60 protein-coding genes (2 of these 60 cut by a window edge) are annotated in these 57,671 nt (G+C 36.7%); 48 read left to right on the top strand and 12 right to left on the bottom strand.

Annotation, left to right across the window (positions count from 1 at the left end):
• Window positions 1-28, top strand: the 3' end of a protein-coding gene (gene mtnN / locus MOK21_RS03825; RefSeq protein WP_249072655.1) for a 5'-methylthioadenosine/S-adenosylhomocysteine nucleosidase. The gene continues 665 nt to the left of window position 1, outside the view; only the last 28 of its 693 coding nucleotides appear in the window; the start codon falls outside the window, past its left edge; it ends in the stop codon at window positions 26-28.
• Between the two features lie 469 nt (window positions 29-497).
• Here the strand turns inward: mtnN and sigK are convergent, their stop codons facing one another.
• Both sigK and pssA read right to left on the bottom strand, forming a co-directional pair.
• The gene (gene sigK / locus MOK21_RS03820) at window positions 498-1,205 is read right to left on the bottom strand and encodes an RNA polymerase sporulation sigma factor SigK (RefSeq protein WP_053484741.1); all 708 of its coding nucleotides are present in this window, start codon (window positions 1,203-1,205) and stop codon (window positions 498-500) included.
• A gap of 87 nt (window positions 1,206-1,292) precedes the next feature.
• Entirely contained in the window at window positions 1,293-1,793 is a 501-nt protein-coding gene (gene pssA / locus MOK21_RS03815) for a CDP-diacylglycerol--serine O-phosphatidyltransferase (RefSeq protein ID WP_249073027.1), read from the bottom strand.
• Between the two features lie 136 nt (window positions 1,794-1,929).
• Here pssA and MOK21_RS03810 point away from each other — a divergent pair, with 136 nt between their 5' ends.
• The 13 genes from MOK21_RS03810 to MOK21_RS03750 all read left to right on the top strand — a co-directional run bounded on the left by MOK21_RS03810 (window position 1,930) and on the right by MOK21_RS03750 (window position 13,098).
• Entirely contained in the window at window positions 1,930-2,712 is a 783-nt protein-coding gene (locus MOK21_RS03810) for a phosphatidylserine decarboxylase (protein ID WP_249072654.1), read from the top strand.
• 36 nt (window positions 2,713-2,748) lie between these two features.
• A complete protein-coding gene (locus MOK21_RS03805) occupies window positions 2,749-3,270 on the top strand; it encodes a YqeG family HAD IIIA-type phosphatase (RefSeq protein WP_053484739.1) in 522 nt (173 codons plus the stop codon).
• Window positions 3,267-4,370: a ribosome biogenesis GTPase YqeH gene (gene yqeH, locus MOK21_RS03800; protein WP_249072653.1), complete on the top strand. Its 1,104-nt coding sequence runs from the start codon at window positions 3,267-3,269 to the stop codon at window positions 4,368-4,370. The genes MOK21_RS03805 and yqeH overlap by 4 nt, the downstream gene beginning before the upstream one ends.
• 30 nt (window positions 4,371-4,400) lie before the next feature.
• Complete coding sequence (gene aroE, locus MOK21_RS03795) at window positions 4,401-5,231, top strand: shikimate dehydrogenase (RefSeq protein WP_249072652.1); 831 nt, start codon at window positions 4,401-4,403, stop codon at window positions 5,229-5,231.
• A gap of 5 nt (window positions 5,232-5,236) precedes the next feature.
• A complete protein-coding gene (gene yhbY, locus MOK21_RS03790; protein WP_249072651.1) occupies window positions 5,237-5,539 on the top strand; it encodes a ribosome assembly RNA-binding protein YhbY in 303 nt (100 codons plus the stop codon).
• 9 nt (window positions 5,540-5,548) lie between these two features.
• Entirely contained in the window at window positions 5,549-6,139 is a 591-nt protein-coding gene (locus tag MOK21_RS03785) for a nicotinate-nucleotide adenylyltransferase (RefSeq protein ID WP_249072650.1), read from the top strand.
• On the top strand, window positions 6,108-6,680 hold the full coding sequence (gene yqeK, locus MOK21_RS03780; protein WP_249072649.1) for a bis(5'-nucleosyl)-tetraphosphatase (symmetrical) YqeK: 573 nt from the start codon (window positions 6,108-6,110) through the stop codon (window positions 6,678-6,680). Before MOK21_RS03785 ends, yqeK begins: the two co-directional genes overlap by 32 nt.
• A complete protein-coding gene (rsfS, locus tag MOK21_RS03775; protein WP_249072648.1) occupies window positions 6,677-7,021 on the top strand; it encodes a ribosome silencing factor in 345 nt (114 codons plus the stop codon). Before yqeK ends, rsfS begins: the two co-directional genes overlap by 4 nt.
• 2 nt (window positions 7,022-7,023) lie before the next feature.
• Window positions 7,024-7,764, top strand: coding sequence for a class I SAM-dependent DNA methyltransferase (locus MOK21_RS03770; RefSeq protein ID WP_249072647.1), 741 nt, complete (start codon window positions 7,024-7,026; stop codon window positions 7,762-7,764).
• A gap of 103 nt (window positions 7,765-7,867) precedes the next feature.
• Window positions 7,868-9,043, top strand: coding sequence for a DUF4085 family protein (locus tag MOK21_RS03765; RefSeq protein ID WP_249072646.1), 1,176 nt, complete (start codon window positions 7,868-7,870; stop codon window positions 9,041-9,043).
• 433 nt (window positions 9,044-9,476) lie between these two features.
• Window positions 9,477-10,124 (top strand): helix-hairpin-helix domain-containing protein, encoded by a 648-nt coding sequence (locus MOK21_RS03760; protein ID WP_249072645.1) that lies wholly within the window; start codon window positions 9,477-9,479, stop codon window positions 10,122-10,124.
• Between the two features lie 116 nt (window positions 10,125-10,240).
• Complete coding sequence (locus tag MOK21_RS03755) at window positions 10,241-10,810, top strand: ComE operon protein 2 (protein ID WP_249072644.1); 570 nt, start codon at window positions 10,241-10,243, stop codon at window positions 10,808-10,810.
• Window positions 10,811-10,917: 107 nt separating this feature from the next.
• Window positions 10,918-13,098 (top strand): DNA internalization-related competence protein ComEC/Rec2, encoded by a 2,181-nt coding sequence (locus MOK21_RS03750; protein ID WP_249072643.1) that lies wholly within the window; start codon window positions 10,918-10,920, stop codon window positions 13,096-13,098.
• A gap of 32 nt (window positions 13,099-13,130) precedes the next feature.
• On the opposite strand, the gene MOK21_RS03745 is transcribed toward MOK21_RS03750, so the two are convergent.
• Window positions 13,131-13,268 (bottom strand): YqzM family protein, encoded by a 138-nt coding sequence (locus MOK21_RS03745; protein WP_249072642.1) that lies wholly within the window; start codon window positions 13,266-13,268, stop codon window positions 13,131-13,133.
• Window positions 13,269-13,432: 164 nt separating this feature from the next.
• Between MOK21_RS03745 and holA the strand changes: the two genes are divergently transcribed.
• Window positions 13,433-14,443: a DNA polymerase III subunit delta gene (gene holA, locus MOK21_RS03740; RefSeq protein ID WP_249072641.1), complete on the top strand. Its 1,011-nt coding sequence runs from the start codon at window positions 13,433-13,435 to the stop codon at window positions 14,441-14,443.
• A gap of 164 nt (window positions 14,444-14,607) precedes the next feature.
• Here the strand turns inward: holA and rpsT are convergent, their stop codons facing one another.
• Complete coding sequence (gene rpsT / locus MOK21_RS03735; protein WP_079562884.1) at window positions 14,608-14,856, bottom strand: 30S ribosomal protein S20; 249 nt, start codon at window positions 14,854-14,856, stop codon at window positions 14,608-14,610.
• A gap of 162 nt (window positions 14,857-15,018) precedes the next feature.
• Between rpsT and gpr the strand changes: the two genes are divergently transcribed.
• From gpr to MOK21_RS03695, 8 genes are all read left to right on the top strand, one after another.
• Window positions 15,019-16,035: a GPR endopeptidase gene (gene gpr, locus MOK21_RS03730; RefSeq protein ID WP_249072640.1), complete on the top strand. Its 1,017-nt coding sequence runs from the start codon at window positions 15,019-15,021 to the stop codon at window positions 16,033-16,035.
• Between the two features lie 52 nt (window positions 16,036-16,087).
• Window positions 16,088-16,969 (top strand): stage II sporulation protein P, encoded by an 882-nt coding sequence (spoIIP, locus tag MOK21_RS03725; protein WP_249072639.1) that lies wholly within the window; start codon window positions 16,088-16,090, stop codon window positions 16,967-16,969.
• Window positions 16,970-17,777: 808 nt separating this feature from the next.
• The gene (locus MOK21_RS03720; protein ID WP_249072638.1) at window positions 17,778-19,670 is read left to right on the top strand and encodes an acyltransferase family protein; all 1,893 of its coding nucleotides are present in this window, start codon (window positions 17,778-17,780) and stop codon (window positions 19,668-19,670) included.
• A gap of 330 nt (window positions 19,671-20,000) precedes the next feature.
• The gene (gene fmdA / locus MOK21_RS03715) at window positions 20,001-21,179 is read left to right on the top strand and encodes a formamidase (RefSeq protein ID WP_249072637.1); all 1,179 of its coding nucleotides are present in this window, start codon (window positions 20,001-20,003) and stop codon (window positions 21,177-21,179) included.
• Window positions 21,180-21,199: 20 nt separating this feature from the next.
• Window positions 21,200-21,469, top strand: coding sequence for an FmdB family zinc ribbon protein (locus MOK21_RS03710; protein ID WP_249072636.1), 270 nt, complete (start codon window positions 21,200-21,202; stop codon window positions 21,467-21,469).
• Window positions 21,470-21,734: 265 nt separating this feature from the next.
• Window positions 21,735-22,073, top strand: coding sequence for a hypothetical protein (locus MOK21_RS03705; protein ID WP_249072635.1), 339 nt, complete (start codon window positions 21,735-21,737; stop codon window positions 22,071-22,073).
• Window positions 22,074-22,380: 307 nt separating this feature from the next.
• Window positions 22,381-24,207: a translation elongation factor 4 gene (lepA, locus tag MOK21_RS03700; RefSeq protein ID WP_249072634.1), complete on the top strand. Its 1,827-nt coding sequence runs from the start codon at window positions 22,381-22,383 to the stop codon at window positions 24,205-24,207.
• Between the two features lie 461 nt (window positions 24,208-24,668).
• Window positions 24,669-25,427, top strand: coding sequence for a hypothetical protein (locus tag MOK21_RS03695; RefSeq protein WP_249072633.1), 759 nt, complete (start codon window positions 24,669-24,671; stop codon window positions 25,425-25,427).
• Between the two features lie 318 nt (window positions 25,428-25,745).
• Here the strand turns inward: MOK21_RS03695 and MOK21_RS03690 are convergent, their stop codons facing one another.
• Window positions 25,746-26,651, bottom strand: a complete 906-nt coding sequence (locus tag MOK21_RS03690; protein ID WP_249072632.1) for a LysR family transcriptional regulator — start codon at window positions 26,649-26,651, stop codon at window positions 25,746-25,748.
• Window positions 26,652-26,783: 132 nt separating this feature from the next.
• Between MOK21_RS03690 and hpaI the strand changes: the two genes are divergently transcribed.
• From hpaI to MOK21_RS03610, 16 genes are all read left to right on the top strand, one after another.
• The gene (gene hpaI / locus MOK21_RS03685) at window positions 26,784-27,710 is read left to right on the top strand and encodes a 2,4-dihydroxyhept-2-ene-1,7-dioic acid aldolase (protein WP_249072631.1); all 927 of its coding nucleotides are present in this window, start codon (window positions 26,784-26,786) and stop codon (window positions 27,708-27,710) included.
• A gap of 70 nt (window positions 27,711-27,780) precedes the next feature.
• Window positions 27,781-29,298, top strand: coding sequence for a 5-carboxymethyl-2-hydroxymuconate semialdehyde dehydrogenase (gene hpaE, locus MOK21_RS03680; protein ID WP_249072630.1), 1,518 nt, complete (start codon window positions 27,781-27,783; stop codon window positions 29,296-29,298).
• A gap of 27 nt (window positions 29,299-29,325) precedes the next feature.
• On the top strand, window positions 29,326-30,798 hold the full coding sequence (hpaB, locus tag MOK21_RS03675; protein ID WP_249072629.1) for a 4-hydroxyphenylacetate 3-monooxygenase, oxygenase component: 1,473 nt from the start codon (window positions 29,326-29,328) through the stop codon (window positions 30,796-30,798).
• A gap of 25 nt (window positions 30,799-30,823) precedes the next feature.
• Entirely contained in the window at window positions 30,824-31,807 is a 984-nt protein-coding gene (gene hpaD / locus MOK21_RS03670; RefSeq protein ID WP_249072628.1) for a 3,4-dihydroxyphenylacetate 2,3-dioxygenase, read from the top strand.
• 22 nt (window positions 31,808-31,829) lie between these two features.
• Window positions 31,830-32,303: a flavin reductase family protein gene (locus MOK21_RS03665; RefSeq protein WP_249072627.1), complete on the top strand. Its 474-nt coding sequence runs from the start codon at window positions 31,830-31,832 to the stop codon at window positions 32,301-32,303.
• A 21-nt stretch (window positions 32,304-32,324) separates the two neighbouring features.
• Window positions 32,325-33,221, top strand: a complete 897-nt coding sequence (locus MOK21_RS03660; RefSeq protein WP_249072626.1) for a cytidyltransferase — start codon at window positions 32,325-32,327, stop codon at window positions 33,219-33,221.
• Window positions 33,222-33,254: 33 nt separating this feature from the next.
• A complete protein-coding gene (locus MOK21_RS03655) occupies window positions 33,255-34,697 on the top strand; it encodes an aldehyde dehydrogenase family protein (RefSeq protein ID WP_249072625.1) in 1,443 nt (480 codons plus the stop codon).
• A 50-nt stretch (window positions 34,698-34,747) separates the two neighbouring features.
• Window positions 34,748-35,101 carry a DUF485 domain-containing protein gene (locus MOK21_RS03650; RefSeq protein WP_249072624.1) on the top strand — a complete coding sequence of 118 codons (354 nt, stop codon included), beginning with the start codon at window positions 34,748-34,750 and terminating at the stop codon, window positions 35,099-35,101.
• Between the two features lie 4 nt (window positions 35,102-35,105).
• Window positions 35,106-36,662 (top strand): solute symporter family protein, encoded by a 1,557-nt coding sequence (locus tag MOK21_RS03645; RefSeq protein WP_249072623.1) that lies wholly within the window; start codon window positions 35,106-35,108, stop codon window positions 36,660-36,662.
• Window positions 36,663-36,727: 65 nt separating this feature from the next.
• Entirely contained in the window at window positions 36,728-37,495 is a 768-nt protein-coding gene (locus MOK21_RS03640) for a fumarylacetoacetate hydrolase family protein (protein WP_308221863.1), read from the top strand.
• Window positions 37,496-37,529: 34 nt separating this feature from the next.
• Complete coding sequence (locus MOK21_RS03635; RefSeq protein ID WP_249072621.1) at window positions 37,530-38,318, top strand: fumarylacetoacetate hydrolase family protein; 789 nt, start codon at window positions 37,530-37,532, stop codon at window positions 38,316-38,318.
• Between the two features lie 13 nt (window positions 38,319-38,331).
• Complete coding sequence (locus MOK21_RS03630) at window positions 38,332-38,718, top strand: 5-carboxymethyl-2-hydroxymuconate Delta-isomerase (RefSeq protein ID WP_249072620.1); 387 nt, start codon at window positions 38,332-38,334, stop codon at window positions 38,716-38,718.
• Between the two features lie 191 nt (window positions 38,719-38,909).
• Window positions 38,910-40,403: an aldehyde dehydrogenase family protein gene (locus MOK21_RS03625; protein WP_249072619.1), complete on the top strand. Its 1,494-nt coding sequence runs from the start codon at window positions 38,910-38,912 to the stop codon at window positions 40,401-40,403.
• Window positions 40,404-41,040: 637 nt separating this feature from the next.
• Window positions 41,041-41,853 carry a helix-turn-helix transcriptional regulator gene (locus tag MOK21_RS03620; protein WP_249072618.1) on the top strand — a complete coding sequence of 271 codons (813 nt, stop codon included), beginning with the start codon at window positions 41,041-41,043 and terminating at the stop codon, window positions 41,851-41,853.
• A 407-nt stretch (window positions 41,854-42,260) separates the two neighbouring features.
• A complete protein-coding gene (locus tag MOK21_RS03615) occupies window positions 42,261-43,565 on the top strand; it encodes an APC family permease (protein WP_249072617.1) in 1,305 nt (434 codons plus the stop codon).
• Window positions 43,566-43,658: 93 nt separating this feature from the next.
• Window positions 43,659-45,038: an aminotransferase family protein gene (locus MOK21_RS03610; RefSeq protein WP_249072616.1), complete on the top strand. Its 1,380-nt coding sequence runs from the start codon at window positions 43,659-43,661 to the stop codon at window positions 45,036-45,038.
• Between the two features lie 274 nt (window positions 45,039-45,312).
• Here the strand turns inward: MOK21_RS03610 and MOK21_RS03605 are convergent, their stop codons facing one another.
• The 4 genes from MOK21_RS03605 to MOK21_RS03590 form a co-directional block, all read right to left on the bottom strand.
• A complete protein-coding gene (locus tag MOK21_RS03605; protein ID WP_249072615.1) occupies window positions 45,313-45,465 on the bottom strand; it encodes a YjcZ family sporulation protein in 153 nt (50 codons plus the stop codon).
• A 256-nt stretch (window positions 45,466-45,721) separates the two neighbouring features.
• On the bottom strand, window positions 45,722-46,336 hold the full coding sequence (locus MOK21_RS03600) for an exosporium glycoprotein BclB-related protein (RefSeq protein ID WP_249072614.1): 615 nt from the start codon (window positions 46,334-46,336) through the stop codon (window positions 45,722-45,724).
• A gap of 208 nt (window positions 46,337-46,544) precedes the next feature.
• Window positions 46,545-47,069 carry a SpoIIIAH-like family protein gene (locus MOK21_RS03595; protein WP_249072613.1) on the bottom strand — a complete coding sequence of 175 codons (525 nt, stop codon included), beginning with the start codon at window positions 47,067-47,069 and terminating at the stop codon, window positions 46,545-46,547.
• A gap of 314 nt (window positions 47,070-47,383) precedes the next feature.
• Window positions 47,384-48,418: a YdcF family protein gene (locus MOK21_RS03590; protein ID WP_249072612.1), complete on the bottom strand. Its 1,035-nt coding sequence runs from the start codon at window positions 48,416-48,418 to the stop codon at window positions 47,384-47,386.
• A gap of 246 nt (window positions 48,419-48,664) precedes the next feature.
• Between MOK21_RS03590 and MOK21_RS03585 the strand changes: the two genes are divergently transcribed.
• Window positions 48,665-49,171, top strand: coding sequence for a GNAT family N-acetyltransferase (locus tag MOK21_RS03585; RefSeq protein ID WP_374110114.1), 507 nt, complete (start codon window positions 48,665-48,667; stop codon window positions 49,169-49,171).
• Window positions 49,172-49,260: 89 nt separating this feature from the next.
• On the opposite strand, the gene MOK21_RS03580 is transcribed toward MOK21_RS03585, so the two are convergent.
• From MOK21_RS03580 to MOK21_RS03570, 3 genes are all read right to left on the bottom strand, one after another.
• On the bottom strand, window positions 49,261-49,683 hold the full coding sequence (locus tag MOK21_RS03580) for a GNAT family N-acetyltransferase (RefSeq protein ID WP_249073026.1): 423 nt from the start codon (window positions 49,681-49,683) through the stop codon (window positions 49,261-49,263).
• Between the two features lie 152 nt (window positions 49,684-49,835).
• Window positions 49,836-50,705 carry a cation diffusion facilitator family transporter gene (locus MOK21_RS03575; RefSeq protein ID WP_249072610.1) on the bottom strand — a complete coding sequence of 290 codons (870 nt, stop codon included), beginning with the start codon at window positions 50,703-50,705 and terminating at the stop codon, window positions 49,836-49,838.
• Between the two features lie 729 nt (window positions 50,706-51,434).
• The gene (locus tag MOK21_RS03570; RefSeq protein ID WP_249072609.1) at window positions 51,435-51,596 is read right to left on the bottom strand and encodes a hypothetical protein; all 162 of its coding nucleotides are present in this window, start codon (window positions 51,594-51,596) and stop codon (window positions 51,435-51,437) included.
• 95 nt (window positions 51,597-51,691) lie between these two features.
• On the opposite strand from MOK21_RS03570, the gene MOK21_RS03565 reads away from it, so the two are divergent.
• From MOK21_RS03565 to MOK21_RS03530, 8 genes are all read left to right on the top strand, one after another.
• Window positions 51,692-52,030, top strand: a complete 339-nt coding sequence (locus tag MOK21_RS03565; protein WP_249072608.1) for a cupin domain-containing protein — start codon at window positions 51,692-51,694, stop codon at window positions 52,028-52,030.
• An 85-nt stretch (window positions 52,031-52,115) separates the two neighbouring features.
• Complete coding sequence (locus MOK21_RS03560) at window positions 52,116-52,799, top strand: VOC family protein (protein WP_249072607.1); 684 nt, start codon at window positions 52,116-52,118, stop codon at window positions 52,797-52,799.
• A gap of 175 nt (window positions 52,800-52,974) precedes the next feature.
• Complete coding sequence (locus MOK21_RS03555; RefSeq protein ID WP_249072606.1) at window positions 52,975-53,967, top strand: zinc-dependent alcohol dehydrogenase family protein; 993 nt, start codon at window positions 52,975-52,977, stop codon at window positions 53,965-53,967.
• A gap of 413 nt (window positions 53,968-54,380) precedes the next feature.
• Entirely contained in the window at window positions 54,381-55,142 is a 762-nt protein-coding gene (locus MOK21_RS03550; protein ID WP_249072605.1) for a formate/nitrite transporter family protein, read from the top strand.
• Window positions 55,143-55,444: 302 nt separating this feature from the next.
• The gene (locus MOK21_RS03545; RefSeq protein WP_249072604.1) at window positions 55,445-55,747 is read left to right on the top strand and encodes a hypothetical protein; all 303 of its coding nucleotides are present in this window, start codon (window positions 55,445-55,447) and stop codon (window positions 55,745-55,747) included.
• Between the two features lie 193 nt (window positions 55,748-55,940).
• Window positions 55,941-56,366 carry a GatB/YqeY domain-containing protein gene (locus MOK21_RS03540; protein WP_249072603.1) on the top strand — a complete coding sequence of 142 codons (426 nt, stop codon included), beginning with the start codon at window positions 55,941-55,943 and terminating at the stop codon, window positions 56,364-56,366.
• Between the two features lie 268 nt (window positions 56,367-56,634).
• Window positions 56,635-57,204: a TetR/AcrR family transcriptional regulator gene (locus MOK21_RS03535; protein WP_249072602.1), complete on the top strand. Its 570-nt coding sequence runs from the start codon at window positions 56,635-56,637 to the stop codon at window positions 57,202-57,204.
• Window positions 57,205-57,288: 84 nt separating this feature from the next.
• Window positions 57,289-57,671, top strand: the start of a protein-coding gene (locus tag MOK21_RS03530) for an SDR family NAD(P)-dependent oxidoreductase (protein ID WP_249072601.1). It continues 553 nt past the right edge of the window; the window shows 383 of its 936 coding nt (coding positions 1-383); the start codon lies at window positions 57,289-57,291; its stop codon lies off the right edge, out of view.

Raw genomic sequence — 57,671 nt, 5'->3', positions numbered from 1 at the left:
AGTACTAAAAGCTATCGAATCGTTATAAGTCTAATCGGCACCTATCTTAATTTTACTGATGATTAGTTTTCATTAATCTTCGGGATAAACTACACAAAATAGTCAAAATGAGTGGCTTTTAGTGTGATAAAAATCACAGTTTAAAAGTCGCACTAATGCTAAACTGTTGCTAATTATATCTCTTCATATATAGATGGGAGGCATTCATGATGCTATTTTTAACAGCAGGTGTGGTTATTATAACGATGGTACTCGGTACACTTATTTCAGTTGAACTATCAGAATCAGCAGAATTTCATTAAGAGAAAAGATCTCTTGCGACATTCCATCGCAAGAGATCTTTTTTACGTTTCGCGTGCTTTCTAAGGAGCTCCATTCGAAACGTCTCTAGCTGGAAATTAATCACACGTTATGATGATGAGCCAAAAAATACAAGGTTCAAGACAGAATAATGAAATGGAATTATTGAAATTTTAAAGTTATCATTTTACAATATATTACTCAATAATTTTTTGATCTCGTTTATATAATTGATAGAGTTTTATAAGTGCTCGCTTTTCAATGCGAGATACATAACTACGAGAAATATTTAAACGTGCAGCGATTTCTTTTTGTGTAAGGGCATCCTGCTGGTTTAGGCCATAGCGAAGTGTAACGATTTCAAGTTCGCGTTCGTCAAGCATATGCAAATAATGATATAGTTGTGCAACATGTTCTTTATGTTCAAGTTTTTCTGTGGCACTTTCTTCATCGCATTGTAAGAGATCTCGGATTTGTAGGGCATTACCATCTTTATCTGTACCAATTGGTTCAAATAAGCTGACATCTTTTTGCACTTTTTTCTGTGTACGCAGATGCATTAAAATTTCATTTTCGATACAACGGGCGGCATAAGTGGCAAGGCGGGTTTTTTTGTCAGGCGTATAACTTTCTACGGCTTTCATAAGACCAATAGTACCGATGGAGATATAATCATCAAGTTGTTCATGTTTTGGGTGGAATTTTTTCACAACGTGTGCAACGAGTCTCATATTGCGTTCAATTAGATCAAGACGCGCTTGTTCATCACCGCCTAAAAATCGTTCAATACAAGCAGCTTCCTCTTCTTTTGAAAAGGGTTTATGGAATGTTTGCCCCTTTAAATAGCCAAGTAACGCTGGGATTTCAAGCCATAACTGCAACATAGATGTAAAAATTCCGCTCATTGAATGATTTCATCCTTTCCCCATTTTTCGACAGTATATGTTATGAAACTGTGTTAAATGAAAAAAAGTGCAACAGCTAATGCGCTGTTACACTTTTTTTAACGTGATTGTACTAATCATTAGTAATGCTAGTATAGGGAATAGGAAAAGATAAAATGCGGGCTGGAACGTATTCGATGCAAAATACGTTAAAGTTAAGATCGTACCTGCCGCTGTAATTGGTAACCCTGTAAAATAGCCGTTTGCATCAGTAATATTGAAGCGAGCCAGTCTCATCGCACCGCAAATAATATATAGTACAGTCATCGACATGCCGACGAAACCAAAGTCGACTAAGACAACTTTATACATTAATAATGCAGGCGCCACACCAAATGATATAATATCACTCATAGAATCTAATTGTTTACCTAGATCAGACACTTGTCCGAGTGCTCTAGCGACCTTTCCATCATATCGATCAAGAAGGGCTGCAATAAAGATAAACAAGACACTGTAGCTATAATATTCGTGTAGTGTAGCCATTATGGCTGCGCCGCCGAAGGACATATTACTGATTGTGATAAAGTTTGCTGCTTGCGATTTCATTTTCTTAACCGTGGTATCCACCAACTTGTGATAAAAAAACAAGGGGGATCACTCCTTTGCACTTAAGATATTGTACCATTATACTTCTAAAGTAAAAAAATTGACAGTCTAAATTAATCGATAGGGGTTTTGTTTTATGAAAGAAAAATTATATCAACGCTTGATTGAATTAACAAATGGTAAGCAATCCTCTCATCTTTTGCAATCTATTGCAAAAGCGAAGTGGAGTAAACGAATTATTCCTAGCTACATGAAAGTATACGACATTAATCTTGAAGAGGTTTCAAAACAACAAAAACAATTTTCAAGTTTACATGATTTTTTTACACGAGAGCTTTTAGAAGATGCGCGTCCAATTGAACAAAATCCTACTACATTTGTAAGTCCAGTGGATGCCAAAGTGGAATCATTTGGACGTATTGAATGGGACATGACATTTCATGTAAAGGGGAAACCGTATGCTTTACAAGATTTACTTGGTCATACAGAACGTGCTTTACAATATACAGATGGACATTTCATCGTGTTTTACTTGAGTCCAGCAGATTATCACCGTATACACAGTCCGATTGATGGGGAAGTGCTAAGACAATATACGCTTGGTCAAAAATCTTATCCTGTTAACCAGCTCGGTCTTACATACGGTAAAAAACCTATTTCACACAATTATCGTTCAGTAACGGAGCTGAAAGTGGCTAATAATCAACAGATAGCGTTTATTAAAGTGGGTGCTACCTTTGTTAACTCTATCGTGCTCACTAATACAACTACGCAGTGGCGTAAGGGTGAAGAAGTCGGATATTTTTCATTTGGCTCAACAGTAGTAATGCTGTTTGAAAAGGATGCAATAAAATTTACGGAAAATGTTGTCCAAGGAAGCCCAATTCGAATGGGTGAAGCCTTCGCAAATATGCTATAATGGTCGAATAATACGTTTAGATTAGGGGTCGCTATTTTGTATAATTTTTTATTACCAGATGAATTTGTCACGAGTATTTATGAAATTACACCGGAAAAGCTTCAGGATTTAGGGATTAAAGGGATTATTACGGATTTAGATAATACGCTTGTGGAATGGGACCGTGCAGATGCAACGGAAGAGCTTATTATTTGGCTTCGCATTATGAAAGAATCAGGCATTCGTGTTATTATTGCGTCGAATAACAAAGAAGCACGTGTAAAGCAGTTTGCTGAGCCATTAGGTATTCCTTATATTCATAAGGCGAGAAAACCACTTCGTAATGCCTTTTATAGTGCCATTATTCAATTAGGGCTACGACCACAGGAAGTCGTAATGGTAGGAGACCAATTACTAACAGATGTAATGGGTGCAAATCGCTTAGGCTTGCATACGGTACTAGTAAAACCAGTTGCGCAATCAGATGGGCTCGTAACAAAATTTAATCGATTTATTGAACGACGTGTGTTCAATAATTTGAAACGAAAAGGAATTACTACTTGGGAGGAAAAAGAATGAACGAAATGCCAAATTGTATTGGCTGTGGTACAACAATTCAAACAGAAGATAAAACAGCAGTTGGGTATGCACCCACATCATCATTAGAAAAAGACGTGGTCATTTGCCAACGTTGCTTCCGTTTGAAAAATTATAATGAAATTCAACCTGTGTCATTAACAGATGACGACTTTTTACGCATATTAAACGGTCTTGGAACACAGCAAGGCTTAATCGTAAAAATTGTTGATATATTCGACTTCAATGGGAGCTGGTTACCAGGACTTCACCGCTTTGTAGGGAATAATCCTGTGTTATTGATCGCGAACAAAGCTGATTTATTACCGAAATCTGTGAAACCGAAAAAAGTGATTAATTGGCTAAAACGTGAAGCAAAGGCTCTTGGTCTACAACCTGTAGATGTACTTTTAGTGAGTGCTCATAAAGGTAAAGGTATGGCTGAAGCAATGGAAGCCATTGATGAGTACCGTAATGGACAAAATGTTTACGTTGTAGGTTGTACAAATGTTGGGAAATCCACGTTCATAAATCGCATTATCAAGCAGGCAACTGGTGAAGGTGAGATTATTACAACTTCTCATTTCCCGGGTACCACTTTAGATATGATTGAAATTCCATTAGATGATGGTAGTGCATTATATGATACACCTGGTATTATTAATCACCATCAGATGGCACATCATATTGATTCTAGCGAATTAAAATATATTATGCCTAAAAAAGAAATAAAGCCAAAAGTGTATCAACAAAATGCAGGACAAACGTTATTTATCGGCGCTCTTGCCCGTTTTGACTTTATTCAAGGAGACCGTTCGGCATTTACGGTTCACGTAGCAAATGACTTACCAATACACCGTACAAAGCTTGAGAAGGCAGATACATTGTATGCAGAGCATAAGGGTGAATTGCTTGCACCACCAACTGCCGAATTTATAGAACAGCTACCGCCATTAGTGCGTCATGAGTTCTCAATCAAAGAAGCGAAAACAGATGTTGTATTCTCTGGTCTTGGATGGATTACTGTGCAGCATGCTAATGTCGTTGTAGCGGCTTATGCGCCAAAGGGTGTACAAGTTTCAATTCGCCCATCACTTATTTAGGATGTACAAGTAGAGAAGAGGGACTAGAAAATGAAGAAATGGTTTGCAGTTATTGGTGATCCGATTGAGCATTCAAAATCCCCAGCAATGCACAATACTTGGTTCGAGGAACAGTCGATAGATGCGGCATATATTCCCGTGCATGTATCTTCTGAAAATTTGGAGTCAGCGGTTGCTGGCTTGAAAACATTAGGTGCAAGTGGCTGGAACATTACAATCCCACATAAAACAGCAATCATTCCTTATTTAGATGAGCTAGATGAGTTAGCCGAAAAAATGGGGGCTGTAAACACGGTTGTCCGAACAAAAGAAGGAAAATTAAAGGGATATAATACAGACGGCGTTGGTTTTGTGCGCTCGCTAGAGGAAGCGGTTGGTATGTCGCATAAAGACAAGCCAGTTCTTTTAATTGGTGCAGGCGGTGCTGCTCGTGGTATTGCTTTTGCTATGCAACAGCAAGGTTATACAAACTTAACCATTGCAAACCGCACGGTAGCAAACGCCCAAGCAATTGTCGATGAAATGGGTATAGGTAATGCTATTTCTTTAGCAGACGCTGAGAAATCGTTAGCTAATTTTGGCATTTTAGTGCAAATGACATCGGCTGGACTTGCTACGGGCAATTTTTCAATGCCATTTTCACTAGAACGACTTGCAGAAGGCGCAATTGTGGCCGATATTGTGTATAATCCATTAATGACGCCTTTTTTAAAAGCGGCTGAGGAAAAAGGAGCAACCGTCGTTACGGGTCTTGGAATGTTCGTTCATCAAGGGGCAATTGCTTTTGAGCATTGGCTTGGTGAATACCCAAATACAAATTCAGCGATTGCGCATTTAAAGGCGCAATTAGGAGGATATTAATTTTTATGTTAACAGGTAAACAAAAACGTTTTTTACGTGCAGAAGCACATCACTTATCACCGATTTTCCAAGTAGGAAAAGGCGGCGTTAATGACGAAATGACAAAGCAAATTCGTGAAGCATTAGAAGTACGAGAGTTGATCAAGGTACGTATTTTAGATAACTGTGAGGAGGACAAGCATGAAGTGGCAGAAGCACTTGCTAAAGGTGCTCATGCAGAGCTTGTGCAATTAATTGGACTGACAGTTGTTTTATATAAAGAGTCACGCAATCATAAAAAGATTGTATTACCAAAAGTAGCGAAATAAGGTGAAACGATGAAAAAGGTCGGTTTACTGGGAGGGACATTTAATCCACCACATAATGGACATTTAATGATGGCTAATGAAGTACTGCACGTATTAGATCTTGATGAGGTTCGCTTTATGCCAAATGCGTTGCCACCACATAAGTTTGCACGCCATGATGCTAGCGATGTGGAGCGCCTTGAAATGGTAAAGCGTGCAATAAGTCCATTTCCGTATTTTTCTGTGGAGTCGTATGAGGTGGATAAGGGTGGCGTATCCTATTCATATAAGACACTTTCTGCATTGTGTATAAGAGAGCCTGATGTGAAATTTTACTTTATCATTGGTGGCGATATGATTGATTCGCTTCATACATGGTACTGTATTGATGAATTAGTGAAGCTTGTGCAATTTGTAGGAGTAAAGCGTCCAGGAACAGAGGCCACAACAGAGTATCCTATATTAATGGTGGAAGCTCCCCAAATCGATTTATCGTCCACACTGATTCGTGAACGCCTTGCCACTGGAGGAACGGTTACTTTTTTACTGCCAGAAGCGGTAGAGACGTTCATACGAGAGGAAGGTTTATATGGAACGCGAACAGTACTTAGCGGCGATTAAGCCACGTATGCCTGAGAAGCGCTATATTCATACCATTGGTGTAATGGAAACGGCCATTGAGCTAGCAAATTTTTATGGTGAAGATGAAAAAAAGGCTGAGACAGCAGCCATTCTTCACGATATTGCGAAATATGCAGAGATCGAATGGATGGAGCAAATTGTCCGTGATGAAAAATTAGATGCTCGCCTTATTGGCTGGGGTAGTGAATTACTGCATGGTCCAGTAGGTGCTTATATTGCAGAGAGCGAATTTGGCATTACAGATGAGGATATGTTAAATGCTATTCGATTTCATACAACAGGACGCGTGGGTATGAGCCAACTAGAAAAAATAATTTTTGTTGCAGATATGATTGAACCAAATCGTAAATTTGATGGTGTTGAGCGTCTGCGAAAAAAAGCAAAGAAAAATTTAGATAAAGCGATGAGTGCTTGTGTGCGCCATACATTGGCATTTTTAATTGACACAAAGCAACCAATTTATCCATTATCAATAGAATGTTATAACGATATGATGAAAAGAGAGGACAGTGAAGGATGACTTCAACTTTATTACAATCAGCTTACAAAGCAATTGACGACAAACATGGTGAGGATATTGTCGTTTTAAATATGCAAGGCATTTCACTTTTAGCAGATTACTTTATTATTGCCCATGGTAATTCTGATCGCCAAGTGCAAGCAATTGCCCGTGAATTACAAGAAATAGCAGTGAAAGAGGGCTATGAAATTCGCCGTGTAGAAGGTTTTGATGCAGCACGCTGGGTTCTTGTTGATCTTGGAGATGTTGTAGCGCATGTATTCCATAAAGATGAACGCGCTTATTATAACTTAGAGCGTCTATGGGGCGATGCACCGCAACTAGACATGCCTGAGGCTTAAGTGTGAGTAGTTACGAACGATTTGCACACGTGTATGATGAGCTGCAAACCGATATCCCTTATAATCTTTATGTGGAATGGGTTTTGCAGCATGCACCAAGCGGGCAATTCCCGAAACTTTTAGACATCGGCTGTGGTACAGGTATGCTTGGTCAGCTGTTTGCGCAGGCAGGTTATAAGGTGAGTGGAATTGACCTATCTGAAGATATGCTTTCAATTGCCGCAGAGCGCTTTGCTGATGCCGGATTACACGTGCCTCTCTATTGTATGTCGATGGATGAATTAGAGGGCTTTGAGGCGCTTGACGTTGTAACAATTGCTATTGATTCGCTGAATTATGTAGTTGAAGAAAAGGCAGTTTATTCAACATTAGAACGTATTTATGGTGCTTTACGAAATGGAGGCCAGCTGTTTTTTGATGTGCATTCGTTATTTAAAATGAATGATATATTTTTAGACGGACCGTTTACGTATGACGATGGTGATATTAGCTATGTATGGCATACGGAGCCTGGCGATTTTGAACATTCCGTTGTCCACCAAATGACGTTTTATGTGCGTGATGCTGAAAGTAATCTGTATGAACGCTTCGACGAGGAGCATCACCAACGTACATTCTCTATTGAGCAATATATGGCGTGGCTTCAGGCAATTGGCTTTCAACATGTAGAAGTAACAGTAGATTTTACAGATGATGGCCCTGAATATGAAAGTGAACGCATTTTTTTCCGTGCGGTAAAATAGAAAAACAGCTTGCTGGTAAACCAACCAGCGAGCTGTTTTTTACTTTGCGTAGTATTATTGAGTATAGGACATTTTTATAATCCAATCAAAAGGAGCTGAAATTATGTGGCACTTAACATTGCAAGAGAAAAGAGCATATGAAAATGCGATGAAACTATTTATTTACGAGTCTGATGAGGAATGGGCGCAATACCGTGCCTATGCAAAGGAAAATGATATTGATCTATATAAGGAAAAAAAACAGGAATTAGATGAATTACACGATCATTTGATGAGCTTTTTACCACCGCGATTTCATACATATGTTTTAGATGGTAGGTTGAATACACCGGATGTTCCTAACCATGTACGGGTCGATTTTTTAGGATGGAGAGATGAACAGGTGCAGTTATTTGAACACATTCTCGAAGCAGCATTTACGGAGAAACAGAAAACGTTAGCTTATATGGAACCGAAGGAGAGAGAGGTCTTTGAGGAGAGTCTTCATGATGCAACGATAGTTAGTATTCACCGTACTGCTACTCAGGTGGAATTAACATTTGATATGACAGGAGGCTTTACTGCAAAATCAATCATTTCTCTAAAGTTTAATAATATTATAAGTGAGATAGGTCAAATAGAACCAGAGCAGTTTTATATTTATGACGAGCTCAGAAAAACAGCTAATGGAATGTCATTACGTGTTATTTTTGATTGTCCAGAGGTGGAGTGGACGATTGAAGCAGAGGAGTTGGACGCGGACTTTTATTATCGTCCAAAAACATACAGTGATTTTGCTGAAAACGGTAATTTTTCTGCGTACGTTCAAACCTTGCAGTTAGAGAATGGCTTAACCTTTATCACACCTCAATTAAAAAAACGAGTAATCGGGATTCAGCAACATGCACCGTTTTTAATGTTAGAAAATAGCTATCTATATGAAAATGATCAAGGCGTTTTTGTAGATACAATACGTGTGGCAGACAAGTTAGATGATTGTATTCATTTTTTACATACAGATACATATGAAGACCCATATGCACATTTTAGTGAGCCAGTACCCATTCAGGACTTGGAGGAAGCGGCACTCGGTACAGATGTAGAGTTAAAGGTTCGCGCATGGAATACGATGTATGCCAATCCTGTACAGCTCGCAGAGAAAATTAATGATATTTTAATGCAGATGAACCCAGCTCAAGAGGATGAGATGATGCAACGTGTGTTTATTCGGCATTTTAACAATGAGGGAATTTTAACGACTAAGCTTCAAACTAAATTTAAGGATCTATTAGAAGACTAACACCTTTTAGAAAGTATTGTTTTAAAGAGCTTCTTTGCACCAAAATGGGATTGAATCACTATAAAGGTGGTCCTTAGCCATTGCTAATTATCTCATATTAAAGCTCATCACCATAACGTGCAGTTGATTTCCGTTCCGGCTGGGCGCTTTCCTGGGGGCGTCCGATGAGCCGCTTCACTCGCGTTGCTCGCTCCAGGGTCTCGGGCCAACACGATGTTGGTCACGAAGGCGTTATCACAGGATGTGATGTTCTTAGCCTTCGTTCCTCTTACGCTAATCCCCAAGGAGTCGCCCAGCCTCCACTCCAATCAACTAATTCACTTCGATTCGTCAACGCTTTCAAAAAATAATTTATCTTTTCAACACCTGAAGGATATTGTAAGATGAAATAGACTCCATATGATTACCTTTTGCAAAGGAAGGGATGTTATAGATGATCCAATCTTTTTGGCAAAAGTACAAAAAAAGTATGTTGATCCCCGGCATACTTGTTATCAGTGGACTTAGTTACTTCTTTTTTTCGAGTTCTGACTCTTCACCTCCCCAAGAAGAGCTCATCGAAACAATCCAACCTATTGAACAACATGAAATAAAAGAATCTGTTGATGAAGCGGTCATACAGTCGGTATTTATTGATATTAAGGGTGCTGTTATACATCCTGGTGTTTACGAGCTTCAGTCTGATAAGAGGATTATAGACGCCGTACAGCTTGCTGGTGGCTATACTCAAGATGCTGATACGCAACTCATAAATCACGCGCAAAAAGTCGAAGATGAGATGGTTATTTACATTCCTATAAAGGGTGAAAAGTTAGACGAAATTACCTCTAATCTCATGACGATGCCTACTAGTGGAACTTCGCAAGGTGACAACGGTAGGAATGATCAAAAGGTCAATTTAAATAAAGCGGATGAAGCAACACTTTCAACATTATCAGGTATCGGTCCGTCTAAGGCTCAAAGCATTATTGCTTATCGTGAGGAGAATGGTGGCTTTAAAACAATTGAGGATTTAAAAAAAGTGAGTGGTATTGGCGAAAAAACGTTTGAGAAGCTGAAGGATTTTATTTCAGTTAAATAATAGCATGTATGTTTTGAGATATTGACGACTCTTTTCAAAAAGGGCTACACTATAGAATAAAAAGACTGTTGCAATAAACGAACAGCTTAATACTATAATACTTTGGAGGTAGTCATATGGAGCGAATTACTTGGGATCAATTTTTCATGGCGCAAAGCCATTTACTCGCATTACGTAGTACATGTACAAGACTTGCAGTAGGAGCAACTGTCGTTAGAGATAAGCGAATTATTGCAGGTGGCTATAATGGCTCAATTACAGGAGATGAACATTGTATTGAAAATGGTTGTTATGTTGTTGATAACCATTGTGTGCGCACAGTGCATGCTGAGATGAATGCACTGTTACAATGTGCTAAATATGGGACGCCTACAAAAGGTGCAGACTTATATGTGACACATTTCCCATGTTTACCATGTACGAAATCTATTATTCAAGCAGGGATTGAACGAGTGTATTACGCTACGGATTATAAAAATAACCCTTATGCACAAGAGTTATTTGAAAAAGCAGGTGTAGAGGTTGTACATGTCCCGTTTGATGAACGAAAAATCGACTTCTTAAGCGATGAAAAATTAGCCTTGTACATAGACATGCTAAATGAGCTTCGTGAGAGTGGTATGCCTGCAGAGAAATTGCTCCCATATGAACAGAAGGTGAGTGCATTATTTGGCAAAAAGCTTTAACACATAAATGGATTTACGTAGCATTAGCTGTACTTGTTGCTGCAATAGCGGCATACAAGTCAGCTTGGCTACTCGTTTTTCTTCTACTTTTCGCGTTATTGCTTAAATTGAAAGGTGAAACGCGTGTCATTTCAGCGTTTGTGATCGTCGTTGGATGTCTTTCCTATTTCTTCATCGTTACATTTCATTTGACGGAATCTCCCCCTCTACCGTCAACATTCCAAATAACTTGGTCGAATGAATATAAAATAAATGGTCAAAAGCTTAGAGGCTTTGTCAAAACGGAAACAGGTGAGAAGTTGTATGTCGTCTATACATTCTCATCAGAAGAAGAGAAAAGCTTTTATGAAAATACTTCATTGACGGGTAGGGTTTATCTAGTTCATGGAGAACTTATAGCACCTCTTCCACCTGCACATGCGTATGCATTTTCCATGGAAGAATATTTAATAAGTAAAGGTGCTAATGGAATATTTGAAGTATCTAGCTTGACCTTTAAAGAAGAGAAAAAATCTATTGGTTCGTTTCTTGCAAAACAGAGACACTATATGAAAAAACATATTGAAACAACTTTCCCAGAGACACTAGTTGCAGAGGCACAAGCACTTTTAATAGGATCACAGGATCAAGTCGATCACGAGCTTCAAAGAGCCTATCAAAAGCTTGGGATTACGCATCTATTTGCTATCTCTGGTCTACATGTGGCATTAGTCTCTTGGTTGTTTTTTGAAGGTCTTCTTCGTATAGGTGTGCGGAAGGAAATGGCGACCTTAGTGTTACTCATCATTTTACCTATATACGGGGTCATAGCTGGTGGTGCTCCTTCCGTTTGGCGCGCAGTATCTGTCGTAGAATTAATCATGTTGATGCGTTACGCTAAGTGGCAAATATCGATTGATGATGCTCTAGCAATTAGCTTTATTTGCTTTGTTCTACTTGAACCAGGTGTTATTTTTCAGATTGGCTTTCAATTATCATATTTAGCAACGGTAAGTCTTGTTTATTCAGGCGTCATTTTAACACTATCCTCAAATTGGCTGATCCGTTCATTTTTGATTACGTTTGTGTGCCAGTTACTCGTCTATCCATTATTACTTCATCATTTTTATGAAATTTCTATTTCTTCATTTTTAGCAAATATTATTTTTGTACCACTGTTTTCCTTTGTTATTTTGCCTTTAAATATAGCCTTGTTTGTTCTAACGATTATATCGATGCCGGTAGCAAAAGCTTTGTTTGATATATACGAGCCGTGCCGTGTCTGGCTTACAAAGTTTATATTATATCTGCAGGAAATACCGTTTCAGCTGTGGTCACCAGGGAAGCCTGCTATCTGGCTTATTTGCGTGGCATTGATTAGTGTGTTAGTAGGTTTTTATTTTATCGAGATAAAACATTATGGTAAATTTTTAGTTGTCGTCTTCCTCCCTGCATTGTGTATTCATTTATCGCCGATGCTGTTTAACGAAACTAAGCTTACATTTTTAAATGTAGGTCAGGGTGATTGTACAGTTATTGAATTACCGTTTAGAAGGGCTGTGTATGTTGTTGATTCGGGTGGCGTATTACGTTTTGGGCAGGAAGTATGGAAGGCTTCAGATAGCCCATATGAGGTTGGGAGACAGGTTGTTGTACCGTTTTTGAAAGGAAAAGGGATACGAGATATTGATGTTTTTATCGCCACACATGCGGATGCCGATCATGTGGAGGGAGCTGAGGAGATTTTACAAGAGATTAACATGCATGAAATTCACCTCACTCCTGGTTCAATGGATAAGCCTGTGATGCGGGATTTACTAATGGAAGCCAAAAAGAAAAAAGTTCCCGTGAAAGAAAAAATGCAAGGAACAGCGTGGCGCTTAGGGAAGACTAGTTTTCAATATTTATGGCCCCGTGACACCCTTTATGAGGGCAATAATGATTCAATTGTTTTATATATACAACAGGAGTCATTTCGTGCATTGTTAACGGGTGACTTAGAAGCACATGGCGAACAGGAGCTTATTGATCTTTACAACAAGCAATTAGCGGATATAACATTGTTGAAGGCTGGACACCATGGCAGTAAAACATCAAGTAGTGAGCCATTTGTAGAGCTCTTACGGCCTGAATTAACCATTTTCAGCGCTGGGCTCAATAATCGCTACCATCATCCGCATGAAGAGATTGTGGAGCGTTTTACAAGTCGAAATTTATGGACTTTAACAACTGGAATAGTTGGGACGATTGAAGTGAAAATTCGTGGAGATAGTTGGTCTGTGCAAAAGGAAAAAGACCTTGTCCAATGAGCACGGTCTTTTTCCTCGAACATTACATTAAATTATTTAGATGCTACTTCTACTATAATTGCGATAAGAAACATAAGCGTAAACATTCCAAATGATACACCGAAGCCAACGCCAGAATCGGTTGCGTCGTTACGGCTACATTGAATGTTTTTTCCTTCAAATGGATTCATTGTTATCCCTCCAATTCTGTTATTTATTATAAGACATCAGTTTCATAAAAGCTATATCGAAAAGGAGAATTTACCATGTGGCAAAGAATCGACACAATTTGGTCAAAGTCACAAAGGAATTCAAATCATGTATACTAGTAGTATTGCTAGATGGAGGGAAAATTATGATTTCAACGGTTTGGAATAATATCAAAAAAGGAGAGCTCGCACCAGTTTATTTACTTGTTGGTGAAGAAAGCTATTTTATAGATGAAACTGTTAAACGGTTAAAAGAAGCGATAGGACCCGAAGAAGAGATAGAAATGTCAACATTTGATTTGGAAGAAATGCCGGTGGATGTTGTGATGGATGAAGCAGACACCATTCCTTTTTTCTCTGAGCGAAAGCTAATCATTGCCAAAAACGCATCTTTTCTAAAGGCAACAGAAAAAGGGAAGGAAAAAATTGACCATGATATAAAACGCTTGGAAGCATGGCTTGCTAACCCTTCTGATTTTTCAGTAACTGTTTTTATCGCACCTTATGAGAAATTAGATGAACGTAAAAAAGTGACAAAGATGATGAAGGAGCATGCGTTTTTAGTCCAAGCTGAAACACCAAAGGAGCAGGACTTAGCCGTGTGGATACAAAGTATAGTCAAAGCAGAGGGTAATAGTATCACACAACATGCAATAGAGCAGCTTGTCGCTATGGTTGGACCGAATATGCTACAGTTGCAAATGGAAATTGAGAAGCTAACTCTTTATGTAGGGAATGGCGGTGAAATAACTACTACGTTGGTCGAGGATTTAGTAGCTAAAACGTTAGAGCAGGATGCCTTTAAAATGTTAAATGCTTATTTTGCAAACGATTCTGTAGGGGCATTGTCTATTTATCACGATTTACTACGTCAAAAGCAAGAGCCTATCATGCTTGTTGGATTGCTTGCATCAAATGTACGAACGATGTCCAATGTATTTTATTTATTGAAAAAGGGCTATCATCCACAGCAAATTGCAAAAAATTTAAAAATACATCCTTATCGTGTCAAGCTAATGGTTGAACAGCGTAATCGTCCCTCAGAGGAAAGCTTATTAAAGGCTTTATATCAATTAGCGGAGGTCGATTTACAACTGAAATCAACAGGGGGCAATCGTGAGCGTTATTTAGAGCTCTTTTTACTGCGTCAGCTTTAAAAGTATAATGATTGTTCAGGTAGAGACAATTTAAGAGCTGTCCGAAGCAAAATGGGCAGCTCTTTATTGTAAATACATAATTGTCTGTGTGAAAGCGAAGAATTTTTTCTATAAATTAAAAAGATCAGCTACTCCTAATAGAGTAAACTGATCTTTTATAACAATTACGCTTTTTTAGCAAGGCGAGACTTTTTACGAGCCGCCGCGTTTTTGTGGATAAGTCCTTTTGAAGCTGCTTTATCTAAAGATTTGTAAGCTGCTTGTAAAAGTTCTTGAGTGTTTTCAGCTTTAGCAGCAACAGCGTTTTCAGCTTTTTTCACTGTAGTACGCATTGCAGATTTAGCTTTAGTGTTAGCAGCGTTAGCTTTTTCGTTAACTTTTACGCGTTTAATCGCAGATTTAATGTTTGGCATATGTTTCACCTCCTAAAATAGGTACGAGATGATATCTTCTCATTGATTTCTTGTGTCAATACAACAAAAATCATTTTAACAAACGCTTGGACAAATTGCAATAGATAAATGCAAAGAATATTTACTTGACAGTTTGAACAAACTACAGTTGAGGTGAACTGTATGCAAAATTTTAATTGGCAACGTACGGATTTGATTGATGAGTCTGAAGAAGTTGTTTTACATCAAACGAAAGAACAAAAAGATACGCTTAAAGAGTCGAGTGGTATCCAAATTGAAGATCAGAGTGCTGGTCGGGTAAAAATTACTGATGTACTCGTTAATGCAGAAGGTGAGAAACAAATTGGAAAGAAGAAAGGGCAGTATATTACTCTTTCTGTGCCTACGTTGACGCTAGAAGATCAGGATGGATTTGAGCAACTTGAGAAAGAATTGCTTGTGAATTTTAAAAAAATGCATGAATCCATGTCATGGAAAGAAGATGACAAAATTTTAATAATTGGTTTAGGGAATCGTACAATTACACCCGATGCTGTAGGACCTTATCTTATTGATCATTTGCATAGTTTAGATGTAATTGATGAAAAATTCGTCATGTATGCGCCTGGTGTAACGGGGCAAACAGGATATGAAACTGGTGAATTTGTAGCGGCGGTGGCAGAGCGTCTTAAGCCAAAATTAATAGTGGTTGTAGACGCACTTGCAACAAGAGCTAGTGATCGTTTATGTAAAACAATTCAATTAACGGATACAGGAATACACCCTGGTTCAGGCGTAGGAAATCAGCGTAAGGAAATTTCATATGAGATGCTAGGCATCCCTGTTACGGCGATTGGTATCCCAACAGTAGTTGATGCACCTGTGTTAATTGCGGATGCAGTAGAGATAATGCTACGCTCTATAGCTGCACGTGTGGCAGAACGGAGTAAACCTTCATCAAAATTATCATTGTCGTCTTGGCAACCAGATATCAATAAAGAACTAGATATGTCTTTAGTACAGCCGATTTTTGGTGAATGGGCTACATGGTCTAAAGAAGAGCGTCAGCAATTATTTGCAGAGACTTTTGCAGGCTCACATACACAGCTAATGGTCACGCCAAAGGAAGCCGATTATTGGGTAGATAAATATGCAAAACTCGTGTCATCTATGCTTATGAAATGGGCAAATAATCTATAATTTTTTTCGTTCTAAAAGACACATCCCCTCCATACGATAAGGGGAGGAGGGTGTGACTTTGCTAAAAAAACTACAGTGGTCATTTGGTTTATTATTGTTCTTTTTCGTATTACCTGTCATTGCTGGGCAACTTCCGTTCAACAAGCAAGCATCGACTCCGATTAAAGATCCAGAGGATAAACAAGTCGTGTATGCCGCTACTAATCAAAGTGCCCTGGAAAAGACAAAAGAGGAAACTAAAGAGGAACCTGAAGAAACTAAAGAGCAACCTGAAGAACCTAAAGAGCAAACAAAAGATCCATTTAAAGTATTGTTGTTATTTACGCATTCACAGGAATCATATCAACCAATGGTGAAAGCTGTTAGCGGGAAAGCGGCATTTTATGATGAAAAAACAAATATTTATAATTTAAAAGATACTATTTCAAAGCATTTTAGCATGAATGGTATACAAACGGATATTTTAGGTGTTGATGTTATGAAGGAACTAAAACTTAAGGGGAAAAATTTCGCGGATTCATACAACTTTGTACGTCCTTATTTAGCAAAACGTTTACAAGAGCAATCCTACGATTTAGTGATTGATTTTCATCGAGATTCTGCCAAAAAAGCTGCGACAACGTTAACTCATAATAATGAATCGTATGCACGGATTGCGATTGTCATTGGCGCAGAGCATAAAAATTATAGATGGAATACTGCTTACGCAGAAAGTCTATCAGCGTCTATGAATGAAATTGTACCGAAAATTTCCAGAGGAGTTATATCAAAAAGTGGTGACAATGTGGATGGACGTTATAATCAAGATTTAACAAAAGAAATGATCTTAATTGAAATAGGTGGAATCGACAATACAGAAGCAGAATTGAATCGTACAATAGCAGTAATAGGAAAAGCTATTGCAAAATCCTTCATAACTGGAAAACAAGAATAGTATAATTGGCGAAAAGCTAGACTTTTATAGTCTTCTTTTTGCCAATTTTTTTGTTGAATGAAGCATATTAGCGGCAATATCACGTCTCGGGGGAGAGCCTTCGTGGAGCAACCTCGTTGCACTGCGCTTTCACACAAAAACCATTTGTTTGCCCAAAGTTCCTGGGAAAGCGACGGAAATCATTATTAGCCAAAAATACCAGGAATTATTTTAGAAAAAATAGTTTGTAAGCCTTTAAATTATTCATTTCTTGTCTTATAATTTTCGAGTCAGCACATAAAGATTTGACTATGAGTTGTGAAAGTTTTTTGCGGCATATGCAATAGGCGGTTTACGCTTTTAGAGCATCTACCATTTTGGAGATGTTTTTTTAATGGGTAAAATATAGAAAATATTAACCTTTATTTGAAAAGGATAAACATACATATGAGTAGTTAAGATGATAACGGGCGTTTTGAATAGGAAAGAATACGGATTTTTCCTCCATTTCGCTAATATAATTCCATTTTAACTGATATCTGGCCTCGGGTAACTCGACTCCCTCGGGAAAGAGTAGCCCTTTAAGCAGAAATCAGACTCGAATGAATTCGAATGTTAAAAATGGTTAATCAACACACCTGCTATGAAAAAATGTTAAAAGATATTATTTTATGTAAACTTTTATATATACTCATTCGTCATTTATATAAGTGAATGCACCGAATCATTAGATAAAGGGGACGATTTTTTAACTTTATACTGAACTTTACACTATAGAAAATGTCGAAAAGGTTTGTGGATTATTATCTGAAGAAGAGGAAGTAATATTATGTCAGGCAAGGCGGTCAATCATCGTTATATCCCTGGGCTAGATGGGATACGAGCTTTAGCAGTATTAGCTGTGATAGCTTATCATTTTAACTTCAAATGGGCCAGTGGTGGGTTCTTAGGAGTGGATATCTTTTTTGTTTTATCGGGTTATTTAATAACCTCAACTGTTTTACCTTTAAAAGGAAATCAGTTGACAGTAGGTTTAAGAGAATTTTGGATTGGGCGATTTCGACGTCTACTACCTGCTGCGTACGTAATGATTATTACTTCATTCGCTTGGGCTACCTTATTTCATAAGGAACTTCTTAATACATTGCGCGGAGATGCAATATCCTCTATTTTTTATTCAAGTAATTGGTGGTTCATTTTTCATAAACTCTCTTATTTTGATAGTTTTGGATCCCCATCACCAATAAAAAATTTATGGTCTTTAGCTATTGAGGAACAATTTTATCTAATCTGGCCAATTCTGTTAATGCTAGGGCTTTACCTTGTTAAAAAACAGAGTAAATTAGCCATTTTTATCTTTATCGGCGCATTATGCTCTGCTGTGTTAATGGGCATAATGTATGAGCCTGGAGCGGATCCAAGTCGTGTATATTATGGGACAGATACGCGTTCATTTGAATTACTGATAGGCTGCTGGTTAGCGCTCGTTTGGCCGATGAAAAGACTATCTTCACAAAAACTATCTACGGACCATGTCAAAAAACTAAATGTTATAAGTTTGTTTGCTTTTAGTATTTTCCTTTTAAGTATTGTTGTTGTAGACGAATATCAAACTTTCTTATATAGAGGAGGCATGTTCCTATTTTGTTTAAATGCAGCTATATTAATAGCGTGTGTTTGTCATCCAATTAGCATTTTAGGAAAAGTACTCTCTTTGAAGCCCCTACGTTGGATTGGTTCAAGATCGTATGGGATTTATCTATGGCATTATCCGATTATGGTGTTGGGTACGCCAGTCCACGAAATAGGTAATCCTGCGTACTGGCGAGTTGCTTTACAACTAGTGCTTATTTTGATTATCGCGGAGATTTCATATCGTTTTATCGAAATGCCAATACGTAAGGAAGGATTCCGCGCCTATTATCGACAATATCTTGTGTTTAATAAAAATAAATGGCGCAGCCTTTCGTTTACTAGAAAAACTACTACAGTGCTTGTTCCGCTATTCCTATTAGTGTTTTTTACTGGCATGACAGGCGTTGTAGGAGAAGAACAAACGGCATCAAAAGAATCTAAGCCAACAGAAATTAAAATAAATGGTGCGGAAGCTGCTAAACATGATTCCGTAGCGGAAAAAGAAGCCACAAAAAGCGATTCATCGAATGTTCAGAATGAAGAAGGTAAAACTAGACCTCAATCGGACACAGAAGAACCAATGCAGGGAGAAAATGAAACAACTTCTAATACTAAAAATGAATCTTATACTGGAATATTAGCCATAGGAGATTCTTTAATGATAGATATTGCCACAAGCTTACACAATATTTATCCTGCGATTACAATTGATGCAAAAATTGGCCGCCAAGTTTCGGAGGCTGTCAAACTAGCACCAAATTACGCTAGTTTTAATCAGCCAAATAAAGCAGTTATTATTCAACTTGGCACAAATGGTTTCTTTACGAATGACCAGATTGATACATTGCTAGAAGCTTTTTCTAATGCCGATATTTACTTAGTGAATACTCGGGTACCGCGTTCTTGGGAAGGTAAAGTGAATTACTCATTACAACAAAAAGCCCAAGAGCATGATAATATTACATTGATTGATTGGCATTCGGCTGCAATTAATCATCCAGAGTTTTTTGCTCCGGATGGTGTCCATTTAGTACAAAAAGGTGTTAATACGTTAACAAGCCTTATCCAACAATCAATAAATAGATAATTGGAATGAAATATCCAGCATGCACATAGGTGTAGCTGGATATTTTTTGTAGGGAAATCTCAAGCATTTTGCAGAGGAAATGATGGCACGTTCTTTCATTTTTTCTAGTGAATAATCAGAATGTTCGGGCGGTCCAGAGGAGTTAAGGAGAATACTAATTGTGTGAGGTTTTTAAATAAGAAATAATACATTTGACTGCCCTCAATTCATTCTAGTTTTGGTTGCTCAATCAAAAGATGGAATGTTCGGAATAGTTTGACATAACTATTTATCTTTGATAATATGAAAGCGCATACATCGCTTACATAGAAATTGGAGGGAGTAAATCAAATGGTGAAAACTCTGTACAAGCTAGATTTAAGCAAATCAATGGAAGAACAGGCGCATCCTGGTCACAATCGGTGGCATCCAGACATACCAGCAGCATTTTCAGTAGATCCAGGCACTTCTTTTAGAATGGAATGTAAAGACTGGACAGATGGACAAATTAAAAATGATGATAGTCCAAATGATGTTCGAGATGTGAATCTTGCACGTGTTCATGTGTTGAGTGGACCGGTCTATGTGAACGGCGTTGAACCAGGAGATTTACTTGTCGTAGATATTTTAGATATTGGTACTTTTCAAGATTCAGCGTGGGGCTTTAACGGCATTTTCGCTAAGGAAAATGGGGGAAGTTTCTTAGTTGACGAATTTCCAGAAGCAGCTAAATCAATCTGGGATTTTGAAGGCATTTATACGACTTCGAGACATGTACCTGGTGTGAAGTTTGCCGGGATTATCCATCCAGGCTTAATAGGCGTTGCTCCCTCTATGGAACTTTTGCAAAAGTGGAATGAACGAGAAAAAGAACTCATCAATACCAACCCAGACCGGGTTCCAACGTTGGCCAATGCACCGACTCCGGAGAGGGCAGTGCTCGGTACATTAAAAGGTGCTGAGTTTGATCGAGTAGCTAAGGAAGGAGCTCGAACTGTACCACCAAGAGAAAATGGCGGGAACTGTGATATTAAAAATCTATCTAAAGGGACGAAAATCTTCTTCCCAGTATTTGTGGAGGGAGCGAAGTTATCGGTAGGAGATCTTCATTTTTCACAAGGGGATGGAGAAATCACATTTTGTGGTGGTATCGAGATGGCAGGATGGATTGATCTAAAAGTGGATGTCATTAAAGGTGGCATGGAAACCTATAAAATTTACGAAAATCCTGTATTCCAACCGGGCCCAGTTGATCCAAATTATAATGATTTCCTCGTTTTCCAAGGGATCTCAGTAGATAATAAGGATGGGAAACAACATTATTTAGATGCTACTCTTGCGTTTCGTCGGGCATGCTTGAATGCTATTGAGTATTTAAAAACGCTGGGTTATACAGGTGAACAAGCCTATATGCTGCTAAGTACAGCACCAGTTGAAAGTCGTATCAATGGCATAGTCGATGTTCCAAATGCTTGTTGTACCATTGCAATCCCTACAAAAATATTCGATAAAAATATTATGCCAAAATGATAGGATAAGGAGGTTTATACTTGCCTAGTTACACATTTCGTTGCAATGATTGTGGAGATTTTACGTTATTTTTTAAATCAATGGCAGGGAATAAAGACAAATCAACTTGTCCTATTTGCCAATTAGAGTCAAATCGGGTCTATTTTGCACCGAATGTGTATTCACTTTCAAGAGCACTTAGTTCGCAAATTGAAAAGGGAATGGAACCGCAAATTATGAGTCGAGAACAATTAGGGGCCAATAGGCCAAGAAAAAAGACGAGCGCAAATCGTCCGTGGCAATTCGGATAAGCATATCTTTTGCTTCGACAGAAGACTCCCACTTCACGTTAGCTAAGTGGCGAGTAGTTCAATTCAACATATTTTTATCATCTCTAAACAACAAAAAGCTGATTGCCCGTTGTAAAATGGCCAATCAGCTTTTTTTGTCGTCTTGAAGTGCATTATCAAAGCGTCAAGCGGTTTAACAGCTGGCCTGGACATTATATATTGTCTGATTTAGAAGGAAATCATTCCCTTTTGTCGAATTATAGTAGATGGGAAAAGGAGAGGTTTTATGCAGAGTGAACAGCTTAAACAAAGAATATTAAGAGAGCCATCTAAATTTAATATATTTTTGAAAGAACTAATAAGCGAGAATAGATTTGACGATGGTGAAGCGTTAGAAATAGCATTGCTTCTCATAAAAAATGGCTCTGAAAGTCTATCGGATAAACAATGGCATGTCTTTTTAGAGAATGGTATTTTACGTGACAAATATGTAGATAAATGCGAAAGATGTTCTGAACATATTCCTTGGACAAATATGTACAGTGCTATATTTATCAATAAAGATTACCTTTGTTCTAACTGTAGTTATTTAGAAAATAAAGTTACCTTCCACAATTATCTATGAAGGGTTATCTAATGTACCTAGTAATGCACTGTGCCAAGCAGTGCTTTTTTTATAATGGATCAATAAAAAGATTGAAGCGGTTAGCCTCAATCTTTCTAACTCACACATTTCTGTGCACACGCTCGCCATGTTCTATTAACCCATTAAGCCCCAAATCCATGCATTTATATACCTTATCTTGCAAAATCTAAAAACCACATAAAACACTTATAAGTATTGATGTAATGGGCTTTCGAGTCTAGTTGTTGTTGTACTTTGCATATCTTTCATAGTATAATTCATTATAGTTTAATTAGGAGTGGAAAAGATGAACCGAGAAGCACGTTTGAAAAGACAAGAGAATATACGAAATTTCTCTATTATTGCACATATTGACCACGGGAAATCAACGCTTGCTGACCGTATTTTAGAGCAAACGAAATCATTAACATCTCGTGAAATGAAAGCACAGCTCCTTGACTCAATGGATTTAGAGCGTGAGCGAGGCATTACGATTAAGTTAAATGCAGTCCAATTAAAATATGAGGCGAAAGATGGCGAAGTGTATACATTCCATTTAATCGACACACCTGGACACGTCGATTTCACATACGAAGTATCACGTAGTTTAGCTGCATGTGAAGGCGCAATTTTAGTTGTGGACGCGGCGCAAGGTATCGAAGCGCAAACATTAGCAAATGTCTATTTAGCGCTTGATAATGACCTAGAAATTTTACCAGTGATCAATAAAATCGATTTACCAGCAGCAGATCCAGAACGCGTACGTCAAGAAGTAGAAGACGTAATTGGGTTAGATGCATCTGAAGCGGTACTAGCTTCTGCTAAGGCTGGCATCGGAATTGAAGAGATTTTAGAGCAAATTGTAGAAAAAGTACCTGCACCAACTGGTGATCCAGATGCACCATTACAAGCCCTTATTTTTGACTCTATTTATGATGCTTATAAAGGCGTTATTATTTCCATTCGAATCATGAATGGTACTGTAAAACCTGGCGATAAAATCCGAATGATGGCTACTGGCGCAGAATTTGAAGTTATCGAAGTAGGGATACACACACCAAAAGTTGTACCTCAGACTGAACTAACAGTAGGTGACGTAGGCTATTTAACAGCATCCATTAAAAATGTAGGTGATACTCGTGTGGGGGATACAGTTACATTTGCTAACCGCCCTGCAGCTGAGCCATTAGCAGGTTATCGCCGTTTAAATCCAATGGTATACTGTGGTCTATACCCAATCGATACAGCAAAATATAATGACTTACGTGAAGCGTTAGAAAAACTAGAGCTCAATGACTCTGCATTACAATATGAACCAGAGACATCACAAGCACTTGGCTTCGGTTTCCGTTGTGGCTTCTTAGGGCTACTACATATGGAAATTATTCAAGAGCGTATCGAGCGCGAATTTAACATCGATTTAATTACAACAGCACCATCTGTAATTTACAATGTTCAAATGACAGATGGATCTACGGTTAAAGTTGACAATCCGTCATTTATGCCGGATCCTCAAAAAATTGATCGAGTGGAAGAACCATATGTAAAAGCTACAATTATGGTACCAAACGATTATGTTGGAGCGGTTATGGAGCTTTGTCAATTAAAACGTGGTAATTTCATGACGATGGATTATATCGATACAACGCGTGTCAGCATTGTTTATGAAATGCCGTTATCAGAAATCGTTTATGATTTCTTTGATTATTTAAAGTCAAATACGAAGGGCTATGCTTCATTTGACTATGAACTCATTGGTTATCAGACTTCAAAACTAGTGAAGATGGATATCTTATTAAATGGTGAGCAAGTCGATGCACTAAGCTTTATCGTGCACCGTGATTTTGCTTACGAACGAGGTAAAGTCATCGTTGAAAAATTAAAAGAATTAATCCCACGTCAACAATTTGAAGTGCCAATTCAAGCGGCAGTTGGTCAAAAAATTGTGGCACGCTCAACTATTAAAGCTATGCGTAAAAACGTATTAGCGAAATGTTACGGTGGGGATATTTCTCGTAAACGAAAACTTCTTGATAAACAAAAAGAAGGTAAAAAACGTATGAAACAAGTAGGTTCAGTCGAAGTTCCACAAGAGGCGTTCATGGCTGTTCTGAAGATGGATGATTCGAAGTAACGTAGTAATGGTAAGAGTTTATAACGTATTTAGATAATTGATAAAAGGGTTAAATGGTGGGGCTCTCCACCAATTACCCACCTTAAATAATACGTTAGCTAAGGTGATTTTGAAGTTTTGAAACTTATCATTGCACAGCGTAAATAAAAACAGAGCCTAGGAACTCAATTAATTTGAGTCCTGGGCTTTTTTGTGTTTCCGTTAAAATGTCTTAAATCGATCGTTTATAAGCATTTACTGTCGAAGTATATTGATAGTCCAATCAAGGTGTTTTGTCAGATGACCAGGCGCTCAATTGAAAGTGAGTACCTGGGCTAAGAGAGTGCGGAATAATGAAAGACTAAGCACCAATGTTAAGGTAAATTGCGCTTACATTATTATACAGTCAATGGTAGAATATAGATTGTCGGAAAATAATACTAAGATATTTTGTTTTCAAAATAAAACTTTAGGGGGAAATAATGAAAAAATTATTGATTGTGTTGCTAGCAGCATTTGTATTTGTGGTAGTAAATCCAACGAAATCAGAAGCAAAAGTGATGTATGATGGAGCAGAAGTTGTAAAAGGGCAAACAGGGAAAATGACCTTTAAAAAAGATATCAAGGTGTACAAGAAAAATCCAAATGGCACATTTGATTCGTTAATGGTTAAGCGAAATAAATTCTTTAGAACGTATGATATCGAAAAATATGATGGCAAAATATTTTACCAGATGGGGGAATACCGCGTGCAAGCAACGGATTTGGTAGTTTTCAAAGAAGTACCAATAAAAATTCGTTCATCTTTCTATAACAATCCAACTTATATTTTTATTAATCGCGATAGTACTACTGAAGATTACGGATGGAACTTCAGAAAAAAAGACAGCTGGTATATTTCTTTCGTGGAAAGAAAAACTGAACAAATGTTAGCTCATTGCGATAGCATTAATGATGGTACTTATGATCCTTGTTATTATTATTCTGGTACAGATCTTAAGATCGCTGAAACAATATTGAGAGAAAGCGATGTACGTTATGAGTTAATAAATGATGCTGCTGGGAAACCATATCCATTAAAAGAATCAAAAACTGAAAAAATTGTGAAAAAGGGAACCATTGTTTTTTCCATGGGTACCGAAACTAATGGTTATCTGCAAGTGCATAATGGCTTAAAAGGACACGACATAGAATATACTTGGCTACCAGTGAATTCACTAAAGCTTGTTAAAAATAAGTAATAGATTAGAAATTATATTATGCCCTCTTATTTATTTGATAAGGGGGCTATTTTATATGGTTGGTTGACATGCGGTTCGGATGTTTATCGATGCCTTAGGCTTAGCTAAATAAAATATAAAAAGACCAGTACCTGTTGGGGTCTAATTTTCCCCCACCATTTGCAGAAAATAAAGCCCGTTACAAGCATAATATCCATGAATAAAATTAAATAAAAAAAGCCGATAAACAATTATATATCAAAGGTTTAACGGCTAAATTTGGCTTTTCGATGTTTCTAGATTCATGTACATGTACTAGGTAAATCATGATTATTCGAGTCATTCCACTTGTGAAAAATTTAAAGTGTGCTCCCTCTTAAAAGTTTCTATAAATTTAATAGCACTTTTTGAAAGGTAACGGTCTTTCAACCAGATAACGGCTGAATCTGATTGAATACTAAGTTCTTCAAGCTCCAATATTTTCAGACCATTCATAGGGAATGAATGTAAAACAGACCTTGGAAGTAAGGAAGCACCGACACCTTCTCTAACTAGGGACATAATCATAGCAGCATCAGAACATTGACAGACAATATTTGGTTCATAGTGATATTTTCGACAAGCTTCTATAACCAGTTCGTATTGACCAACACCCTTAAAACGTTGTAGCAACATTAGTGGCATACTTGAAAGTTCATCTAGTTTTATTGTATTTTCATAATTCCACGTCTCAGGGATAACGGCTACAAAATGGTCCGGAGGTAATGGTAGTGCGGATAAATCATCTGCTTCTGATGCTAAAGGTAACCGGACTACAGCAACCTCAATATGCCTATTTCTTAAATCTTGTAATAATCGATAGGTATCCCCTTCGTATAAACGAAATGTAACGTTTGAATATTTTTCTCTGAAAAAACGAATGCGTTCAGGTAGGTAAGAAAAGCATGTTTTTACAGATCCAATTGATAGGGTACCCTTAAGACCTTCTCCTACTTCTTTTACTTCCATAATTATTTCATCAATCTGACTTAAAAGATTGGTGGCTCTCTTATACAAAACTTTTCCTGCTGCTGTTAGTTCTATATTCTTGCCATTTCGTACGACCAAAAGAGTACTAAGTTCTTGCTCCAGCGCTTTTAGCTGTTGACTAAGAGGGGGTTGGGCCATATGTAACTTTTTTGCTGCTCTAGTGATTTGGCCTTCTTCAACAATAGTGGCAAAGTATCGCAATTGTCTTATATCCATGAAATTCCTCCTTAAAATGCATATTTATTTTATATACGTTTCAAACATTTTAAATATTTTAAATATTTTAAACTTAATGATACATTAATCTTGAAAGCGATTCCATAAAAAGGTATAGAAGGAGAAGATAAAATGTCTAGAATTCGAAAAGCTAAAGAAATTATAAAAGGTTCGATTGCACCAGTTATTACACCATTCAAGCAAGATGAAAGTTTAGATTTACAGACATTTAAAAGTTTAATTAACTGGCAAATCGAAAGCGGGAGTCATGGTATTTCGGTAACCGGGACTTCTGGGGAACCTAGTTCTCTAACGATCGAAGAGAGAGAGCTTGTGATGGACACAGCTAGTAAAACAATTAACGGACGAGTTCCATTTGTACCTGCGACGGGATCAGTTAATCATAATGAAACGCTTCGGCTAACAAAGGCTGCTCAAGAAATGGGAGCAGATGCTGCGATGGTCATTGTTCCATATTATAACAAACCTTCCCAACAAGCATTATATAAACACTTTAAAGCCATTGCCAATGCTGTGGATATTCCAATTATTATATATAACATTCCTGGAAGAACAGGGGTGAATATGGAAGTAACGACAATGGCTCGACTTGTTGAAGATTGCCCGAACATTATTGGGGCTAAAGAGTCAAATAAAGATTTTGAACATGTCAATCGAGTGCTATTAAATTGTGGTAGAGATTTTAGTCTATTCTCGGGAATTGAACTTCTTTGCTACCCAATGTTAACAATCGGTGGAAAAGGTTCTATAAGCGCCACAGCAAATGTTGCACCAGCGAAAGTAGCAGAAATGCACAATGCTTGGGAGGAAGGCGACGCTGAAAAAGCTTTAAATCTTCATTATGAATTAATGACATTAAATGATGTGTTATTCAAAGAAACTAACCCTGGACCAGTAAAAGCTGCGCTGGGCATGATGGGTAAAATTGAGCCAGTTTTACGTAAGCCAATGGATTTACCATCTGAGGCACTGCAAAACGAAATTCGTGATGTTTTAAATCAATATGGTATTTTATCAAATGCGATTGCGACTAAATAATAATATGAAATCTAAAAAATTCTCTTACTCCTTGTTACAGGAGTAAGAGAAGAATGAGGAGTGTACTAACATGCAAGTTCAAGTAACTGATACTCAAAAAAAACATGAACACATGCAAGTAGAAAATGTAAAACTCTATATTAATGGACAGTTTGTCGACAGTGAGTCAGGTGCTTCTTTTGACAATAAAAATCCATTTACTAATAAAATAAACAACTATATTGCTGAGGGACGTGAAGCGGATATAAATCAAGCAGTTCTTTCAGCAAAAGAAGCGTTTGAGAATGGCCCGTGGGGCAAGATGAAATTGAAAGAAAGAATGAAATATATTAATAGAATTGCAGACATCATCGATGAGGAAATTGAAGAAATTGCGTTCTTAGAATCATTAGATACAGGTCTGCCAATTAGTCAAACAAGAAATCAAACCGCACGTGCTGCAGAAAATTTCCGTTTTTACGCACGAATGGTCGAGACAAAATTGCATGGCGAATCTTACCCAATGGATGATGAATTCATTAATTATACAGTTTATAAACCTTTAGGAGTTATAGGGTTAATTACGCCATGGAATGCCCCATTCATGTTAGAGACTTGGAAAGTAGCGCCTGCTTTAGCAACTGGCAATACGGTTGTTCTAAAACCAGCTGAACTTTCACCATTGACTGCAAATAAATTAGCTGAAATTATTCATAAAGCTCAAGTTCCGGAGGGAGTCTTTAATGTCGTTCATGGCTTTGGAGAAACAGCAGGGGCTGCTCTTGTTGCGCACCCAGATGTGAAAGCGATTTCATTTACAGGTGAAACAACTACAGGTTCCACTATTATTAAAAACTCTGCGGATACTTTAAAGAAAACATCGATGGAGCTTGGTGGGAAATCACCTTTAATTGTATTTGATGATGCAGATCTTGATCGAGCTTTGGATGCAGCAATATGGGGGATTTTCTCTTTTAATGGAGAACGTTGCACATCCAATTCTCGAGTATTTTTGCATAAAAAAATTAAAGATCAATTTGTTGAAAAATTAAAAGCACGTGTAGCTAACATTAAAATTGGTGACCCGATGGATTCTTCAACTCAGCTTGGTCCGCTAATTGAAAAAGGTCACTACAACAAGGTAACAAAATATATAGAAATCGCTAAACAAGAAGGTTGTGAAGTAGTCCAGGGAGTGGTTCCGGAGAAGGTAAAGGCAGGTAATTTTGTACCACCGACACTTTTATTAAATGCAAAAAATGACATGAGAGTGTGTCAGGAAGAAATCTTTGGTCCCGTTATGGCCGTAATCGAATTTGAAACAGATGAAGAAGTACTTCATATGGCAAATGAAGTATCTTACGGACTAGCTGGTTTTGTATGGACAAAAGATTTAAAACGAGCACATCGTATGGCGGATGCCATTGAAGCAGGTATGCTTTGGATTAACGCTCAAAACGTACGAGATCTTCGAATTCCATTTGGCGGTATGAAAGATAGTGGCATTGGAAGAGAGGGTGGTCATTACGCCATGTTTGAATTTTATACAGAACCAAAGGTAGTCCATGTTGCTATAGGTGACCATCATATCCCGCAATTTGGGAAGTAAAAACTATTTTACGAGGGGGAAACAATCATGCCAGCAAAAACAGGAAAGCAATATATTGAAAGAGTTGATCATGCACAGGCAAATATATGGATTGATGGCAAACAGGTAGAAGGGAAAATTTCTGAACATCCAGCTTTTAAAGGAGTTATGAAAACGCAGGCAGAACTTTACGATTTGCAACATCATCCAGACAAAAAGGATTACATGACATATGTATCTCCAACAACTGGTGAACGTGTAGGTACATCTTTTATTCAGCCAAAAACAAAAGAAGATTTGGTGACACGTCGCAAAATGATGCAAGAATGGGCGAAATATAATGGTGGCATGATGGGACGTTCCCCTGATTACATTAATGTCGGGATGATGGCGTATGGTTCAGCTTCAGAAATGTTTGGAAAACAGGACTCGATCTATGCCGAAAACATGGCCAACTACTACGAGTATTGTCGTGAAAATGATTTATCCTTAACACATACGTTGATTCAGCCTCAAGTCAATAGGGGAGTAAATTCAGCACAGCTTCCAGATCCATATATTGCAGCACGAATTAAAGAAAAAACATCTGAAGGGGTCGTGATTAAAGGGGCAAGATTACTTGCTACTCAAGGTGGTATTACCGATGAAATCATGGTATTCCCATCTACTTTGTTAAAACAATCAGCTGAAGAAAATCCATATGCATTTGCATTCTCTATCCCGAATAACACACCGGGCTTAAAATTTATTTGTCGAGAATCTTTTGATTATGGTAAGTCCCATTTCGACCATCCGCTAGGTTCTCGCTTTGAAGAAATGGATACCATTGTTGTATTTGATGATGTTGTCGTTCCGTGGAATAGAGTCTTTGCCCTTGGTGATGTGAATGTGTGCAACCAGGCTTACAACGAAAGTAATGCAGTTGTTCATATGACACATCAAGTTGTATCTAAAAACATCTCAAAAACAGAGTTTGTACTTGGTATTCTGCAATTAATGGCAGAGACCATTAATATTGGTCAATATCAACATATACAAGAGAAAATCTCAGAGGTAATTATTGCGCTTGAAACGATGAAAGCATATGTCGTTGCTGCCGAAGCAAATGCAAAAGTGGATAGATGGGGAACTATGACACCAGAATTTGCACCGTTAAATGCTGCACGTCATTACTTCCCGAAAATTTACCCTCGCTTTACAGAGATTATGCAATTAATGGGTGCAAGTGGCTTAATGGCTATTCCAGCAGAATCGGACTTCAATTCTGCTATTCGTCCGGATCTTGATAAGTATTTACAATCAGCCACTGGGGACGCTTATGATCGTGTGAAACTTTATCGTTTAGCATGGGATGTATGTTTAAGTTCATTCGGTTCTCGACAAACACTTTATGAGCGCTTCTTCTTCGGTGATCCAATTAGAATGGCAAGTACGCTTTATAACGGTTATGACAAACAGGAATATGTTGATCGTGTAAAAGAATTTTTGAATCGATCAGAAGCGTTTATTAAAAATAGCTAATTAAATGACTAAGGGGGATGAGGGTATGGATTTCAATATCATTCGTATTGCCAGAACTATTATTAATGTGAAGGATTTAGACCGTTCAAAAGCTTTTTATGTAAAAGCGCTCGGCATGATTGAAACGGAAACAAAGGATGATTGTGTCTATTTGAGAGGGCTTGAAGAACACACACACCACAGTTTGGTTCTTAAAAAATCCGAGACGTTAGGGGTACACGCACTCGGATACAAAGTAGAAAAAGAAGAAGATCTTGATCGTTTGGCTGAATTGTTTCAATCAAAAGGATTAAAAACAAAGTGGCTTAAAGAAGGAACCCAGCATGCTCTTGGGCGTGCATTGCATGTACATGATATTTCAGGGATGCCTCTTGAATTTTTCTGTAAAATTGAAAAAGCAGAGCGCTTACTTCAGCGCTACGACTTATACAGCGGTGCCCGAATTCAGCGGATTGACCATGTAAACTGTGCTGTACCAGACGTAGAAAAAGCTTACGACTTCTTTATCAACGAGTTAGGTTTTGCATGCTCTGAATATACAACGATAGAAGATGGAAGTATTTGGGCTGCGTGGCTACACCGCAAACAGACCGTGCATGATCAAGCCTTTATGAACGGAGATGGCCCGCGTCTTCATCACTTTGCTTACTGGCTACCGGATCCACTTGCTCTAATTCACTGCTGCGATGTTTTAGCTTCTCTTGGCTATTCAGAGAACATTGAAAGAGGTCCAGCACGCCACGGCTTATCCAATGCGTTCTTCTTGTATTTAAGAGATCCAGATGGATACCGCATAGAGCTGTATAACGGAGATTATTTAACAAGTGACAATGACTTCGAGCCAATTCGATGGGATTTAAATGACCCACGTCGTCAAACATTATGGGGGGCAAAAGCACCGGACAGTTGGTTTAATGAAACATCCCCATTTTTAGATATTGAAACGAATGAACAAATTCAATCGAAGTCACCAAACCTTGCACAGCGTAAACCAGAACTTGTTATCTAAATAAAAGAATGGAGGAATTTCAATGGATGATCGTACATTTCGAGATGCCATGGGTAAATTTGCAACCGGCGTAACAGTTATTACAACGGACATCAACGGAGAGCCTCATGGCATGACAGCAAATGCCTTCATGTCAGTGTCGCTAAACCCGAAACTCGTACTAATATCGATTAAAGAAAATGCGAAAATGCTTGATAAAATTAACCAATCTGGTAAATTCGCTGTGAATATTTTATCGGAAGACCAGCAAGAAGTTTCTATGTTATTCGCCGGTCAGATCAAAGAAAAGCGTGAGCCAGAATTTGACCGCCTAAACGAAATCTCGGTAGTAAAGGATGCACTGGCGAACATTGTATGCAATGTATATGGAAAGCAAGTAGCTGGTGACCATACGCTGTTCCTTGGAGAAGTAGAAGATATTGTTCTTCGTGAAGGAAAACCACTGACATTCTTTGCAGGAAAATATGGCCAGCTCGCTGCACCGCAGTTTTCTTAACATAAAAGGAGGGGGCAAACGATGGAGACAATTTATATCAAAAGTTCAATTGATAAATCAAAGTTCACTGAAATGGAAGCTTGTGTTTTGGCTCTTGGTTTTTTTGATGGCGTTCACATCGGTCATCAAAGAATTCTTGAAACAGCCAAACAAATTGCTGTGCAAAAACAATGCGCCTTTGGTGTTATGACGTTTTATCCGCACCCAAAAGATATACTCTTTCCTCATATGGAGCCAATGACTTATTTAACACCACTTCCTTTGAAAGAAGATCGATTTGAAAAGCTGGGTGTTGAGAAGTTATTTGTTGTTGAGTTTAGCCCTGAGTTTGCCCGCCTTTCCCCTAACGATTTTGTTGAACAATACATTATAGGACTTGGATGTATTCATGTTGTAGCAGGCTTTGATTATCATTATGGCTATAAAGGACTCGGTAATATGAAAACGTTATCAGAGTATAATCCCGGCAGTTTGGAAGTAACGACTGTTCCAAAGATCCAACATGATGATGAAAAAATTAGTTCAACAGCAATCCGAAAATTGCTTGATGAAGGTCATGTGCAAAAGATTCCTATGTACCTTGGCGATTTTTATGAAATTGACGGAGAAGTGAATCAAGGTTCTCTTTTTTATAAAAAACATCAGTTTCTTAAATTACTAGTAAAAAACAAATACCGAATACCTAAACCTGGTATTTATCGTATTCAAGTTGAAATAGATGGTCATCATTATGATGGAACCTGCCACCAAATAGCGATAAATGAGCAACACCTTTCATTATTAATACAATTAAAAGATTGTTCTATATATCCATACAAGAAGCAGATTAAGGTAAAGTGGCTAGATTATAAGTATGGCAAACAAAATGAGTCATACGGTATGAATGAATACATGCAAAAAGATGAGCTAGTGATCTAATTAAAAGTAGGCTATAACAGAAAGGAGTAGAATATGAATTTAAAAGTAGAAGCAAGAAAGAAAAACTTATACATTGATGGTCAATGGAAAGAATCCACTGAACATGCATCTCTAACATCTCCATACTCTGGAGATGTTATTGCATATATTCCTAAGGCCAATGAACAAGAAGTGAATGAGGCAATTGAAGCTGCATGTCGTGCAAAAACAGTAATGGCGAAAATGCCAGCCCACGAACGTGCAGCTATTTTGGAACGTTTGGTAGCTTTGTTGGAGAAACGTTTAGATGAAGCGGCAGAAATTATTGCTTTAGAGGCAGCTAAACCAATTGCTACTGCAATCGAAGAAGTGAAACGGACAATCCAAACGTATAAATTTGCAGCTGAAGAAGCAAAGCGAATTCATGGAGAAACACTTCCATTGGATGCTGCACCAGGTGGAGAAAAACGAGTAGCCTATACGGTGCGTGAACCTATTGGGGTTATTGGAGCGATTACGCCATTTAATTTCCCGATGAATTTAGTTGCTCATAAAGTAGGTCCTGCCATTGCCGCAGGAAATACAATTGTATTAAAACCAGCATCTCAAACGCCACTATCTGCTTTCTTTTTAGCAGAGTTGTTACAGGAAGCTGGTTTACCTAATGGAGCTCTTAATATTATTACGGGAAGCGGAAAAGTCGTGGGGGATAAAATCGTGACCGATGATAGAATTGCGGCTATTACATTTACGGGCAGTCCAGCTGTTGGGATTGGTATTCGAAATAAAGCAGGACTGAAGCGTGTGACATTAGAACTTGGTTCAAATGCAGCCGTTATTATTGATAAAGGGATCGATATTGATTCAATTATTAATCGTTGTGTGAAGGGAGCTTTTTCTTTCCAAGGTCAAGTATGTATATCATTACAACGAATTTATATTCATGAAAGTTTGTACGAAACATTTGTGCAAAAATTCGTTGAAGCAACACAACAACTCAAAATTGGTGATCCTTTAGATCCACGAACGGATGTTTCAGCGCTTATTTCAAAAGGAGATGTGGAACGTACTTTAGAGTGGATTCATGAGGCGAAACAACAAGGAGCAGAAGTAGCAACTGGGGGAATCGCAAAAGGGAATATTCTATTGCCAACGGTATTATTAAATGCAGAGTCTTCTTTAAAAGTTTCGTGTCAAGAAGTGTTTGCTCCAATTGTGATCATCAATAAAGTACAAGCAGTAGAGGAAGCAATTGAGCAAGTAAATGATTCGCGATATGGTCTTCAGGCGGGAATCTACACGGACAATGTTCATACAGCGTTAACGGCAGCTGAAAACCTTCATGTTGGAGGCGTAATGATTAATGACATTCCAACGTTTCGTTTAGATCACATGCCTTATGGAGGGGTGAAGGAAAGTGGCGTTGGAAGAGAAGGCATAAAATATGCTGTAGAGGAAATGACAGAACTAAAACTAGTGGTTTTTAATAGAAATTAATAATCGGAGAATTAGAAGCAAGCCTATTAAAGGAAAGAGGTGCTGTCAATTTGGAGCTAGTAAAAGAGCAGAGTAGTGTAAATAAAGACATCGAACAACAAGACAACAAACAAATAGATTATGTCAAAATTGCCACTTCGGAAGATTTTAAACAACTACTTTTAGATAAGAAAAAGTTTATTATTCCATATACAATTTTTTATTTAGCTTATTCATTAGCTTTACCATTCCTAGCCTTGTTTACAAATATATTAAACGTCCAAGTAATAGGAGACATTACCTTGGCGTGGATTTACGGTATTTCCATTATCTTTATGTCATTTGGGGTATGCAGTGTTTATGTAAAGAAGTCTGCTGAATTTGACGAAAAGGTAAAGCAAATCTTAGTAAAAGAGGGGCTGTAGTCATATGGGATGGGATATTATTCTTCTTTTTGTACTCATGTCAATAGGGGTACTTTTTATTACGTACTATGCTTCCAAAAAAACAAAAACGGCAGGTTCTTTTTATACAGCTGGAGGTGGTCTGACTGCTAGGCAAAATGGTCTTGCTTTAGCTGGAGATTTTATGTCTGCCTCTACCTTTCTGGGGTTAATTGGAGCCTTTTCTTTAACGGGATATGACGGATTTTTCCTCATGTATGGTGCCCTTGTTTCCTTCCTTGTCATTTTATTTTTAGTGGCAGAACCATTAAGGAATCTTGGAAAATATACGTTAGGTGATATGATTACTGCTCGATTTAGGTTTAAACAAGTACGAGGTGTAACTGCCTTCAATACAATAATCATCTCAATTTTTTATATGCTTGCACAGCTTGTTGCTGCAGGAGCTTTATTCCGATTATTATTAGGTATTCCGTATAATATTTCGGTCCTTATTGTTGGTATTGCTATGTTAGCTTTTGTTTTGTTTGGAGGAATGACCGCAACGAGCTGGGTTCAAATTATTAAAGCCATTCTTTTAGTAGGTGGAACCTTTATTATGTTTGTAATGGTTATGTGGAAATTTAATTTTAATTTTATTGGTATTTTTACTGATATGAAAACAGCTACGCCTTTTGGGATTGATTTCTTAAATCCTGGTTTAAAATATAAAAATGGTTGGGATGCGGCTTCTTTAACACTTGGGCTCATTCTTGGGACAGCGGGTCTACCCCATGTATTAGTTCGCTTTTTAACTGTACCTAATGCTCAGGTAGCCAGAAAGTCAGTTGTTTGGCTTATGTGGATTATGGGGCTCTTCCATGTTATGGTCATTTTCCTTGGGTTTGGAGCAGCAAAACTAGTTGGAACTTCGAATATTATAGAGGCTAACCCAGCAGGGAATATGGCAGCGCCATTATTAGCAAAGTATATTGGCGGAGATTTGATGTTCGCTTTCATTTCTGCGGTTTCTTTTGCTACTATTCTCGCAGTTGTTGCTGGAATTGTAGTTACGGGAGCAACAGCATTTTCCCATGACTTTTATAACGAAATTTTAAAAGACGGGAAAGCAACCGAAAAACAGCAAATGTTTATGGTACGCCTTGCATCGATTCTCATCACCGCTAGCGCCGTTGCCTTATCACTATTTCTTCAAAATTTTAATGTGGCCTTTTTATCATCACTCGCTCTAACTTTAGCGGCGAGTTCGAATTTACCTGTTATTTTATTAACTATTTTTTGGAGAAAATTCAACAAAACTGGAGCAATCTTTGGGATGCTTATAGGATTAATTAGCACGATTGGTCTGGTTTTGTTAAGTCCAAATGTTTGGAATCCAGAACCAGGTGTTGCCTTATTTACTGGTAATCCTATCTTCCCTCTTGCATCACCAGGAATTCTTTCTATACCATTAGGTTTCTTAGGCTGCTTTATCGGTACATTTATAGGGGCCCGTAAGTCAAAAAATGTAGAGGATGATTTTTCAGAAATTATCGTTAAGTCAAATATAGGTAATGATGTTAAAGGTGTAGTTCATCATTAGTGATAGTTTTGCAAGCTCAATAAAATGAAGTAATTATTTGAAGAATTTACGAGTTTATGAGAGGAGTGAATAGTTTGAGTAAGGCAATTATTAAATTTAGTGAAACCCTTCACACAAAAGAAGTGGAAGTAGATCCCAAAAGCAATACAATTATTCTCGGTGATAGAAAATTACCAGTAGAGCAGTCCTCTTTGGAGGCACCAATTTCGGGTACTGTATATGGGGCTTTATTAAATTATAGTGGCGAGCTTAAGGCATTAGGTTCATCATTAACTAAAGAACCTTATAAACAGCCTCCCAAAGCACCTGTCTTATATATAAAACCGGTGAACACCATTACTGGATTTAAATCTTTAATTCCATTTCCCGAGGAGACATCTCATCTGCAAGTAGGTGCTTCATTGGGCATTGTCATTGGGAAAAACGCTACTCGTGTAACAGCAGAAAAAGCTTTGGATCATGTATTAGGATACACCATTGTAAATGATGTGAGTATTCCACATGAGAATTTTTATCGACCAGCTATTAAACAAAAAGCAAGAGATAACTTTTGCCCTGTTGGTCCGTGGATTATTGAACGCGATGCAATCGCTGACCCTAATAAGTTGACGATTAGTGTATTCGTTAACGATGAATTAAAACAAAAGAATACAACGGCCAATTTAATTCGTCCTGTATCACGATTGATTTCTGAAATTTCGGAATTCATGACACTGTATGAGGGAGATGTTTTACTGGTTGGAGTACCTGAGAATCCCCCGCTTGTTGAAAAGGGAGATCGAGTACGAATTGAAATCGATGGAATCGGTTATTTAGAAAATACAGTTCAATAAGAATCTCATTGTTTTGTAAAGGAGCGCGATTATTATGAAACATGCACGTGTAGTATTTCAGGATGTCCATCATCACGCAATTGAAACTAATGATGGTCACCTGAAACTAGAAGATGGACAAATTGTTTCGGAGGAGGATGTGATCTGGCTACCGCCAGTTCAACCTAGAACCATTTTTGCTTTAGGATTAAATTATGCAGATCATGCAAAGGAACTTGCTTTTCAAGCACCAACAGAACCTTTAGTTTTTCTAAAAGGTCCTAATACTTTGATTGGTCATCGAGGTCAGACTTACCGACCGGCTGAGGCTACCAATATGCATTATGAGTGTGAACTTGCAGTTGTCATTGGGCGTTCTGGGACTAATATTAAACGAGAAAATGCTTATGATTATGTAGCAGGATATACCGTTGCAAATGACTATGCCATCCGTGATTATTTAGAAAACTATTATCGTCCGAACTTAAAAGTAAAGAATAGAGATACTTGTACACCAATCGGTCCATGGCTAGTGGATGCAAAAGATATTGAAGATCCTATGAATCTTACATTGCGTACTTATGTAAATGGAAAAGTTACTCAGGAAGGCACAACGAAAGATATGATTTTTAGTATTCCGCAATTAATTGAGTATTTAAGTAGTTTTATGACATTAAATAAAAACGACATTATCCTTACTGGTACGCCTGAAGGATTAGTTGATACAAAGGAAGGAGATGAAGTCATTACTGAAATTGAAGGAGTAGGGCGACTAGTAAATACCATTATTAGTGAAAAACAGTTTTTAAGAACCGAAAGTGATAACGCCATTTTTAGTAAGTGAGAGGGATGAAAACATGCCGCATTTTATTGTTGAATATACCGATAACATAAAGGAAGAAGCAGACATTCCGAATTTGCTTAAAAAAGTGAATGATGTATTGATTAGCCGTAGTCATCTTTTTCCGATTGGAGGAATTCGATCAAGAGCAGTTGAACTTCAAGATTACCGAGTAGCAGATGGAGCAGAAGATGATGCATTTGTTCATGCTATTTTAAAAATTGGGGCGGGAAGATCGGCTGAAAATAAGAAAGAAACTTGTGACGAACTATTCGAAGTAATCAAGGATCATTTTGCTGATCTATTTGCTAGGCGATATTTGGCTTTATCTATGGAACTGATTGAATTCAGTGAGGAAGGAACTTACAAGTATAACAATATTCATAAGCGGTTTAAAAAGTAAGAGGTACCTTACTTCCTAATATTCTTGTCATGTTTCTTCGTATAGCATTTGGCGGAGTGTTGAATTTTATTGATGGGCTTGATAAGGAAGCGGTTAGTTCCGCTTTTTACAATAAAAAACATTTAATACTGCTTACAATTTAGGTTACATCGCGTTAAGGATAGATTTCCATTTCAGGAAGGGGACTTTAAATGACAAAGAGTCAGGCTTTAGATGTGAACTGCATTGAATGGGTAAGTCAAATAAACAAAAGTTATATTGGAGGTCAATGGGTAGAGGGTGGAAGTAAAAGAACTTATTCAATAAAGGATCCATATGATCAGTCAACTATTACTTCTGTAGAATTAGCGAATGTTGAGCAAATAAAAGACGCTTATCACCAAGCAAAAGCTGCACAAAAGGAATGGGCTAAATCTACTCCAGAACAAAGAAGAGAAGTTTTAACGAAAGCTTTAGACTATTTAGAAAGAAATAAAGAGCATATTTTGGAATTAATTACACGAGAAACAGGTGGAACACTACTTAAAGCTCATATTGAGTTTGGCTTTGGGGTTAGTGACATAAAAGATGCTATTAATATGGTTGATGAAATATATACACCCAAAAATTATGCATCTACTACACCAGGGAAGGTTAGCCATGTATATCGATTACCTTTAGGTGTTATTACGTCCATCACACCTTTTAACTTTCCGTTTAACATGGCAACAAGAACGATTTTCCCTGCCATTGCTCTTGGGAACAGTGTTGTTCATAAACCAGATATCCAAGTTGGCATAGTTGGTGGGCAAGTTTTTGCAAAGGCTTTCGAGGAAGCGGGACTTCCTGCTGGAGTGTTTAATTCAATTTTAACCGATCTTCAAGAATCAGGAGATGAATTCCTGTTAAATAAGAATTCTTCGTTTATCAGTTTTACAGGATCTACGGCAGTAGGCAAACATATAAATAAGGTAACAGGCGGAACATTAAAACAAATGGCATTAGAACTTGGAGGCAATAATCCTTTAGTAGTTTTAGGAGATGCCGACGTTGAACAAGCAGTGAAAATCGCCATCTTCGGGAAATTTTTGCATAGTGGTCAAATTTGTGCGATTACAAACCGAATTATTGTTAATAAAGAAATTTACGATGAATTTGTTGCTAGATACGTAGAAAAAGTTAAGGGATTAACCGTAGGGGACCCCAAGGATCCTAACACAATTATTGGACCTGTTATCAATAAAAAACAAGCTGATAAAATCATGGATTTAGTTAATAAGGCAAAGGAAAGTGGATTAAAAGTTGCCGTAGAAGGTGAACGTACAGGGAATGTTATTTCTCCATTTGTATTTGTGGATGTACCAAATGATTCTAGTCTTGCATCTTGTGAAATTTTCGGTCCTGTTGCACAAATTATTCCGGCTGAAAGTGATGAAGAGGCCATTCGTTTTGCTAATGACACGGAATATGGATTATCCTCTTCCATTATAACTAGTGACTTAGAAAGAGGGGAAAGACTAGCCCTTGAGATCGAATCTGGTACAACACATATAAATGATATGCCTGCAGTCCTAGAAGGAAACGTTCCATTTGGTGGAGTGAAACAAAGTGGAATTGGGCGTTTTGGCTATGAATGGATTGTTGATGAGTTCACTGTTGCGAAATGGGTATCTGTACAGGAAAGTAAATTAGATTATCCGTTTTAGGATTGCAGCGACATTCAATAGATTTGAAGCTATTTCTCCATAAAGTATTAAATTGTTAAAAACCTGTTGTTAGAAAGGCCTGTAACCTTGAGTTGAAAAGGGATACAGGTTTTTCATTTAGTTATCGATAATGTTTATAAATATTGTTCAATTGTTCTGGGATAAATAGTGAGTTATCTTTTTTCAATCTACAATTATGAAATCCACATCTTCATCAAATTAGTACTATTGAGGGGAGGTGAATAATTAACTGAATCTTCTGGAAATCACATTGATTAATTTTTCTTTTTTTATTACACTTATTTTACGAAAGTTCGTCGAGAGGTGGAAAAGTGCTTTGGTTCAATTGATAGAAAAAGAATACGATAGTACTTCTTTAACTGACATAAATAATAGATTTTTCTTTAAGCTATGAATCAGGTAATCCAAAAGAAGAAATTTGATTTGGAAAATCTTCTGGCAAGGTCTTTCTAAATGAAGAATAGCTACTTCTTAAAATGAATGTAGCTATTTTATGTGAAATGTAGAAAAGTAGTAAACCGTTGATGTAGCTGTTTTTCAATTAACCGAGGGAATAATTGCGTATTAAGCATCAGTTTGTAAGCGCTTACTAATTTGCGTTATAGGGGGTATAAAGTTGATTAATCCTTTAAATTCGAAAATAATTAGTTACTTGCCGTCTCAGCCTGACTTCGAATTTCAGACAGATTACTATACGGAACAAAAAGTTAGAATACAACCAAATCAACCATCTATTCTTTTCTACCAATTTAAAATGGGCGAGGTAAGTAGTCAAATTTCTGTTATTCCAGATGGATGTATTGATATTCTCATTAATTGTGATCAGCATTACGGTAATATTTGTGGAAGCGTTACTAAAAGTAGAGAGATTAACCTTCTCCCCAACAGTACATACTTTGGTATTCGTTTTCTGCCATGCCTAAATATTAAGAAAATAGGAATTAAAGACCTTACGGATACAGAAGTTTGCTTAAATGAAATGCTTCCTGTCAATACGAATATCTTAGAAAGGGTAGTAACTGACGGAAGTTTTATGGAGAGAGTCCAAATATTCATTGAAACATTAGGAAGTCATATTTTTGAGATTGATAAATCAACAAAAACAATAAAACAAGCATTATATAATATATACGCGACAAAAGGTAAGATTACCATAGCTCAACTTGCAGAAGAAGTAGGATTTTCAACTAGATATTTAAGAAAACAATTTGAAGACCATATTGGAATTTCCCCAAAATTATTTAGCCAAATAGTAAGATTTCAATCATCATTAAATATGATTCTGAGGACAACCCACTTTACGTTAAACGATGTTATTTATGAGAACGGTTATTATGACCAAGCTCATTTGATTCATGAGTTTCGGAATTTTGGATGTATGACACCTTATCAATTAACTGGGCAAAACGGTTGTCTGAAAACAAACTAAATAATGTTTGTATAGCTAAAGCAATTACTTATTTAAGTAATTGCTTTTTTAAGTGCGCCCGGCATGCGCATATTTGAAGAATTTGCGAATGAATATTTAGAATGTTCCGATTTTTACAATATCAAATTATCTTAATCTGATAATCTGGAATCAATATAAAGAATGCTTATTTTTCCTACTACAGTTCAAGGGGAAATTGGCGACCACCAAAAAACAAAAGAAGGGAGTCAGATGAATGGCGAAATACAAACTGTTTATTAATGGTAATTGGGTTGAGGTCGTGTCAGCTTTGTCTAAATAACAAAATGATAATAACGCCAACGGGGGTAGGGATTATAGAAACGCAAAAATCGATAGAGAACATTCAAATTTTATCAGATGGACAAAGTCTAAAAAGAAGTTTAAAAATGCGAGATTTAGTTATTTTTGGTCTTGGCTTTATGGCACCAGTTGCAGCGATGTCAATGTTTGGAATTATTACATTGGTATCTCAGGGCCATTCTGTCCTCTCATATGTTCTTGGTTTTGTTGCAATGTTATTTACGGCGTACAGTTTCGGTAAAATGGTTGAAGCTTTCCCAGTTGCGGGCTCAACCTATACCTACGCCCATCAAGCGCTACACCCTAAAATAGGATTTATAGCTGGATGGGGAATGCTCCTTGATTATCTGTTGATACCCATGCTAACTTTTTTGATCAGTGCAAGTTTTGCAAACGCCCTTGTACCAAGCATTCCGGTATGGGGTTGGGTTCTCATTTTCGCGATCCCAATCACGATTGTAAATATAATTGGAATTGATATAGCAGCTAAGTTGAATTTAGTCTTAGTGTTCCTCATGATTATCGCGGTGATTGCCTTCGTTTTCAGCGCAAGTCACTATATTATAACGGGTGATTTAACGTTAATAAACTATACCGCAATTTATAGTGGCGATTCATTTTCAATAGGAGCAGTTATTGGCGGGGCAGCTATTGTTATTGTCGCTTACCTAGGTTTTGATGCTATTACGACCTTGGCTGAAGAGACGAACGTAGGGGGCAATAAAATTGGTTTGGCCATTTTGTTTACCTGTATCATTCAAACAGTATTTTATATTTCCGTCACTTATTTAGCAGTGATTCTTATAGGAAACTATTTAGCTATTGATAATCCAGATACAGCTTTCTTCAATGTGTTAGAGACTATAGGGGGCGGGTTTCTCCAGACTTATATTACACTTACGATTATCGCATCTGGAATTGCAAGTGCCTTAGCGAGCCAATCAGCTTCTAGTCGTCTGCTCTTGGGGATGGGGCGTGACAATGTCATCCCTCAAAAATTTTTTAGCTATATCCATCCAAAGTATAAAACACCGATTAATAATATTTTGTTAATGTCAATAATCGGAATTATGGGTGCGATATCTTTGAATCTGCAAATGGTATCCGACTTAGTTGCATTTGGTGGATTATTAGGATTTGCTTTCGTGAATATTTGTGTAATTAATCATTATTATTTAAAAAACAAACAAAAAAATATCGTTAAACATTTAATTATTCCATTAATTGGGATGTTAATTTGTCTTTATATCTTATGGGGGCTTTCAACAACCGGAAAAATAGTTGGATTTGCTTGGATGGGAATTGGTGTTTGTTATTTAGCAATTCGATCCATGTATTCAAAAGAACCCAAAAAACTCTTAACAGATATAGAAGGGCAGAATATTAGTTAAAAAAATTATCTCTATAACAGATGGAGAGCCTGTTAGAGCGTAAAAGGGTAACTTCATAAATCGATACTTAATTATTAAAGGGAGGAATAAAATATGCAACTCGTTACAAATCGGTATAACCTAAGTAAAATGGAATTATCAGAACTGGATAAAAAACATTATTTGCATCCAACCACACCACCAAGAGCACATTATTTATCAGGGCCTTCTACAATTTTTACAGAAGGCAAAGGCATTTATCTGAAAGACATAGAGGGGAAAGAGCGTATTGATGGGGTTTCGATGCTTTGGAATGTTAACCTTGGCTATGGCAATGAAGAACTTGCTGAGGTAGCAAAACAGCAGATGTTAAAACTTTCTTACAGCTCTTCATTCAGCGGACAATCCAATGAGCCCGCTATCCTTTTAGCACAGAAAGTGGCCTCATTAGCACCTGGTGATTTGAATGTTTGTTTCTTCACATCTGGAGGCTCGGAATCTAATGATACGGCTTTTAAACTAGCCCGTTTTTATTGGAAAGTAAAAGGTCAACCAGAGAAAACAAAAATTATTTCTCTCGAACAATCATTCCATGGGGTTACAGTAGGAGCCACAAGTGCTACCGGAATCGAGGGATTCAACCAATTTACGACTTCTAATGCTCCGAACTTCCTTACAGCTGCGGCGCATGCTTTGAATGCAGAACTCGGTGACAAAAGTGATCCAAATTACTCGCGTTCTATTCGCGGGATAATTGAATCAGAAGGATCTGACACCATAGCAGCTGTCATTCTGGAGCCAATCCAAGGCGCGGGCGGGGTAAGGTTCCCTCCTGATGGATACCTTCAAGCTGTTCGCAAACTTTGCGACGAACACAACATTTTGCTTATTGCAGATGAGGTGATTTGTGGGTTTGGAAGAACCGGAAAGACTTTTGGTGTTGATAATTGGAACATTGTTCCGGACCTTCTATGTGTTGCAAAAGGTATCTCAAGTGGTTATGCCCACCTAGGTGCCGTAATTATGAGAGAGCATGTAAGAGAAGCATTTATTCAATCAGATGAAATGATGTTCCATGGATTCACATATAGTGGACATCCAATGGCTTGCGCGGTTGGCTTGAAGACACTTGAAATATTAGAAAGAGATCAAATTGTTGAGAATAGTAGACTTCGCGGTGAAGAATTATTAAAAGGACTTCAATATCTCGAAAGCAATCATAAATATATATCGAATGTAAGAGGTCTTGGTCTACTTGCAGGTATTGAGCTAGTTAGAGATCCTGAAAACGGCATCTCATTTGATCCGACGGTACATGCTGCAGCTCTGTATACAGATATATGTATGGATTTAGGGCTGCAATTGCGTTACTTCGATTGGAAGGGAACAAATACGGTTGCGCTTGCTCCACCGCTTATTATTACAAGCCAACAGGTTGAAGAGATTATTAACAGAATGTCTGAGGCTCTTAAAAGATTCGAAAAACAAATTTAATTTAATGGTTGATGAGAAGTGCATGTTGGCCACCCGTTTGAAATTTATATTCAAATGACATCTAAAAATTTTGAGCACATGCATCAAAGGTGTCTAAAGTATCTCTAGCCATTTACTCTGGGCATAGCAATCTTCTGTTACGGAAGTTTTGCTGTGTCCTAATTTTTTTGCATTTTTTAGGTAAATAAGAAAAGAAACGACAAAGGGTCACTAGCTGAGAGAGACCCTTTATCATAAGAGATGTTCGGATGGCTAGTAGATTTATAATGATATACTAACAGTTTTCTCCATTTACAAAAGTAGCGCCGATTATAATTAGAAGAATGAATAGAACTACAATTAGCGCAAATCCTGAACCAGAGCCACGGCTATAGCCACCGTAACAGCCACAGCCATAGGAATAACAGTTGTTTCCATAGTATCCCATAAAGAAATCCCTCCTTTCTACAATATATAATATGTTAGCTGTAGAGAAGAAGTGGGGTATTTATCCATTCACTAATAGGCATTAAAAATTAATCAAGTCAGCGGGAACGGTAAAAATGCACAAAAGACATCTGGTGTTGTCGTTACGCTTTCGCACAAAAAACATAGAAAATGTCCCGTATAATTCGAAATATTGGACAGCGTTAAGTAAAAAAGACCATTCTGTAAAATTGAATGGTCTAGTAATACAAGCTTGTTTAAACAATATTAATTCCTGCACTTGCAGTACCGATAACTAAGTCAACTGCAGTTTCTGCTTGTAACGATGAAATATAAAATACCATTAATAAACGATCACCTGCAGCTACAGGTACTGGTGAGATAGTAGCCGATGCAAATACTAAAAGGCCAGTGGGTATAGGTGCTGTAACAGATGGGACTAAATCAACGCTGGCACTTGTACCAGTAAAAGTATTACTTCCTACAGGTGCCTGAAAAATTTGAGCACGGATTGTCACAAATCCTGATTCTATCTGTCCCGCCAATGCAGTATACGAGGCTGAAATAGCAGTAATATTCCCGTCACGTGGGACGTTGAAGGCCTCACTTAAAATTCCCGTTAAATTAATTGTATTATTGGCAATAGGTACAAGGTCTACAGCAGTACCAAACCCTATAAGACTAGCAAGATTATTGCCTAGTATATTTTCAACTACAGTTTGTGTATTTCCAGAGAAAAAGGGAATTATCGAACCGCCACTATTTTCAGGTTCCGTACTTATACAATTTATATCTTTGGCTACAAATGGTTTAACATTAATACATTCGTTTCTTTTTGATATACAATTAAAATTATCATTAGTTGTGCACATAAATTTTTCTCCTTTCATGGCTATGATATGTCCAAGAAAGTGAGTGAGAAGGGCTTTTAACTTTATAAAGAACTGCATCTTTTAGGCTGGGCAGTGTACACCGAACCAGGTGTACAAGGTATTTCTATAGGTGATTTTCACCTTACTTAAAAGCATGTTACTTTAAGCTTTAATTTTTATGAATTATATTGTTAATTTTTACTTGCTATTAATAATTATTAGCGCCGAATTTAACCTGCACATTTGCATCCTCGCACTCTTTTTTTATTAGATAGATCATTTCATTTGCTTGATATTTTGATAGTTCGTTTGCCATCACTGTTACAGAAACTTCTTGGCCTTCAATTCGTACTAAAGCATCGGGAAAACCTAATGATTTAATGTCCATCTCAAGTAATGCTTCCGTAGATTCTTCTTTATTGAGCGTATCAAGCTCAATAGAGGCCTTATTTTTTTCTTCAACAAAATATTCTTCTGACGTTATTTTTTGCGTTAACTTTTGGCGAAGTTGGTTTCTCTTGTTACTAACTTGAAGGCGCGTTTCTTCAAATAAAAGGCTTGGAGAAGAAACTTCCCTTGTTACACTCTGTATTGTTGCTTTTTGATCTGTATCTTCTTTTAAGGCGATCTCCGGTTGTGATTGTTTTGGTGGAACCATCAAATAATACATTGAAATAACTGCTACTATAGTTAATAATGCAAGTAACCAAGACGATTTACTTTTTAGTTGCATTCACTGTCCCTCCCTCAATATATTTGGTTAAACACCACTATGCAATTTTTCAATGTCTGTTTTATGAGAAATTTATTTATAATTATGCTGACAGTTAAACGAAAACAACTTATTTTTCTGCCCGATTTGGCGAAGCCGCTTTAAATTATCGAAAATAAGTTTTGCATTCGCTTTTAAAATGGGTGTCATGAACGAGTATATTGTTACATGTCATGTTTGGCTACAGGGGAGAAATATCTACGGTCAACGACTAATAAAAGGGTACTAAATATTTATGATTCAGTACCCTTGTGTTGATTATTTTTTTCATGTAACTATAAGAATAATAAGCCGAATATAGAAAGGAGTAGAGACATTCCGAGAATTATCCCAACAACTTTCATATGTCTTTTCCGTCCCATTACAACAATTGCAACATATTCACGAATCATTGCGTTGGGCCAATAATAAAAGGCTGTTTTTGAGCCGATACCCTGGCTATTCAGGCCAGCTTGTCTAGCGTATAGACCAGCACGGAAAAGATGGAAATTATTCGTTGTAAAGATGCTGTTGTATTTGCCATCTGGTTTTAATGTATCCATAATTTGTTTCGAAAATAACATATTTTGATAGGTGTTTACAGAACGATTTTCTTGCACAGTATGCTCAAGAGGAATGCCTTTTTCCACAGCGTATTTTTGCATCGCTTCCGCTTCGGGCAAATTTTCATCGTGACCCTGCCCTCCTGAGAAAATGATTGTTGGTGGTGTGGTAACCGCTGCTTGTTTCTGATAAAAATCAATAGCTTTATTAATTCTACTTGCAAGAAGTGGTGGTACTTTATCGTTAATTAAACCACTGCCTAGTACGATGATAAAGTCTTGGTTATATTTTGGTTTATTAAACTGATAGAGGAAATAAGCAGATAGAAAGTTTGATAAATGAATCAAGAAATAAAAAATAATAAGCGATATTCCACCAAAAATAGGTTGAAATATACTAGATAACAAACTGGATGGACTAATAATAGGCATGATAAAAAATAATAAAATAATAATAGCTACAATTAAAGTTAAGGAATTTGCTAAGCGTCTTCCTTCTCTTTTCATTAAAATTCTTGCATTAAGAAATAGGCCGAACATTAAAGCTACAATTCCAAAAGGTATTATAAAGAAAAGTGCTATTAAAGGAATAATAACTAAAAGCTGTATAATATTGTTTTCAGATGCTAAAGAAACAAACGTACAAAATAAAAGGAATGAGCAGAAAAAAATATTAAATAAAAAGCCATTTACTATTTTTCTGGGATCTTTCAAGTAAGAATACAGAAAAATAAAAAATAGGATAAGCGGAATAATCCCAAAATACATAAAAACCCTACACATCATCTATATATTTTATTGATCGATTTATTTTTAAACTACTATATATTAGCATAGATTTTTGAAATTACATCCTTTTTACGTAATCCTTACATAAACCTTAAAAAATATTGTTATTTACACATACAGATTAGACGAAATTTACTTTTTTTGGCAAGTCTGGAGCAAATTATTCTAAACTTAAAATAAGGAAAAACAATTCACATATTCAAGGAGGTAACTATATTGATAATTATGGAAACAGCAAGATTAGAATTACGAGAATTAAAAGATGAGGATATTTCTGTTCTTTACACAATTTTTTCAGATGCTGAAACCATGAAATATTATCCGTCACCATTTAATTTAGAACAAACTAAAAATTGGATTGAGAAAAATAAACAAAGATATCGAGAAGATGGTTACGGTTTATGGGCTGTCTGTTTAAAAGAATCGAAAGAGTTAATTGGAGATTGTGGTCTCGTTAAACAAATAGTTGATGGGAAAACTGAAGTTGAGGTGGGCTACCATATTCATAAAAAATATTGGTCTAAAGGATATGCAACTGAAGCAGCTAAAGGTTGTGTGGAATATGGATTTACGCAGTTAGGACAAGAAAAATTTATAAGTATTATTGATCCTAAAAATGGACCGTCCATTCGTGTTGCTGAAAAAAATGGTTTTATGAAGGAAAAGGAGTCGTTTATTTTTAATAAAATTCACCAAATATATTCACTACACTATCAGAAATTTAATAAATAATATTTTGAAAAAGGATAAGTTGCAATTGTAAAACTAATGAAGACTAAGTGATTACCATTGCAACTTTTTAATACAGAGTATAAGGATTATCAAAGATTCTTTTTTAAATAGTAATGCTTATAATCCCTGCCAACATTGTCCAATGTACCGTAGACTTGATAGCCATGATGTTGATAAAAATCTAAAGCTTGAAAACTTAAAGTATCTACCTTAATGAAATCACATTTGTTTTTAAAAGCAATTTGTTCGATTTCTAATAATAATTTAGAGCCATAGCCTAAACCACGAATATCCTCATCAATCATAAGGGTATGTATTTCTAACCAATTCCAACAAATTTCCCCCAATATACCACCACAGATTTGATCATTTTCATCTGTAAGGTAAAGGTTGATCTCTTGATATCGGCCTCTTAAATACTTTGGAAAATGTTTCAAATTGTATTCGTAAAGCTTGTTATTAATGAAAGATTTTTTACGATCATTTTGCTCTTGTGAAATGTTGTATTGTATAAATTTTTCCCCTCCTCTTTTATCGCGGTTGATGTTATTTTCAAACCATATGACTGAACCAATGCAACATCCTTATTTTAGCATAAGTGTAATATTTTCAGCGGATCAAACAAATGACCAGGTACTGTGAAATAGACCTGGTCATTTGTAAATCATTCATTTATTTTTTCATTCTCTGGTTCTAAGTGAATAAGAATATTAGCTTGAGAAAAGATGCTATTAATTTGTTCTTCAATACGATCACATAAATCATGAACGGTTTCAATGCTTTCATTGGATGCTACGACTAAATGGAAATCGATGTATTCTTCCGCCCCAGAACGTCTAGTTCGAAAATCGTGATACTCAATGTATTCATCTTTAAATGATTCAATAATTTGAATAATTTGTTCTTCCTCTTCCGTCGATAATCGTGCATCCATTAATGGAGGAAATGTTTCTTTCATCAGTTTGAAAGCTTCTGTCATAATATAGCATGCTAATATAATACCGATGATTGGGTCTAAAATATACCAGCCCGTTAAATGGACAATCAATAAACTCAAAGCAACGCCCAATGATGTATAGACATCTGTAAGTAAATGCAATGCGTTTGATTTCATGGCAACAGAGTTGGTATTCTTTGCAGTTCTATAAACAATCCGTGATACAAAAAAATTAATCAAGGCGCCAAATAACATAACTAGTATTCCTAGGACTGGGAGTTTGATTGGAGTAGGGGTGATAATTTTATGAATACATTCATAAATAATCCAAATCCCAGCAACAAAAATTAACAATGTTTCAATGGTCCCTGAAATATTTTCAACTTTACCATGTCCATAAGGATGTTCTTTATCAGCTGGTCGACTGGAAATTCGTACGGAGAGAAAGGCAATAAAAGAGGCAAGTAGGTCTAGAAGAGAATGGATTGCCTCCGATAAAATGGCAACTGATCCAGTGAACAATCCAACGATAATTTTTAATAGGACAACAGTAAAATTACTTATAACAGATAAAAAAGCAATTTTTGATGAATGCACCTGAAATCACCTCCTGATATATATAGACCTATGATAACAAGTAAACTTTGAGTGGGTCTATAGCAACGTTTTTTCCTAATTCCGATTAAATAACTGGTGGGCAAAAAAGTTGGTTGAAGGAAACGTTTATAACAAAAATTTAGACAACTAAAAAGCATTTTATAACGTCTTTCAGCAGGTGTCGGAAACACCGCTGAAAGACGTTAAAACCTCCGGACACAATTATGCTGTAATACCGTATGCGAATAAAGGAAGAGAAGATAATGACTATATTATGTGTTGAGGCGATAAAGTTCATTTCTACTTAAATAAAATTCAATTCCAGTTCATTTTTTTTTGTTTGAAAGTTTAGTGATAGTGAATGAAAAAGGGAAAGGGATTGCTATCCATTTTCTACCTCCGATATAATAAAATAAGGCAGATGGTAAAGTGAACTATGTTCAAATTACTAGAACCAATATCGAACAGCAATATATATGGTGTGCACTTTGTGCAACGCAGTACGAGCAGGCGGTAAATGAAAAGTAAGATGGTTAATGAACCGTACGGATGAAGGGCTAGTTTTAAAAGGAGCATTCCTTTTCATGCATATCAACTAAGGACGAAAGATGAAGCACAGAATGCACCTATCAATGGACTACCTTTGGACTGTTGATCAGTTTATGATGTATGAAATTATGCGTGCAAACAAGTTTGGAAATTATTAAATTCCTATTACTAGCAGGGAATTTATCCCGCTTTTAAGAACTTTAAAATTAGAGCAAATAAACAAATACCTAGAAAAGAGCCTAGAGTAAACGACCAAGAAAAATAATCGAAAAAAATGTATGCAATGAATAATCCCAGCATATAGCCGAGAGAAATGCCTAGCAATTGTTTTTTGATATTCAACGATCTCACTCCTTGCTGCGTGAAAGTATTATACTTATTTATAATATTAAGTAAATATCGATGAGAATCAAGAGAAAAGAAGGTGAACATTAGTTTTGAAAATTAGCAAACAGTATGCAGAACATTACATATGGGGAGAACAATGTGATGGCTGGCATTTAGTGAAAAATGATGGTCTCAGTATTATTCATGAACGTATGCCAGCTAAAACGGTAGAGACAAACCATTATCACCATCATGCACAACAATTTTTCTTTGTATTATCTGGAACAGCAACTATCGATATCGACGGAGAACGAATTGTGTTGCAAAAGAATGAAGGAATTGAAGTGCCGCCCCTTAAAGCGCACCAGATGCGTAATGATTCAGAGGAAGAGGTAGAGTTTTTGGTCATTTCACAACCAAATAGCAGGGGAGATCGTATCCAACTTTAAAGTCGTTTTCATTCTTTTGCATGAGGCATGTATTTATTTTAATAAGTATAGTAAATGCTAACAATTGATAAGGGGATGTTTTACGATGAAGATTACAAAGGTGAAACTGTATGTGTATGATGTACATAAAATGAAGGAATTTTACTGCGATCATTTAGGATTTGCAGTAATAAAGAATACGGATGATTTTTTTGATGTAGCTGTTGGCGAAAGTATGATTACTTTTGAAAAAATACCGTATTTGATTAAAAAACAATATCATTTTGCGTTAAATATTCCATGCAATTTATTTAATGAAGCGAAAAGCTGGGTAAAAGAATATGCAGAATTATTATATTCAGAGGGACAGGATGAAGTATATTTTGATACATTAAAGGCTCATTCTTGTTATTTTTATGATCCTGAAGGGAATATTATTGAGCTCATTTCAAGACAGGAAGTAAATCCAAAACAGGATGTAGAGTCTTTTTCACCCGAGTATGTATTAAATATTGCCGAAATGAATTTAACGACGGATGCTATTTATTCAGTAGCCGATAGTTTAAAAGAATACGGTATAATGCCAATGAATCATAACGAAATTCGTTCGAATGCTCTCACGTTTATGGGGAATTATGAAGATGGCGCAAATTTACTTTTAGGACCAAGTGAACGTGTTTGGTATTTTTCTAACAAAAAAGCAATTGTTAGCCCTATTGAGATAGAAATCAATAAAAACTTACAACTATGCATGACCGAAGATGGTGATTTTACCATTTCAAAGCTTTAAAAACACCATCAGAACTTTAAATCTCCTTTTAATTTTCATTAAGCGGGAGAAAAACTGCTCAAAATCCCAATTGGTGAAGATTAATAATCGGTGAGGATGAAGGAAGCTTCCCTGAGTTTCACTTCGGAATAGTTGTGAAAAAAATTCAGCAATCAAACATAAAGGAGTTAATTTATTGAAAGCTAAATGCATTAAATTATATGAATTTGGAAGCCCTCGGGAAGTTTTAAAGTTTGAAAATAAAACAATTCATCCCCCTCAAGAACAAGAAATTCTTGTTCGAATGCTTGCGCGACCTATTAACCCTTCAGATTTAATACCAATATGGGGGAGTTATGCTCATCGGATTTCTTTACCGACTATTCCTGGCTATGAAGGGATCGGTATTGTAGAGGATGTAGGTCCATGTGTTTCTCAAAGTCTTATTGGAAAGCGTGTATTGCCTTTACGAGGAGAAGGAACTTGGCAGGAAATTGTAAAAACAAGCGCAGAATTCGCAGTGGCCATTCCAGATTCTATCGATGATTTTACTGCAGCGCAAATGTATATCAACCCAATGACAGCTTGGGTCACTTGTACGGACATATTACAATTAAGGCCAAATGATGTTTTATTAGTGAATGCTTGTGGGTCCGCAATTGGACATATATTTGCACAGCTAGCTAAATTGTTAGGTTTTCAATTAATCGCGGTCACGAGAAATAATAGACATACGGACGATTTAATTCAGCTTGGCGCTTCCTATGTAATAGATACTTCAACAGCACCACTCTATGAGACAGTAATGGAACTAACAAATGGTAGGGGTGCTGATGCGGCTATTGATTCTATTGGAGGGGTGGCGGGCAATGATCTTGCTTTCTGTCTGAAATCTGGAGGGAACTTTTTAGCTATTGGTCTTTTATCAGGTGTGCAAGTGAATTGGCAGAGAATCGTTAAAGAAGCAAATGTACATGCCAATATGTTCCATTTGCGTCATTGGAATAAGCAAGTATCGGTAGAAAGATGGCAAGATACATTTCATCATTTAATCCATCTAGTTAATAGTGATAAGTTAAAAATGATGACGGTTGATACTCATTATGATTTGTTAGACATTAAAAACGCGATAACGGCTGTTGAATCATCTAAAACTACTAAAGGAAAGATATTTTTAACAAGTTATTAATAGAAACGAAGGGTAATGGTTTTTTACCCCTCGTTTTTTTTATTTTATAAGTAGTATTGCTAGCCTAAATACCATCAATTATTTTTAAATGAACATTCGATGCCACACAAGCCTCATCAGCATTATAGATACCCGTAAAAAAAAATTAGATAATGGAGAAACAATGAAATTCGTGCACTATCTTTTTTTATCCTTTAATCCAAATGAACTAAAAGAGATTCTAAAATGCATAAATATATGTTAATTTGGAGGAATTTACTTTAAATTTGCTAATTAACGATATTTTGGAATAATATTTGTTAAAATGTAGCCTTGTATAAAAGTTGGTTAGAGTGGAAACTAGATGACTACTTAAGATCAGCGCTAAAAACGAGTTATTTAAAATAGCTTGATGTTGTTTGGGAGATGAAAGTATGAAAGAAGCAATTTCTTCAGTTTGTTTAACAGCTGAAACAAAAATTAACATGATGAAGCATAAGTCTGCTAATTATTTGTTGTTAGCCATTTTCGGCGGACTTTTTATCGGATTTGGAATTTTGCTCATCACTACTATTGGTGGCTTATTAAGTCCAACTGAGGTACCAAGTATGAAAATCTTACAAGGGTTAGCATTTGGTGTGGCACTTAGTATGGTCATGATGGCTGGGGCAAATTTATTTACTGGAGATAATCTAGTTTTAACCGTTAGTACACTATCAAAAAAATCATCACCATTAGAGATGTTAGGCATTTGGACGTTTAGTTACATAGGAAATTTCTTTGGTTCTCTTTTAGCAGCCACATTATTCTTTTATTCTGGGCTAGCAGTGGGAGACACAGCGGCTTACATTGAAAAACTGGCTTCAGCTAAGATGAATGCTAGTTTCGTTGAACTTTTATGTCGAGGTATTTTATGTAATTTACTTGTATGCTTGGCTGTATGGTGTACTTATAAATTAAAAACAGAGACTGGGAAATTAGTGATGATTTTCTGCTGTATTTTTCCTTTTGTCACAATCGGTTTTGAGCACTGTATAGCAAATATGACATTGTTTTCTCTTGCTCTATTAATACCTCATGGTGAACTCGTATCCTATGCGGGAGCATTTTCAAATTTATTACCTGTAACAATCGGTAATATTATTGGGGGAGCCGTTATTGGACTTGTTTATTGGGTAAATGGCAGAGAGAAATAATTCACTAGATCGTGTTATTGTTCTTTCCATGGTTTGAATTCGAAGTAAAACACTACGCTTCATGGTAATTTAAAAGTGAGTGTAATGCCTCTTTTAAACAGGGGATTTAAAGCTTTGCGAATTAGTTAATGGAAGAATATCTGATAGATTTCAACTATTAATATTTTGACTTAGAAATAAAAGATAGATAGAATGACAGGTAGAGTTGCTTATGTAACTCTACCTTTTTTATGGATGTTAATGTGATTAATGCTGTGAATTTTATAGATTATGTGAATATAAAAGAGAGGAGGAAGTCGAAAATGGAAAAAGAAGTGAACCAACATACGATCCTTCAAGCAATTTTAGAGCTTTCGAAGCAAATGCAAGACATGAAATCAGACCTTCAGCAACAAATCGAAGCAGTTGAAAAGAGACTGGGAGAAAAAATTGAAGCAATTGAAAAGAGACTAGAAGAAAAAAACGAAGTATTGGAGAAAAGACTAGACAAAGTTGAACAAAATTTAAGTCGAAAAATTGGTCTTGTAGATGCAAAATTTGATGTTTTATCAGTGGATGTAATAACGACAAAAGCTGAAGTATCTATGCTTAAACAAGTAAAATAGCATCAATTTTTGCCTCTGCATAATTGATCCTATATTCATCTATAGCACCAAATAGTAATGGAAGATTTCTGTACCTGTCGCTACATATTGGGTACAAAAGACATTCATTGATAGAAGTTAAATCAAACTTACTGTATCCCTTAAGGTTACGGTATTTTTTTGCTATAATGAATTTTACGAAGGAGTGAAAACATTGTTAAAAACAGAGGTATTCGAACAATTAAAAAAGGCAATGAAAGAAAAGGATGTCTTAGCAAAAGGTGTATTATCACTTTTGAAATCTGCTCTTGATTTAGCTGAAAAAGAAAAGGGAGACGCTTTATCGTCTGAAGAAGAAATGGCGATTGTCAATCGTGAAGTCAAGCAAACAAATCAGGCTTTAGAGGGCGCTCAAAATGCAGGGCGAGCTGATTTAATTGAAAAAGAGGAAGCAAAATTAGTCCTTCTAAAATCATTTTTACCGAAGCAATTAACGGAAGAAGAAATTGTAGAAAAACTTGTGGCAGCTGGGGTTGTAAAAGGAATGAACATGGGAGAAGCAATGAAAATTGCAAAACCTTTGTTAACTGGCCAGGCTGAAGGTGCTGTTATTTCAAAAGTTGTGAAGAGTCTAATTTAGAAACAAAGTGCTCAAGGAAATCTTTGTGAATGTTTGGCACTTTTTCATGCCAGTCTACGCCAATCAAAGATAGCGTATAACTAACACGATGGCTACTCACGATAAACAAACAAAAAAGACTTATAACAACTCAAAACAACCTCCTCAAGTAGTAGGAGGTTGTTTTGTGGGCACACACATTATTATTGTTCTACGTAATGTCCCTATTGTCAAAAAATGAAAATACCTATATACTGATTATTAACCACTGGTCAATAAGGAGGGTAATATGTCACCACGAAAGCCGTCAACAAAAGATTTGACGAAAGAAATGATTATAAATGAAGCTCATAAGCAATTTATCACAAAGGATTTTCACCAAGTATCAATGCGGAGTATTGCTAAAGAGCTTGGTTGTAGTCATGGGGCTATTTACTATCATTTTAAAAATAAAGCAGAAATATTTTATGCAATATTAGGTGATTATTTTTCTGAACTGAATAACACGTTGGATGAAACCGTGAATGGTCCTGGGGATCATAATACGAAACTATTGAACGTTTTTGTAGGCTATATGGCTTTTGGTTTAAATAATCAAAGCCAGTATGAATTAATGTTTATGATAAGAGATAGAGAAATTGATGGGCTTTCACAAGAGGCAGCGAACCTTAGCTATGAAAAATTTGCACAGTCTGTACAGTCCTTATCAATGACTAAACTATTGATTTCAGAGATACACTCTACATTCATTGCACTTCATGGATTTGTTGCACATTATCGTCATTATGTAAAAAATTATGAGGAAGCGAAACAAGCAGTGGATGCACATGCAAAATTTCTCATGAAGGCTTTAACATAAATATAGTAGCTCTAGAAAAATATCTAGAGCTTTCAATTTGCAGTTGTTTGACCAGTGGTTAATTAATCGAGGGGGGAATTAATTTTGCAAACAGCATTAGTGATTGGGGCATCTGGTGGTATGGGTTATGCTCTTGTAAATGAACTAGTAAATCGAAATATACAGGTGAAGGCATTTGCTAGAAATAAAGAAAAGTTAGTAGCACTTTTTCAGCATCACAAAAACGTCGAAATTATTTCAGGTGATGTATTTAATGAACAGCTCATGATGAATGCTTCAGATGGTGTTGATATTATTTTTCATGCTGTTAGTTTTCCATATCAGGATTGGGATAAGTACCATATGCGTTGCATAGATATGGTGATTAAAATTGCCCAAAGGCGAGGAACAAAGATTGCACTTGTAGACAATATTTATGCTTATGGGAGACAATCGACAAATCCTGTAATAGAGCAAGTTAGAAAAGA

Source organism: Lysinibacillus sp. BPa_S21 (genome assembly GCF_023337795.1).
Lineage (GTDB): Bacteria > Bacillota > Bacilli > Bacillales_A > Planococcaceae > Lysinibacillus.
The sequence above is the reverse complement of the archived record's forward strand: the minus strand, read 5'-3'. Positions and strand labels throughout refer to the sequence as shown.

Coding starts and splice junctions, on each gene's coding strand:
- sigK (WP_053484741.1), bottom strand. CDS start 1,205: ATGAGCGGAATTTTTACATCTATGTTGCAGTTATGGCTTGAAATCCCA.
- pssA (WP_249073027.1), bottom strand. CDS start 1,793: ATGAAATCGCAAGCAGCAAACTTTATCACAATCAGTAATATGTCCTTC.
- MOK21_RS03810 (WP_249072654.1), top strand. CDS start 1,930: ATGAAAGAAAAATTATATCAACGCTTGATTGAATTAACAAATGGTAAG.
- yqeH (WP_249072653.1), top strand. CDS start 3,267: ATGAACGAAATGCCAAATTGTATTGGCTGTGGTACAACAATTCAAACA.
- aroE (WP_249072652.1), top strand. CDS start 4,401: ATGAAGAAATGGTTTGCAGTTATTGGTGATCCGATTGAGCATTCAAAA.
- yhbY (WP_249072651.1), top strand. CDS start 5,237: ATGTTAACAGGTAAACAAAAACGTTTTTTACGTGCAGAAGCACATCAC.
- MOK21_RS03785 (WP_249072650.1), top strand. CDS start 5,549: ATGAAAAAGGTCGGTTTACTGGGAGGGACATTTAATCCACCACATAAT.
- yqeK (WP_249072649.1), top strand. CDS start 6,108: ATGGAACGCGAACAGTACTTAGCGGCGATTAAGCCACGTATGCCTGAG.
- rsfS (WP_249072648.1), top strand. CDS start 6,677: ATGACTTCAACTTTATTACAATCAGCTTACAAAGCAATTGACGACAAA.
- MOK21_RS03765 (WP_249072646.1), top strand. CDS start 7,868: ATGTGGCACTTAACATTGCAAGAGAAAAGAGCATATGAAAATGCGATG.
- MOK21_RS03760 (WP_249072645.1), top strand. CDS start 9,477: ATGATCCAATCTTTTTGGCAAAAGTACAAAAAAAGTATGTTGATCCCC.
- MOK21_RS03755 (WP_249072644.1), top strand. CDS start 10,241: ATGGAGCGAATTACTTGGGATCAATTTTTCATGGCGCAAAGCCATTTA.
- MOK21_RS03745 (WP_249072642.1), bottom strand. CDS start 13,268: ATGAATCCATTTGAAGGAAAAAACATTCAATGTAGCCGTAACGACGCA.
- holA (WP_249072641.1), top strand. CDS start 13,433: ATGATTTCAACGGTTTGGAATAATATCAAAAAAGGAGAGCTCGCACCA.
- rpsT (WP_079562884.1), bottom strand. CDS start 14,856: ATGCCAAACATTAAATCTGCGATTAAACGCGTAAAAGTTAACGAAAAA.
- gpr (WP_249072640.1), top strand. CDS start 15,019: ATGCAAAATTTTAATTGGCAACGTACGGATTTGATTGATGAGTCTGAA.
- MOK21_RS03720 (WP_249072638.1), top strand. CDS start 17,778: ATGTCAGGCAAGGCGGTCAATCATCGTTATATCCCTGGGCTAGATGGG.
- fmdA (WP_249072637.1), top strand. CDS start 20,001: ATGGTGAAAACTCTGTACAAGCTAGATTTAAGCAAATCAATGGAAGAA.
- MOK21_RS03705 (WP_249072635.1), top strand. CDS start 21,735: ATGCAGAGTGAACAGCTTAAACAAAGAATATTAAGAGAGCCATCTAAA.
- lepA (WP_249072634.1), top strand. CDS start 22,381: ATGAACCGAGAAGCACGTTTGAAAAGACAAGAGAATATACGAAATTTC.
- MOK21_RS03695 (WP_249072633.1), top strand. CDS start 24,669: ATGAAAAAATTATTGATTGTGTTGCTAGCAGCATTTGTATTTGTGGTA.
- MOK21_RS03690 (WP_249072632.1), bottom strand. CDS start 26,651: ATGGATATAAGACAATTGCGATACTTTGCCACTATTGTTGAAGAAGGC.
- hpaI (WP_249072631.1), top strand. CDS start 26,784: ATGTCTAGAATTCGAAAAGCTAAAGAAATTATAAAAGGTTCGATTGCA.
- hpaE (WP_249072630.1), top strand. CDS start 27,781: ATGCAAGTTCAAGTAACTGATACTCAAAAAAAACATGAACACATGCAA.
- hpaB (WP_249072629.1), top strand. CDS start 29,326: ATGCCAGCAAAAACAGGAAAGCAATATATTGAAAGAGTTGATCATGCA.
- hpaD (WP_249072628.1), top strand. CDS start 30,824: ATGGATTTCAATATCATTCGTATTGCCAGAACTATTATTAATGTGAAG.
- MOK21_RS03665 (WP_249072627.1), top strand. CDS start 31,830: ATGGATGATCGTACATTTCGAGATGCCATGGGTAAATTTGCAACCGGC.
- MOK21_RS03660 (WP_249072626.1), top strand. CDS start 32,325: ATGGAGACAATTTATATCAAAAGTTCAATTGATAAATCAAAGTTCACT.
- MOK21_RS03655 (WP_249072625.1), top strand. CDS start 33,255: ATGAATTTAAAAGTAGAAGCAAGAAAGAAAAACTTATACATTGATGGT.
- MOK21_RS03645 (WP_249072623.1), top strand. CDS start 35,106: ATGGGATGGGATATTATTCTTCTTTTTGTACTCATGTCAATAGGGGTA.
- MOK21_RS03635 (WP_249072621.1), top strand. CDS start 37,530: ATGAAACATGCACGTGTAGTATTTCAGGATGTCCATCATCACGCAATT.
- MOK21_RS03630 (WP_249072620.1), top strand. CDS start 38,332: ATGCCGCATTTTATTGTTGAATATACCGATAACATAAAGGAAGAAGCA.
- MOK21_RS03625 (WP_249072619.1), top strand. CDS start 38,910: ATGACAAAGAGTCAGGCTTTAGATGTGAACTGCATTGAATGGGTAAGT.
- MOK21_RS03615 (WP_249072617.1), top strand. CDS start 42,261: ATGCGAGATTTAGTTATTTTTGGTCTTGGCTTTATGGCACCAGTTGCA.
- MOK21_RS03610 (WP_249072616.1), top strand. CDS start 43,659: ATGCAACTCGTTACAAATCGGTATAACCTAAGTAAAATGGAATTATCA.
- MOK21_RS03605 (WP_249072615.1), bottom strand. CDS start 45,465: ATGGGATACTATGGAAACAACTGTTATTCCTATGGCTGTGGCTGTTAC.
- MOK21_RS03600 (WP_249072614.1), bottom strand. CDS start 46,336: ATGTGCACAACTAATGATAATTTTAATTGTATATCAAAAAGAAACGAA.
- MOK21_RS03595 (WP_249072613.1), bottom strand. CDS start 47,069: ATGCAACTAAAAAGTAAATCGTCTTGGTTACTTGCATTATTAACTATA.
- MOK21_RS03590 (WP_249072612.1), bottom strand. CDS start 48,418: ATGTATTTTGGGATTATTCCGCTTATCCTATTTTTTATTTTTCTGTAT.
- MOK21_RS03585 (WP_374110114.1), top strand. CDS start 48,665: ATGGAAACAGCAAGATTAGAATTACGAGAATTAAAAGATGAGGATATT.
- MOK21_RS03560 (WP_249072607.1), top strand. CDS start 52,116: ATGAAGATTACAAAGGTGAAACTGTATGTGTATGATGTACATAAAATG.
- MOK21_RS03550 (WP_249072605.1), top strand. CDS start 54,381: ATGAAAGAAGCAATTTCTTCAGTTTGTTTAACAGCTGAAACAAAAATT.
- MOK21_RS03545 (WP_249072604.1), top strand. CDS start 55,445: ATGGAAAAAGAAGTGAACCAACATACGATCCTTCAAGCAATTTTAGAG.
- MOK21_RS03535 (WP_249072602.1), top strand. CDS start 56,635: ATGTCACCACGAAAGCCGTCAACAAAAGATTTGACGAAAGAAATGATT.